Annotated in this window: 42 protein-coding genes, 1 other RNA gene and 1 pseudogene; 22 read left to right on the top strand and 22 right to left on the bottom strand. The window is 52.1% G+C overall.

Annotation, left to right across the window (positions count from 1 at the left end; genetic code table 11):
- The coding region (locus H6F91_RS06700) for a transposase (protein WP_190771277.1) at positions 1-101 on the top strand (101 nt) is incomplete at its 5' end.
- Between the two features lie 9 nt (positions 102-110).
- Here the strand turns inward: H6F91_RS06700 and H6F91_RS06695 are convergent.
- On the bottom strand, positions 111-281 hold the full coding sequence (locus H6F91_RS06695) for a hypothetical protein (protein WP_190773271.1): 171 nt from the start codon (positions 279-281) through the stop codon (positions 111-113).
- On the opposite strand from H6F91_RS06695, the gene H6F91_RS06690 reads away from it, so the two are divergent.
- Positions 280-1,260 carry an MDR family oxidoreductase gene (locus tag H6F91_RS06690; RefSeq protein ID WP_190773272.1) on the top strand — a complete coding sequence of 327 codons (981 nt, stop codon included), beginning with the start codon at positions 280-282 and terminating at the stop codon, positions 1,258-1,260. The genes H6F91_RS06695 and H6F91_RS06690 overlap by 2 nt on opposite strands.
- 47 nt (positions 1,261-1,307) lie before the next feature.
- Here the strand turns inward: H6F91_RS06690 and H6F91_RS06685 are convergent.
- Both H6F91_RS06685 and H6F91_RS06680 read right to left on the bottom strand, forming a co-directional pair.
- A pseudogene (locus tag H6F91_RS06685) lies at positions 1,308-1,628 on the bottom strand (HepT-like ribonuclease domain-containing protein).
- A complete protein-coding gene (locus tag H6F91_RS06680) occupies positions 1,600-1,932 on the bottom strand; it encodes a nucleotidyltransferase domain-containing protein (RefSeq protein WP_190773273.1) in 333 nt (110 codons plus the stop codon). The pseudogene H6F91_RS06685 and the gene H6F91_RS06680 overlap by 29 nt, the downstream one beginning before the upstream one ends.
- A gap of 392 nt (positions 1,933-2,324) precedes the next feature.
- Between H6F91_RS06680 and H6F91_RS06675 the strand changes: the two genes are divergently transcribed.
- Positions 2,325-2,831, top strand: coding sequence for a hypothetical protein (locus H6F91_RS06675; protein WP_190773274.1), 507 nt, complete (start codon positions 2,325-2,327; stop codon positions 2,829-2,831).
- Positions 2,832-3,005: 174 nt separating this feature from the next.
- Here H6F91_RS06675 and H6F91_RS06670 read toward each other — a convergent pair whose 3' ends face one another.
- Together H6F91_RS06670 and rimI are read right to left on the bottom strand one after the other, a co-directional pair.
- Positions 3,006-5,486, bottom strand: a complete 2,481-nt coding sequence (locus H6F91_RS06670; protein WP_190773275.1) for an ATP-dependent Clp protease ATP-binding subunit — start codon at positions 5,484-5,486, stop codon at positions 3,006-3,008.
- A 299-nt stretch (positions 5,487-5,785) separates the two neighbouring features.
- Positions 5,786-6,442 (bottom strand): ribosomal protein S18-alanine N-acetyltransferase, encoded by a 657-nt coding sequence (gene rimI, locus H6F91_RS06665; protein ID WP_190773276.1) that lies wholly within the window; start codon positions 6,440-6,442, stop codon positions 5,786-5,788.
- Between the two features lie 161 nt (positions 6,443-6,603).
- Between rimI and lysA the strand changes: the two genes are divergently transcribed.
- From lysA to uppS, 3 genes are all read left to right on the top strand, one after another.
- Positions 6,604-8,004, top strand: a complete 1,401-nt coding sequence (gene lysA / locus H6F91_RS06660; RefSeq protein ID WP_190773277.1) for a diaminopimelate decarboxylase — start codon at positions 6,604-6,606, stop codon at positions 8,002-8,004.
- Between the two features lie 222 nt (positions 8,005-8,226).
- Complete coding sequence (gene cdaA, locus H6F91_RS06655; RefSeq protein ID WP_190773300.1) at positions 8,227-9,168, top strand: diadenylate cyclase CdaA; 942 nt, start codon at positions 8,227-8,229, stop codon at positions 9,166-9,168.
- A complete protein-coding gene (uppS, locus tag H6F91_RS06650) occupies positions 9,143-9,910 on the top strand; it encodes a polyprenyl diphosphate synthase (protein ID WP_190773278.1) in 768 nt (255 codons plus the stop codon). The genes cdaA and uppS overlap by 26 nt, the downstream gene beginning before the upstream one ends.
- Positions 9,911-9,982: 72 nt before the next feature.
- Here the strand turns inward: uppS and H6F91_RS06645 are convergent, their stop codons facing one another.
- Entirely contained in the window at positions 9,983-11,071 is a 1,089-nt protein-coding gene (locus H6F91_RS06645; protein WP_190773279.1) for a Gfo/Idh/MocA family oxidoreductase, read from the bottom strand.
- A 394-nt stretch (positions 11,072-11,465) separates the two neighbouring features.
- On the opposite strand from H6F91_RS06645, the gene H6F91_RS06640 reads away from it, so the two are divergent.
- The gene (locus H6F91_RS06640) at positions 11,466-12,416 is read left to right on the top strand and encodes a YihY/virulence factor BrkB family protein (RefSeq protein ID WP_190773280.1); all 951 of its coding nucleotides are present in this window, start codon (positions 11,466-11,468) and stop codon (positions 12,414-12,416) included.
- A gap of 127 nt (positions 12,417-12,543) precedes the next feature.
- Here H6F91_RS06640 and H6F91_RS06635 read toward each other — a convergent pair whose 3' ends face one another.
- Positions 12,544-12,693: a hypothetical protein gene (locus H6F91_RS06635; protein ID WP_190773281.1), complete on the bottom strand. Its 150-nt coding sequence runs from the start codon at positions 12,691-12,693 to the stop codon at positions 12,544-12,546.
- A gap of 403 nt (positions 12,694-13,096) precedes the next feature.
- Between H6F91_RS06635 and H6F91_RS06630 the strand changes: the two genes are divergently transcribed.
- Positions 13,097-14,185, top strand: a complete 1,089-nt coding sequence (locus tag H6F91_RS06630) for a pentapeptide repeat-containing protein (protein WP_190773282.1) — start codon at positions 13,097-13,099, stop codon at positions 14,183-14,185.
- A gap of 34 nt (positions 14,186-14,219) precedes the next feature.
- On the opposite strand, the gene bchH is transcribed toward H6F91_RS06630, so the two are convergent.
- From bchH to H6F91_RS06600, 6 genes are all read right to left on the bottom strand, one after another.
- On the bottom strand, positions 14,220-17,957 hold the full coding sequence (gene bchH / locus H6F91_RS06625) for a magnesium chelatase subunit H (RefSeq protein WP_190773283.1): 3,738 nt from the start codon (positions 17,955-17,957) through the stop codon (positions 14,220-14,222).
- 131 nt (positions 17,958-18,088) lie between these two features.
- Positions 18,089-18,430 (bottom strand): HepT-like ribonuclease domain-containing protein, encoded by a 342-nt coding sequence (locus H6F91_RS06620; RefSeq protein ID WP_190773284.1) that lies wholly within the window; start codon positions 18,428-18,430, stop codon positions 18,089-18,091.
- Positions 18,417-18,758: a nucleotidyltransferase family protein gene (locus H6F91_RS06615; RefSeq protein ID WP_190773285.1), complete on the bottom strand. Its 342-nt coding sequence runs from the start codon at positions 18,756-18,758 to the stop codon at positions 18,417-18,419. The genes H6F91_RS06620 and H6F91_RS06615 overlap by 14 nt, the downstream gene beginning before the upstream one ends.
- 413 nt (positions 18,759-19,171) lie before the next feature.
- Positions 19,172-20,137 (bottom strand): malate dehydrogenase, encoded by a 966-nt coding sequence (gene mdh / locus H6F91_RS06610; RefSeq protein ID WP_190773286.1) that lies wholly within the window; start codon positions 20,135-20,137, stop codon positions 19,172-19,174.
- Positions 20,138-20,595: 458 nt separating this feature from the next.
- The gene (locus H6F91_RS06605; protein ID WP_190773287.1) at positions 20,596-20,811 is read right to left on the bottom strand and encodes an NAD(P)H-quinone oxidoreductase subunit O; all 216 of its coding nucleotides are present in this window, start codon (positions 20,809-20,811) and stop codon (positions 20,596-20,598) included.
- A 197-nt stretch (positions 20,812-21,008) separates the two neighbouring features.
- Positions 21,009-21,842 carry a DNA-formamidopyrimidine glycosylase gene (locus tag H6F91_RS06600; protein ID WP_190773288.1) on the bottom strand — a complete coding sequence of 278 codons (834 nt, stop codon included), beginning with the start codon at positions 21,840-21,842 and terminating at the stop codon, positions 21,009-21,011.
- 308 nt (positions 21,843-22,150) lie between these two features.
- Here H6F91_RS06600 and H6F91_RS06595 point away from each other — a divergent pair, with 308 nt between their 5' ends.
- From H6F91_RS06595 to H6F91_RS06560, 8 genes are all read left to right on the top strand, one after another.
- Positions 22,151-22,645, top strand: a complete 495-nt coding sequence (locus H6F91_RS06595; RefSeq protein ID WP_190773289.1) for a cupin domain-containing protein — start codon at positions 22,151-22,153, stop codon at positions 22,643-22,645.
- Between the two features lie 312 nt (positions 22,646-22,957).
- Positions 22,958-24,820: an NAD(P)H-quinone oxidoreductase subunit F gene (locus H6F91_RS06590; protein WP_190773290.1), complete on the top strand. Its 1,863-nt coding sequence runs from the start codon at positions 22,958-22,960 to the stop codon at positions 24,818-24,820.
- Positions 24,821-24,888: 68 nt separating this feature from the next.
- Positions 24,889-26,397: an NADH-quinone oxidoreductase subunit M gene (locus tag H6F91_RS06585; protein ID WP_190773291.1), complete on the top strand. Its 1,509-nt coding sequence runs from the start codon at positions 24,889-24,891 to the stop codon at positions 26,395-26,397.
- Positions 26,398-26,541: 144 nt separating this feature from the next.
- On the top strand, positions 26,542-27,156 hold the full coding sequence (locus H6F91_RS06580) for a CDP-alcohol phosphatidyltransferase family protein (protein ID WP_242035664.1): 615 nt from the start codon (positions 26,542-26,544) through the stop codon (positions 27,154-27,156).
- Positions 27,157-27,388: 232 nt separating this feature from the next.
- Complete coding sequence (locus tag H6F91_RS06575) at positions 27,389-28,675, top strand: CO2 hydration protein (RefSeq protein WP_190773302.1); 1,287 nt, start codon at positions 27,389-27,391, stop codon at positions 28,673-28,675.
- Between the two features lie 721 nt (positions 28,676-29,396).
- Positions 29,397-30,221: a hypothetical protein gene (locus H6F91_RS06570; protein WP_190773292.1), complete on the top strand. Its 825-nt coding sequence runs from the start codon at positions 29,397-29,399 to the stop codon at positions 30,219-30,221.
- 251 nt (positions 30,222-30,472) lie between these two features.
- Positions 30,473-31,144: a DnaJ domain-containing protein gene (locus tag H6F91_RS06565; protein ID WP_190773293.1), complete on the top strand. Its 672-nt coding sequence runs from the start codon at positions 30,473-30,475 to the stop codon at positions 31,142-31,144.
- 10 nt (positions 31,145-31,154) lie between these two features.
- On the top strand, positions 31,155-31,427 hold the full coding sequence (locus H6F91_RS06560) for a DUF3143 domain-containing protein (RefSeq protein ID WP_190773294.1): 273 nt from the start codon (positions 31,155-31,157) through the stop codon (positions 31,425-31,427).
- Positions 31,428-31,627: 200 nt separating this feature from the next.
- On the opposite strand, the gene H6F91_RS06555 is transcribed toward H6F91_RS06560, so the two are convergent.
- From H6F91_RS06555 to H6F91_RS06545, 3 genes are all read right to left on the bottom strand, one after another.
- Positions 31,628-32,539 (bottom strand): pentapeptide repeat-containing protein, encoded by a 912-nt coding sequence (locus H6F91_RS06555; RefSeq protein ID WP_190773295.1) that lies wholly within the window; start codon positions 32,537-32,539, stop codon positions 31,628-31,630.
- Positions 32,540-32,640: 101 nt separating this feature from the next.
- A complete protein-coding gene (locus tag H6F91_RS06550; protein WP_190773296.1) occupies positions 32,641-33,435 on the bottom strand; it encodes a pentapeptide repeat-containing protein in 795 nt (264 codons plus the stop codon).
- 13 nt (positions 33,436-33,448) lie between these two features.
- Positions 33,449-33,721 (bottom strand): hypothetical protein, encoded by a 273-nt coding sequence (locus H6F91_RS06545; RefSeq protein ID WP_190773297.1) that lies wholly within the window; start codon positions 33,719-33,721, stop codon positions 33,449-33,451.
- A 349-nt stretch (positions 33,722-34,070) separates the two neighbouring features.
- Here H6F91_RS06545 and H6F91_RS06540 point away from each other — a divergent pair, with 349 nt between their 5' ends.
- Both H6F91_RS06540 and H6F91_RS06535 read left to right on the top strand, forming a co-directional pair.
- Positions 34,071-34,658 (top strand): LemA family protein, encoded by a 588-nt coding sequence (locus tag H6F91_RS06540; RefSeq protein WP_190773298.1) that lies wholly within the window; start codon positions 34,071-34,073, stop codon positions 34,656-34,658.
- Positions 34,659-34,804: 146 nt separating this feature from the next.
- Complete coding sequence (locus H6F91_RS06535) at positions 34,805-36,748, top strand: M48 family metallopeptidase (RefSeq protein ID WP_190773299.1); 1,944 nt, start codon at positions 34,805-34,807, stop codon at positions 36,746-36,748.
- A 145-nt stretch (positions 36,749-36,893) separates the two neighbouring features.
- Here the strand turns inward: H6F91_RS06535 and H6F91_RS06530 are convergent, their stop codons facing one another.
- Positions 36,894-37,436: a DUF1643 domain-containing protein gene (locus H6F91_RS06530; protein ID WP_190772767.1), complete on the bottom strand. Its 543-nt coding sequence runs from the start codon at positions 37,434-37,436 to the stop codon at positions 36,894-36,896.
- A 41-nt stretch (positions 37,437-37,477) separates the two neighbouring features.
- Here H6F91_RS06530 and H6F91_RS06525 point away from each other — a divergent pair, with 41 nt between their 5' ends.
- Positions 37,478-38,416 (top strand): DUF4349 domain-containing protein, encoded by a 939-nt coding sequence (locus H6F91_RS06525; protein ID WP_190772766.1) that lies wholly within the window; start codon positions 37,478-37,480, stop codon positions 38,414-38,416.
- A gap of 206 nt (positions 38,417-38,622) precedes the next feature.
- On the opposite strand, the gene H6F91_RS06520 is transcribed toward H6F91_RS06525, so the two are convergent.
- Genes H6F91_RS06520 through ndhC form a run of 3 tightly spaced genes read right to left on the bottom strand, consistent with a single transcriptional unit; the run spans position 38,623 to position 40,239 of the window.
- Positions 38,623-39,156: an NAD(P)H-quinone oxidoreductase subunit J gene (locus H6F91_RS06520; RefSeq protein WP_190772765.1), complete on the bottom strand. Its 534-nt coding sequence runs from the start codon at positions 39,154-39,156 to the stop codon at positions 38,623-38,625.
- Positions 39,149-39,886, bottom strand: coding sequence for an NADH dehydrogenase subunit K (locus tag H6F91_RS06515; RefSeq protein WP_190772764.1), 738 nt, complete (start codon positions 39,884-39,886; stop codon positions 39,149-39,151). Before H6F91_RS06515 ends, H6F91_RS06520 begins: the two co-directional genes overlap by 8 nt.
- On the bottom strand, positions 39,877-40,239 hold the full coding sequence (gene ndhC / locus H6F91_RS06510; RefSeq protein ID WP_190772763.1) for a photosynthetic/respiratory NAD(P)H-quinone oxidoreductase subunit C: 363 nt from the start codon (positions 40,237-40,239) through the stop codon (positions 39,877-39,879). The genes H6F91_RS06515 and ndhC overlap by 10 nt, the downstream gene beginning before the upstream one ends.
- 483 nt (positions 40,240-40,722) lie before the next feature.
- Between ndhC and H6F91_RS06505 the strand changes: the two genes are divergently transcribed.
- Positions 40,723-41,373, top strand: a complete 651-nt coding sequence (locus H6F91_RS06505) for a hypothetical protein (RefSeq protein WP_190772762.1) — start codon at positions 40,723-40,725, stop codon at positions 41,371-41,373.
- A gap of 173 nt (positions 41,374-41,546) precedes the next feature.
- An RNA gene (rnpB, locus tag H6F91_RS06500) (RNase P RNA component class A) lies at positions 41,547-41,932 on the top strand.
- A gap of 99 nt (positions 41,933-42,031) precedes the next feature.
- Here rnpB and H6F91_RS06495 read toward each other — a convergent pair.
- A complete protein-coding gene (locus tag H6F91_RS06495; protein ID WP_190772761.1) occupies positions 42,032-42,892 on the bottom strand; it encodes a carbohydrate ABC transporter permease in 861 nt (286 codons plus the stop codon).
- 189 nt (positions 42,893-43,081) lie between these two features.
- Between H6F91_RS06495 and H6F91_RS06490 the strand changes: the two genes are divergently transcribed.
- A complete protein-coding gene (locus H6F91_RS06490) occupies positions 43,082-43,777 on the top strand; it encodes an aldehyde oxygenase (deformylating) (RefSeq protein ID WP_190772760.1) in 696 nt (231 codons plus the stop codon).
- A 124-nt stretch (positions 43,778-43,901) separates the two neighbouring features.
- On the opposite strand, the gene H6F91_RS06485 is transcribed toward H6F91_RS06490, so the two are convergent.
- The gene (locus tag H6F91_RS06485; protein ID WP_190772759.1) at positions 43,902-44,543 is read right to left on the bottom strand and encodes a DUF4142 domain-containing protein; all 642 of its coding nucleotides are present in this window, start codon (positions 44,541-44,543) and stop codon (positions 43,902-43,904) included.
- Positions 44,544-45,280: the final 737 nt, after the last annotated feature.

Genomic DNA, 45,280 nt, shown 5'->3' with positions numbered 1-45,280 from the left:
AACTGAAGCAATACCGGGGGATTGCAACCCGGTACGATAAGCTAGCGGAGAGCTTTTTAGGGGGTATCTACCTGGCAGCAACGCTCATCTGGCTTAATTGATGACACGCCCTAGGCCAAGGGGGTCTGGGGGACGGAGAGGCCCGTCCCCCAGTCGGGAGGTTTGGAGGGCGACGCGCCTCCAAGCCAACCTTTGCAATAATCAACCATCCAGAAGCAACCATTACAATCTGTCTCCTCATACACTAGCCAATACTGCTTGATGTAATTTGAGGCATCCATGTCCCCCTTCAAAGCCTTAGTCATCCGCGAAAAAGGTTCCCCAGCCACCCTCGAAACCCTGGAACCCGGTGACCTTCCCGACGGCGATGTCTTGGTTTCCGTCCAATACTCCAGCCTCAACTACAAAGACGGCCTAGCCATCACCCAAACTTCCCCCGTCATCCGCAAGTTTCCTATGGTTCCCGGCGTTGATCTAGTCGGAACCGTTGTGGAATCCACCTCCTCTACCTTTCAACCCGGCCAAACCGTCATTGCTACTGGCTGGGAAATGGGCGAACGTTACTGGGGTGGCTATAGCCAGATGGCAAAAGTTCAGGCGGATTGGTTGATACCCTTGCCTGATCGGTTAACAGGAGTGGAAGCTATGGCGATCGGCACCGCAGGCTTAACCGCTATGCTCTCCATCATGGCCCTCGAAGCCCACGGAATTAGCAGCGATCGCCCCATCCTCGTTACCGGAGCCGCTGGGGGCGTGGGAAGCATTGCGATCGCCCTTCTCTCCCGCCTCGGCTATCCTGTTACCGCCTCCAGCGGTCGGCACGAAATTATAGGCGATTATCTCCACGATCTCGGTGCCACTGACGTCATCGGTCGCCTGGAACCTCTGCAACCCGCCCTCGGCTCCCAACAATGGAGCGGGGCGATCGACACCGTCGGTGGTCAAACCCTCGCTACTCTGCTGAAAACTATCACCTATGGTGGCTGCGTCGCAAACTGTGGTCTGGCTGGCGGCAGCAATCTCCCCACTACCGTTTTCCCCTTCATCCTCCGCAACGTCAGCCTACTCGGCATCGATTCCGTCCTTTGTCCTCAAGAAAAACGCCTCCAAGCCTGGCAACGACTCACAGAGCTTCTAACCGATGATCTCTTTGAGCTGATTCTTAACGCCATCATTCCGCTGGATCATGTCCCTACTTTTAGCAAGCAGATTTTGGCAGGGCAAGTTCAGGGACGGGTTGTTGTGGATTGCAATGGGTAAAGTGGTTAGGGCGATCGCCACCATCAACCTCAGGATTCAGGTGGAATTCACGACTTTAGCTCCTCAATTAGAGGAGATATTTCAAATTCAACTACATCCCAAACGATGTTGAGATTAACATCATCGTATTCGTGCACTAGCCGATTTCGCATTCCACTAATCTCGTGCCATGAGATATTTGGCAATACCTACCGAGTTGTCTCTGAAACGCGTCTTGCCGCTTCAGCAATTACCAAGAGCCTCCGAATTACTGAATCTTGAAGCTGTATATTTTTAATGAATTCATCTTTAGAACATTGGGCAATGTAAGTCTTGATTAGTTCTGCGGATTGCAGCATATCAAGCAGGAATTGAAGATCCCGTTGCATAGATGACCTGAGCCGAGGAAAGAATCTCTTTTCGCCGTAAGTAATTGCGGCTGGCTTCAATACCTTGACGTGTAACTAAATCAACGTCTCGATGAAAAATAGTTTTTAACTCAGCTTCCATCTGATCCAGGCTCCCGAATGTAGGATGAGCGTCTGGGTGAAATTGAACCATGACATCAATGTCGCTATCAGGGCGGAAGTCTTCGCGCAAGACAGAACCAAATAGAGCAAACTCAATGACCTGCCATTTGTGACAGAACTCAGAAATTTTTTCTATGGGTAATGCGATCGCATCAATCGTCATATCGCTTCCTCCCCTTCATCCTCTTTATCGCTAATTTGCAGACGCTCATCTTGTGTAATGATGCTCCGGATATCATCCGCTGCGATATCAATTTGTTCAGATTTTATGTAAATCGTTAATAGAATAATTCCTGTGCTCGTCTTAACATATCAATCAAACGATAGTCAGCATTTTTGCCCTTCTGAGTATCACTATTACGGCCTCTCAATTTGAAAACTTCATAACCTATTCCGGATATTTGATCTCCTTATAACTCACCCCGTTCAAGCTGTTCGATGATGGGCTATACATCGCATCTAAGTTTATTGCTTGTAGACTAACCTCTATGAGGATGGTACTTGAGAGATCATTGTTAATTTTGAGACAAAGTTACTACTTTTATCAGAAGTCTTATGGGTACTGCCTTTGAAATCGGTCTAATTCTTAGCTTACAGCCCGAACTAACAGGTGAGGACAGAGAAACGTTAGCGTACATGACACGCTCAGAGGACTACGGCTTTCAGACACGACTAGATGATCCCTTTTTCACAGAATATGAGCAGGGTTTTGATAAGGAGTGGAGAATTATCATTGCAAACAATCACATACGTTCTGGGGAAGAATGTACCTCTCAAATTCGCCGAAGTATATTCTGTAGTTACCAGTTGTGCTTTCGCATTTTGATTGACGAGAACACGTACTATAATATTTGGCCTACATTTTCAGACTGGCTATTCTCAATCAGTAATGGTGAAGGATTAGCTGGTTATATTTTGAATGTGTCTTATATGGAAGCTGAGTTAATTTTCCTAGAAGAGAATGGCCTAACTCTCCAAGCTGTTGAAAATTGTAGAATTCCCAAGTCTCTATTACATTCAATTGATGAGTTGTTAGGAGGTACTAGATGTGTTGATTTATAGCTTAAAAGCCGCATTCCAATAAAGCTCTAATACATTGAAATACAGTCAGGTACTAATTGGTTGTGCAGATAGATTAATCTAGCACTTGGTAACCATTATTAGTTCACAAAACTAAACAGTAAAAAAGGGGGGCGCGATCGCGCCCCCCTTTTTTTTACAATTCAATCAACTTGCTTATTCTGCCGCTTGAGGTAACAGCTCGCGCCGTTCACCCGAGGCAACCTGTACCTGACCGTCATCACCCACATCTACGACGGCAACATCACCGTCTTTGATGCGACCGGAGAGGATTTCCTCAGCGAGGGAATCTTCCAGCAGGCGCATGATGGCTCGGCGGAGCGGTCGTGCCCCGTAGCTGGGGTTATAGCCCTCTTCCACCAGGCGATCCTTGAACTTCTCGGTCACTTCCAGAGTGATACCGCGCTCGGTGAGGCGAACAAACACCTCTTTGAGCATGATGTCGGCGATCTCCTTGACCTCGTCCTTCTTGAGCTGACGGAAGACAATGATCTCGTCAACCCGGTTGAGGAACTCAGGCCGGAAGTACTGCTTCAGTTCTTCGTTCACCAACGAGCGAATGCGGTTGTACTGAGACTCGGACGCATCGCCATTGTCGGAGAACTCGAAACCGAGGCCGCCGCCACCCTTCTCGATCACCTTGGAACCAATGTTGGAGGTCATGATCAGCAGGGTGTTCTTGAAGTCCACTGTGCGACCCTTGGCATCGGTCAGGCGACCATCTTCCAGGATTTGCAGCAGCATGTTGAACACGTCGGGGTGTGCTTTTTCGATTTCGTCAAACAGCACCACGGTGTAAGGACGACGACGAACGGCTTCAGTCAACTGACCGCCTTCGTTGTAGCCCACATAACCTGGAGGCGAACCGATCAGCTTGGATACGGTGTGGCGCTCCATGTATTCCGACATATCCAGACGGATCATGGCATCTTCGGAACCGAAGAAGTAGGAAGCCAGAGCCTTGGTCAGCTCGGTCTTACCCACCCCAGTCGGTCCAGAGAAGATGAAGCTGGCGATCGGACGGTTGGGGTTCTTCAAACCAACCCGTGCCCGACGGATGGCGCGAGATACCGCTTTCACCGCTTCGTCTTGGCCAATGATGCGACCGTGGAGCGTGTCTTCCATGTGCAGCAAGCGCTCGGACTCGGATTCCGTCAGCTTGTTCACCGGAACGCCCGTCCAGGAGGCAACGATTTGAGCGATGTCCTCTTCCGTTACCACGGGGCTGGTGGTGTCTTCGCCATCCGTAGACTCGGTCTTCTTCGCCTGAGCGATGGAGCGGATCTCTTGCTTGATCTCCATCTCCCGCTCACGCAGTTCACCTGCCCGCTCGAAGTTCTGGGAACGAACCGCATCATCTTTCTCTTTGAGAACCTGACGCAGTTCCTTATCCAGCTCTTTCGCTGCCGGGGGCAACTGGGAGTTGATCAGGCGCACCCGAGAACCGGCTTCGTCCACCAAGTCGATGGCCTTGTCGGGCAGGTAGCGGTCTGAAATGTACCGATCCGACAGCTTGGCAGCGGCGTCCAGAGCCTCGTCGGAGATTTTGAGTTTGTGGTGTTGCTCGTAGCGATCGCGCAACCCCCGCAGAATTTCGATGGTTTCATCGACCGTGGGTTCGCCCACCATGACGGGCTGGAAACGGCGTTCCAGTGCCGCATCTCGCTCAATGTGCTTGCGGTACTCATCCAGGGTTGTGGCACCGATACATTGAAGTTCACCGCGAGCCAGTGCGGGCTTCAGTATATTGGCCGCGTCGATCGCGCCTTCTGCCGCCCCTGCCCCGATGAGGGTGTGAACTTCGTCGATGACCAGGATGACGTTTCCGGCCTGCCGGATTTCATCCATGATTTTCTTGAGGCGTTCTTCAAACTCCCCTCGATACTTGGTGCCAGCCACCAACAAACCGATGTCCAAAGTGACGACCCGTTTATCTTCAAGGATGTCGGGAACGTCGCCATTGGCGATACGTTGGGCCAAACCTTCGGCGATCGCGGTCTTACCCACGCCGGGTTCCCCAATCAGCACCGGGTTGTTCTTAGTACGGCGACCGAGGATTTGAATGACCCGCTCGATTTCTTTCTGACGGCCTACTACTGGATCCAGCTTGCCTTCAGAGGCCATCTGGGTCAGGTTAGAACCGAATTCGTCCAGGGTTGGTGTCTTGGTGCGGCCCTGGCTACCGCCCGTCGATACTTCGGCAGTTTCGCCCAGCATCCGGATGACTTGGGTACGCACCTTGGAAAGGTCTACGCCCAGGTTTTCCAGCACGCGCGCGGCGACACCTTCACCTTCCCGAATCAACCCCAACAGGAGGTGCTCGGTACCGATGTAGTTGTGGCCTAGTTGACGAGCTTCTTCCAGAGATAGCTCTAAAACCCGTTTCGCCCGTGGGGTGAAGGGAATTTCAACCGCGACGAAGCCCGAACCCCGGCCAATAATTTTTTCGACCTCAATGCGAGCATCCTTCAGGTTGACACCCATGGATTTCAAGACTTTGGCGGCAACCCCGGTGCCTTCCCCGATCAGACCCAGGAGGATCTGTTCGGTTCCAACAAAGTTGTGACCCAGGCGGCGAGCCTCCTCCTGGGCGAGCATAATCACTTTAATGGCTTTCTCAGTGAAGCGTTCAAACATGGCAGTCTATATCACCTGCTGCGAGCCGGTACGCTGATTTTAGCATAGGGAAATAGCAACACCGGTACTGCTACAGCCGTATCAGCACTGGGTGATCCCCGCCCATACCAGGACGATCGCACGATATTTCGATTAATTCAGGCTTAACCTGCCATCGTTTAGAAAGATTTTGGTTCCGAGCAGTAATCCTGTCTGGAAGGGGGGACATCTGTCAAGAACAGCACACTAGAGCGAGGATCAGAGGCCCAATGAGCTTCTTACCCGCGCAGAAAATTCGTAATGGAGATCGGCTGTAAGCTTCAAACACCAGCTTCTTCGATCTTCCATCCACTCTGCTTTAAGCGATCGCCTAACTCCTCCTTCCAGAGACAGAGGTTATCCGCAAATTCTTGAGATTGCAACCCACTGCACCAAAGAATTAACGCGTCTTCGATGGGGGTATGGTAATACTGCTTGCGACGACCTGCTTCTTTGAAGCCGAAAGAGGTGTAGAGAGCGATCGCTGCTTCATTCGAGGGCCGAACTTCCAACGTTGCCCGCGCCATATCGTGATGGCGTGCGGCTTCGAGTAGGGCTATCAGGAGCGATCGTCCTAATCCATGCCCTCGGTATGCCTCGTCAACAACAAGCAGCGTAATATGAGCCTCATCAAGAATCATCCAAAGAGCACCAAACCCAATCAAAGACCCCAGACACTTGGGGTTTTGCAACTCACCCACCCACGAGCCTGTTACAGGGTTTAGATCCCCGGTTTCTCCTGAAAAACGAGAATCTGGGGTGCTGAGAGCAATCAAAAGCCCATTAGGGCTATCAATTTCTCTCTGGTATCCATCTGCTGACCATAGACCGCCCAGGAATTTTTGATCCAGTTCCACGGCGGCGGGAATCCATTCAGATGTCAACGGATGCAGATATAAGGTGTTCACAGCGGTATGACAAAATTCGCTAACAGCCATCGAATTGATCGCTTAACGAGTGACCGCGCCCGATTGTACACTGGGAAGATGGATCCTGGCAGCGATGCGTCAGCTTACCCCCGTTTGGGATAGTGACCGTCGAACCCTGCCTCCCTTCACCCTGAAGTTTTTTCTACATCCCTCGTTCAAGGATTGTCCTCATGGTCTCCACTCCCGTTGCGGCCTCCGCTGATTCCGGTCGCCAGTACATTCCTGAGTCCCGCCCGGAGCAAACCTCCCCCAACCAACTGCTGATGCCGCTGACCGCTCAGGTCAACGAGAAAGACCACCTGGAAGTGGGGGGCTGCGATGTAGTGACCCTGGTAAAGCAATTCGGCTCACCGCTTTACATTCTTGATGAAGAAGGCTTGCGTACTGCTTGCCGCCAGTATCGGGATGCCTTCAAGACTCATTACCCCGGCGATTCCCTGGTGATTTACGCCTCAAAAGCCTGGAATTGCCTGGCGGTGGACGCCATTGTCGGGGATGAAGGACTGGGCATCGATGTCGTTTCGGGTGGCGAGTTATACACAGCTCTACAAGCTGGCCTGGCTTCCGACACTATCTATATGCACGGCAACAATAAGTCCGTAGATGAGTTGGAGATGGCGATCGCCGCCAAAATCACCATTGTCGTTGACAACTGGTACGAGTTAAAGCAACTGGTAGAGTTGGCCGGACGCACTAACCAATCCAGCATTCGAATTATGCTGCGGCTCACCCCTGGCATCGAGTGTCACACCCACGAATACATTCGCACCGGCCACCTGGATAGCAAGTTCGGCTTTGACCCCGACCAACTGGAGTCGGTGTTTGAATTCATCCAGAAAAACCCTGTCTTAAACTGCATTGGTCTGCACGCGCACATCGGTTCCCAGATTTTCGAACTGCAACCCCACCAGGATTTAACTGGCGTGCTGGTGAACTGGATGCAGAAGGCGAAGGAGTACGGCCTGCCCATCACCGAGCTGGATGTGGGTGGCGGTCTGGGCATTCGCTACGTGGAGTCGGATGATCCTCCAAGTATTGATGCGTGGGTGAAGATTATTTGTGATGGTGTGGTGAAAGCGTGTGAAGAAAAAGGCTTCCCATTGCCACGGTTGGTTTCTGAGCCAGGGCGATCGCTCATCGGTTCCTCCTGCGTCACGGCCTACACCGTGGGTAGCCAGAAGACGGTTCCCGGCATTCGCACCTATGTCACGGTCGATGGTGGTATGTCTGACAACCCTCGCCCCATTACTTACCAGTCGGTGTATCGGGTAGCGGCAGCGAGTAAGATGTCGGCTCCTATGACAGAGTCGGTGGCGATCGCCGGGAAGCACTGCGAATCGGGCGACATTGTGATCAAAGATGCCAAGCTTCCTGAAACGGAGCCGGGAGACGTGGTCGTTGTGATGGCGACCGGAGCCTACAATTACAGCATGGCCTCAAACTACAACCGATTGACTCGCCCAGCAGCAGTGTTGGTTCGTGATGGCGAAGCAAATCTCATCCTTCAGCGAGAGACTTATGCCGACCTGGTGCGGCAGGATCGTCTTCCCGAACGTTTACAAAAAAGCTGATCGAGAGAATTCCCGTCGAATTGTACGATAGGAGCGATCGGAGTGTAGATTGAGGGAAAACAGGGGAGCGCGGTAACATACCCGCTTTCTTGGCCCATCTCAATGGGTATGCTAAGTTAGCTAATCCTGTTACCTGGAATCTGTCTTTCCGTTTACACCTGCTCCTCGCCGTCATACAGCCCTGTGCTGTCTCGGCCATCGACCAACTCCAGCTCTAGTCTGATGGGTTCTCTGCTGAAGCAATGGCTGACAAACCTCGGCTGGACTCAGTCTTTACTGCTTCCGGCAATTGACCTGATATCGGTCCTTTTACTGACCTATGTGGTTCTGGTGATCATTGGAGAACGCCGAACGCTGTGGATGGTACGAGGGCTGATTGTCCTAATGCTGGCCTCAGCCCTAAGCAACACACTGGGGCTGAGGCTACTCAGCTTTGTGCTGGAAAAGCTCGTCATTGGGGCCGCTGTGGCAATGGCCCTGATTCTACAAAACGAATTTCGCCGGTTCCTGGAGCAGCTTGGACGTGGCGAAATCTTACAATTGTTACAACCGAATACGGAAACCATCCCCAAGGCAGACAACGTTATTGATGAGATCGTCGATGCTGTCAAAGAGTTGTCTCAGAATCGAACGGGAGCATTGATGGTGCTGGAAACAGGCGCACCCATGGATGAGCGGGATTTTTCGGTGCCTGGAGTACGGCTTAATTCAGAACTTTCTAAAGAACTTTTACAAACAATTTTTCAAACTTCAACCCTGCTTCATGACGGAGCGGTACTGATTCGCGCTAATCGTATTGTGGCGGCTGGAGTCATCTTGCCGCTGTCTGAACGGGTTGCATCACGACAGCTAGGCACTCGCCACCGGGCCGCCATGGGAATTACCGAGCGAGTCGAAAATTGCCTTTGCATTGTTGTATCTGAAGAAACAGGGTCAATTTCTCTGGCGGAACGGGGAACACTAAATCGACCCCTAACGAGCAGTAAACTGAGGGAACTGTTAGTCGCCCGTTTCTCTCAGTCGGTCGAGCGAGAGCCCGTGGCTCCGCAGTTGCGTAGCCTGGGTCGTCAGCTCGGCGAGCGGTTACGATCCATCCTTAAGCCTATCCGTCCTTCATCGTCAGCTTCTCGGAGAAAAAATGACAGCAAAGCCAACCGTTCTTAGGGAGTTGCCTGCTGACCTACAACGCGATCGCCTGCCCCGGCACGTCGCGGTCATTATGGATGGCAACGGGCGCTGGGCACAGAGACGGGGGCTCCCCCGCATTATGGGGCATCGTCGGGGCGTAGATGCCCTCAAAGACCTCCTTCGCTGCTGCCGAGATTGGGGAGTTGAAGCACTGACTGCCTATGCCTTTTCGACGGAGAACTGGGGACGTCCACTGGAAGAAGTGGACTTTTTAATGACTCTGTTTGAGCGGGTGCTGCGGCAAGAGCTTAAAGAAATGATGTCGGAAGGAGTCCGAATCCGCTTCGCTGGAAATCTGTTAGCGCTGCCCCAATCCCTACAGGATGAGATTCAGCGGTCGATGGAGCAAACGGCCAACAATCAGGGCATCCGCTTCACCATTGCGACCAATTATGGTGGGCGGCAGGAGATTGTGCAGGCATGTCGGGCGATCGCTACCCAGATTCAACAGGGCACCCTCCAACCTGAAGACATTGACGAATCTCTCTTCGAGCGACACCTCTACACCAGCGGTATCTGTGACCCTGACCTGCTCATCCGTACCAGTGGTGAGATGCGGATTAGTAACTTCCTGCTGTGGCAAATGGCCTATGCAGAAATCTATGTAACCGATACCTTCTGGCCTGATTTTGACCGGGCTGAGTTCCACCGGGCTCTAGCAGATTACCAGAAGCGTGATCGCCGTTTTGGCAAGGTAAAGACCACCGGATCACATTAAGAACAAACCCATAGAGGGGTAGGGGCGTAGCATGCTACGCCCCTACCCCTCTATGGGTTTGTCGCCCCTTTATTAGGTGGGTACGTTGACCCAGGTGCCCGTTTCGTTGGATTGGTGGGTGAGATCCATCAGCAGTTGGGAGGCGATCCCTTCAGGGAGGGAGGGGGTGAGCGATCGCCCTTCATCAATGCCTTTAACCCACTGATCCACCACTCGGATAAATGGCGCGAGGCGACCATCCGGGTAGACCTGGGGGAATTGGAGACGGTCAGGGATTTCCACTTCGGTCAAGGGTTCGTCTGCTGGAGCGGCCCAGAGTTTGAAACCGTGGACGTAGTCGGTTTGGTGATCACTACCGAGGACTAGGGTGCCGCGATCGCCATACACCTCCACCCAATGGCCCCGTCCTTGATAAGTGGCCGCGCTCAGCGTAACTTGCACTGGAGTTCCATCAGCTAATTCCAGGGCAATCATTGCGGTATCGTCGGCAGTGACAGGTTGGGGAGTTCCCGTAACAGGGTCAGGCCGGGTTGGGATGCTAGTAGTGAGACGGGCGCTAAGCCGCTGAACGGGGCCAAAAAGCCAGGCGATGTAATCAAAGATATGGGAACCTACCGCACCCAATGCGCCACCTCCCTGATCTTTGCGGGCATACCAGTTCCAGGGACGGTTGGGGTCGGCTCGTCCTGATACGAGCCAGTCGATTTTGATCAGGCGCTTTTGACCAACGAAGCCTTCTGCCAGCAGTTCTGAAAGGCGCATCCAGGCAGGCACAAACCGGAATTCAAAATCTAACGCGGTGACAGCGCCTGTCTGGTGAGCGATGCTTTGCAACACCCGAGCTTCTTCTACCGTCAGCGTTGTTGGCTTCTCCAGCAGCAAGTGTTTCCCGGCTTGGAGAACAATTTTGGCCTGCTCATAATGTAGAAATGGTGGGGTAGAAATGCTGACTGCCTGAACGTCTGGCAGAGCAACAATTTCTTCAACAGTGGCGCAAGCATGGGGGATTTGGTGAGCGTCGGCTACTTGTTGGGCCTTCGCTATGTCTCGGTGCTGTACCGCCACAACCTTCGTCCGATGGTGAGCCTGCAACCCAGGAATGTGAATTTTCTGGCCAAAACCTGTGCCGATGACGGCTACGCCCAGGGTTGTGTCTGCCATCGATATCGCTCCATGTAAATTTGTCCCATGTTGGTATATACCGTATTTTGGGGCAGGGGAGCAGGAGAGCCAAGGAGTCGGTGAAAGGCGGGCAGATTGGGGAAGTGGCACCTGAGCCTATGCAACTGGCTAGAATAGCTATTAGGGTAGCGATCGCCACGACCTAGATGGGTGCTTTACCATACCTCCCCCCTGTAGTCATGGGTGTTAGAAAATAACGTGACACAGGTGTTTTGCTTTTTTGTATCAAAATCTCAAATTTAGATGCTGCCACCCTTTTGGGACAGCATAATCTCAAAATATAGGCAGGCTCAGCCAGATTGTGCGGTTACGGTGATATCCCGTACCAAACCTTCGGTAATATCGGTGAAACAACGTCATCAATGAGGATTCTGTGATTGAATTTGTCAAATTCCAGGTGCTGCCGTCACGGCCAGCCCAACTCATCATCCGCACAATTCATGAATGGCAACGAGATGAATGTTTAGAAATGGGAGCAGCTCTGGCCTATTACGCCCTGTTCTCCATGTTTCCCATCTTTCTGGTAGTGCTGAGCATTATGGGGTGGGTGCTGGGATCAGACGCGGCTTTAATTCAAGATATCCTGGCGTATGCCAATCAAATTCTGCCTGACGCCGCCTACAGTGTGTTTCGGGACGTCCTGTTTCATCTGGACAACAGTAGCGTTGGAGCTGGAATTACAGGTTTCTTCCTGCTTCTACTGGCTGCCAGCAATGTGTTTGGTGCTCTCAGCCGTTCCGTCGACAAAATTTGGAAAGTTCATTATCTCAAAACGCAACCCAAACCTATCCAGGACACACTCCTACTCTTCTTAAAAGAAAAGTTTTTTGCATTTTCTCTAGTCTTCAGCTCGTCAGCCATTATGGTCGTTTCTCTTGTGGCTGAGTTAGCTTTTGATATTCTACGGCGTTTGCTAAAAGAGTTTAATTCTTATATCAATTTTATTCAACTAGACGAAGTAACCGTTATTCGGAATGTTCAGATTTTTGTGACATTCCTCGTTCTCATTTTAATTGTCATGGTTTTATTCAAAATTCTTCCATCAACACGAGTACGATGGGGAGACATTTGGATTGGGGCACTGTTCACGACCGTCCTGTTTATGCTATTGCAGTATCTCGTAAGTAATAGCGTTATTCACATCGGTGCCCAATACCGTTCCTATGGCATCATCGGTGGTGTCATGGTTTTAATGCTGTGGATATATCTAACCTGTCAAATTTTCTTCTTGGGTAGCGAGTTCTGTTACGTCTACTCCCATCTCTACGGTAGCCGCCGACATCTACGAGATGATGCGACAGTATTGAGGGTCCGTAGAAGTTAATATTATCCAGTTGAATAAGCATAAGATGCTGATTCAACGGGGTTTGATATTAGGACATGTTTTAAAGCTAACTGAAAGGATTATTTTTTTCGTGAACTTCGCGCACGAAAAAAAGACAGAACAGGCTCTAGGACTCATTTGCTTCCCACAGTGCAAACATATCTCCAAGGGTATCTTGCAGAGGCAAGTTTGGGGGATTCGGAATCGTGAGCGCAATAGACCCGACTGTTAGAAAGGCTAACAGCAAGCGCAGAGGTTTGATATGAATGGGAGACATGATACTTACACAATTACGACACAGGTAGGAATTTCTCCTGATTTGCGAGTCATAGGGGCGATCGCTCACCGATAGAACACAGCCTGGAAGGAAGCTGATTTACCGATATGGAGAGCAAGAGCGGCGATCGCAGGGGCTGTCAGATATCCATTCCTTTGCCATGAGCCATGCTCCTGGTCAAAGGAGTGAAAATCCTGACTGCACTCTCAAACTCATAACTTAAGAATAGAAGTTACCGACTCATTCAACATGACCCACGGGTATGCTAAATGGTCACCTTTCTGGGGGATATTACATAACCGGGTAGCTCCGGCAATAGCAGGAATTTTTTAGAACAAAGGTTTGATATGTGGTTATCCATATCCCCTTCATTGGTGATGTTCTTATTGATAGGTTGTTTGCAATGAGTCGCAAGTTTGGGAAAAACCGATGGGTCGGGTTAGCGATCGCAACACTCCTGGTCATCTTTTCTCTGCACCTGATAACCAGTCGCTCAACCCATGTGCGTGGCGATCGTTGCGAGGTAGAGCTCCGAATGGCCGCCTTCAATGACAAAAGCCTCGAAGGAATCGATTGCCCGCATCAAATTCTGCGGGAAGCAAATCTGGTTGGTGCCAGATTGCGCCGCGCCAACCTTAGGGGCACCGACTTTAGCGGAACAGCCACCAGTTTGCAGGATGCGGATCTGCGGGAAGCCGACTTGATGCAAGCCAATCTGGTAGAAACGAAAGCTATCCGTACCGATTTTTCGGGTGCGAACTTGCAAAAAGCTGACTTCAGCAAGGCCAATCTGAATGGAGCACGATTTGTTGAGGCGGATCTCACCGATGCCCTGTTCATTGGTGCCAACCTGGTAGCGGCCGACTTCAGCCGTCTGAAAGGCATTCCCGCCTATATGGATAGAGCCAATTTGACAGATGCCAACCTTGATTTTCCATTCACCGGGCTGCGGCTCTGCAATACCACGATGCCAGACGGTAACGTCACGAACGGCGGTTGTCTCTCACCATCCTATGAGTTCCACCAATCCTTACAGGCTAAGCACTGGCGGAATATGGATCAAGCCATGAGCGTGATGGTTTGGGAAGCATCTACGCCTGCTGGAGAAAGCGTGAAACCTCATTTGCTGACTCCGGAGCAGATCCGTTCAATCCCCTGTTATAGGCTGCAGAATCTGGAGCAGTTATGGCGAGAGAGCAGTGGCGATCGCTTCAGCTTCGGCATTCAACGCCAGATTTGGGAGAGCCCAGCAGTCAACCGGGACTACAACAAATTTGGCGAAGCGGTGGGTTGGAAACAAAACGGAACCTGGCTCAAATTTTTTGATCTTCCTACTCAGGAAAATAGCATCACGCTTCCCCTGGGGATGTTTCCCTGGCATCAGTGGCAGGTACAGGAACCAACTCCAGAAGAACCGACACGCTTCCGCCGAGAGGGGTTTGGGGCATGGATGAATCATCTGGAAGCGTGTGGGTTGGGGGTTACTGAATGAAGACGGGGTCGTTTGCAGAAAACGCATGAGTCTTCTAAACTTCAACGCCTTCTAATACCTCATCCGTCAGTTCATAAAGCTGTTGCAGTTTTTCCAGCTTCTCGTCATCGGGGTGCCAGAACCCGCGTCCGTGGGCTTCTAACATGCGTCCCACAATATTGCGGAAGGCTTCAGGATTAGACTTACGCAACTTCTCAGCCATTTCCGGGTCCAGGGCATAGGTATCAGCTGCCTGGTCGTAAACCCAGTTCTCCCGGAAGTCGGCCGTACCCGCCCATCCCATCAGAGCCGTCATCCGTTGGGAGATTTCGTAGGCTCCACCTGAGCCTTGATCTGCCATTGCCTCAGCCCACTTGGGGTTGAGTAACTTAGTGCGATACTCCATTCGCAGCAGGTCTTCCAGGTTACGGGGCGTGGTGTCCTTCGAGAAGCTTTCGACGAAACTAGCCGTCACCTTTCGACCTTTTTTCATTTCAGCCGCTTTCTTTAGACCACCTGTATTGGCGTAGTACTCCTGAATATCTGTCAGACCATATTCGACGGAATCAATTTGTTGAACGATGCGATCGGTACTTCCCAGCAATGTGTTGAGGATTTCGGGACGAGCCTGGCCCTTGTCCTTTCGCCCATAGCTGAAAGTATTGCGACCTGTCCAGGTGTCTCCTAATTCAGAACCGGATTCCCAGTTAGAATCGGTGACGCGATCGTTTACCAGGGAGCCAAAGTCGCCCGCAGGGTTGGAGAACAAACGAGCTGAGGGGTTTTCGACGCCTTGGGATTGGAGGGCGATCGCATGCTTTCTGACAAAATTTTGCTCCTCCGGCTCATCCGCTTCAGCAGCCCGATGGAACAGGTCATCCAACAGCTCAATCACATTCACAAAGCTGTCCCGAAAAATCCCTGACAGATTACCCAAGATGTCGATACGGGGATGATCCATCTCGCTCAGGGGTTTTAACTCGTAACGCACAATCCGGCCTGTGCCCTCCTTCACAGGTTCAGCTCCTACCAATTCCAGCAGAATCCCAATGGATTCACCCTTGGTTTTGATTGTGTCTAAGCCCCACAACATCACCGCCACAGTTTCGGGGTAAGTGCCGTGTTCTTCAAGATGCTGAGCAATGAGCTTTCGGCCAATCTCCCGTCCTCGCTCATAGGCGGCAGGCGATGGCATCCGGTAAGGGTCGAGTGCATGAATATTGCGTCCTGTCGGCAGTACCCCAGGCCCATCCCGCAGTAAATCTCCTCCCGGTGCTGGAGGAATGTACTCACCATTCAGCCCCCGCAGCAGGTTCGTGAGTTCATCCGTTGTCTGGCTCAGCAGAGTACGAATGAGGGCGGCCTGTTGTACTTTGTCTGCAAGACCATTAGTAGACTCGGGAGTAGCGATCGCCCCCTCGACCTGTGGCCATTCCTCCCCAAAGTAAGCGGCCAGATAATCTCTCATTCGATCTTCATCGGGTGCGTCTCCCAACACATGCAATCCGGAAGAGAAGAGCCTGTTTTCCAGAACTTGTAGATATTCGTAGAGCTTCAGCAGATAACGATTGAACACCTCTGCACTAAACATTCGCAAGTTTTCTGGGGTGAATTCAATGCCCAGGTGACGGGATTCCTCAAAGGGGCAGTCTGCTTCTAAACCCGTGTCGAGGATCTTTTTGGCGATCGCCTCCTTCAATGCCGCATTTGTTTCCGGGTCTTCGCGATACTCCGCAATCAAATCCCGCAACGTCACCAGTTCCTTATAAAGCCCCGCCCGACCATACGGCGGCACATTATGGGAAATCAGCACCCCATAGCCCCGCCGCTTGGCCAAAATCGACTCCGAGGGATTATTCGCCGCATAGATGTAGAGGTTCGGCAAATTCCCTAGCAGAATGTCTGACCAGGAATAGCCGGTGTTCCCCAACGGTGAACCGGGTAGCCATTCCACGGTGCCGTGCATGCCAAAATGCACAACGGCATCCGCCTGAAAGTCATTTTGCAACCACTTGTAGAAGGCGGCGTATTGCGGATGGGGTGTTAAATCTCGCTCAAACATGAGACGCATGGGGTCGCCTTGCAACCCCAAAGGCGGCTGCACACTGATCCACACATTGCCAAGTTGCACGCCGCCCAGGAGATAGCGGGATTCTTCGGGGCGTTCAGCGATCGCCACCGTCCGTATACCTGTGTCCGACAACGACTTCCACTGCTTCTCAATCCGCCGCGTCAGCAAATAACCGAGCCAATGTTCCAGTTTGCGAGCGGTGACCGTGGCGATCGGTGCCTCCTCAAGGCTGACGTCGGTAGGAGTCACTCCGACAAACAATTCATCAGCCTGACGCACCTGCTCAATGAGTTCTTCGCCATCCTCGGGGATGTCGCCCACGTCATAGCCCTGGGCCTTCATCGTTTGAAGTAACTTGATCAGGGATTTGGGCACGTTCAGCAGGGCGGCTGTTCCAGTTGCCCCGTAGCCTGGCGGGAAACCGTAGAGGACGATCGCCACCTTCCGCCCAGCAGGTGGTTTCTGGCGTAGCGCAATCCAATTATTAATACGCTGAGTCAAGCGTTGAACCCGCTCGGGAATGAGGTAGATTTTGTCACCGACTAATCCCCCCAATGGCACGGGATCGATCGCCCCATCCAACTCGGGCAGTGCATACAACACGACACTTTGCAGCCCTCCAATCCCTTGCCGTGTCCAGGAATGAATATCCTGAATCAGCAACGGAGCCGCGACAAAGTAGGGCACATTTTTGGCACTCAGAATTTTCTTGGCGACTTCGACCTGGCGACCTGCTTCCATTGAACCCGCTGGGCCACCAACGAGAGGGAAGCCGATGGTGGAGGCGATCGCATCCACTTTCACGGCATCTTTTGTCAAAGACGGGAGTTCGATGTTGCCTTGCGATCGCTGCTCCTGCTCATAATCCGTGGTCATCCAGTCGCGCACCGCCACATGACCTTCCACGCCGTTGATGAAAATGGGCAGTGGCGTTAATCCCGCTTGCTCAAAGTAACGAATGAGCTGAGGAATATAAGGTTGCTTCGTAATGACATGCTTTCGATACAGCAACATCCCAACAACGGGATTCGTATTAGGGAAGCGTTGTTGATACCACTCTAAATACGCTTTGGGCGACTCAAAATACCCGTCATACTCAGGATGTAACAAGCCCATGTTAGGCGTTTCGATTACATCGGGGATGCTATCCACCGTCAGACCCAGATACTTCTCGCCCAAATACACAAACATGGATGCGACGTTTTCAGAACCGCCCGCATTCCAATAGCCGTAAATGATTAGCCAGTTGCGAAGATCCTGCACTTTCCCCACAGGGATGTACTTGAGCAGTTTGGGGCCAACCTTCAGAAAACTAATGTAGCCCGCCAGCTTGTCCTCTTCCCGCTGGGTACCACCAAACTTGCTAAGGATAAATTGCACGGGCTTGGGCATTCCCTTGGGCTTGTCGCCGATCGCAAACTTCCCCAACTGAGTCAAACTCATCAGCTCCAACGCCGACTCGAAGACCAATCGAATGGGGATGTGCTGTGCCCGTTCTCGCAGCCAAATCACCTGGTCGTAGTCAAACAGCAGGCTGGCAAAGAATACGTCAGCTTCGGACAGGGCATGGGCGATCGCCTCCGGTTTGGCAGCCAGATCGCGATCGCTAAACACCGCAATCTCCAACTCTGGACACCGCTCTTGCGCCACCTTCGCCGCCTGTCGATACAAATCCGCATTAAAGGATTCAAACCCGGCTATCAAAACGATTCGTTTGACCATGCGATGATTTAACCCCTGTGCTGTGCTGCGCGATCGCCCTTAACTAAGAGCGATTCATCTAGATTCTAAGCCTTTGGGATCTGAGGGGCAGTAGTGTGAGCGATCGTTCTAGCAAGAGGAAGGCTCATTCGCTAAAGATTTTCATCTGGTAGCAATGGCAAAATTAAGGCCAATAGTTCAGGAATGTTCTTTTGGACAACTTGCCAAACAATATTCAGATCAAGGCGATCGTATTGATGGGTGATAATATCCCTCATCCCAGCAATATCGTCCCAGGGCACTTCTGGATGTTTTGTGCGCAACTCTCGAGATAAACGCTTGGTCGCTTCTCCCATAATTGCAATTTGATAAAGAATTGCTGATTGTGTTCGCAAATCAGCGTTCAATTGTTCGCGACCAAGCCCTTGGGCAAACTGTAAGACCAACTGTCCAGCTCGAACAATATCCAATAGCGAAGCATCATCCCGCGACATAGATAACTTGAGCTGTTCCTAAAATTTCCTTACGGCGGATCCAGTTATGGCTTTGCTCAATTGACTTTTTAGTCAGTAAGTCAACATCACGCCCCAGCAAGGTGGAAAGTTCACGCTTCATTCGCACCAGCTCCAGGAGCCCCCAAGGTGCCCCTTCCTCAAAACTAACCAAGGCATCAATATCGCTATCGGGACGAAAATCTTGCCTCAGAACGGAACCAAAAAAGGAAAGCTCTTGAATCTTCCACTTCTGGCAAAAAGCAGTAAGAGACTCTTGCGGTATAGAGATGTTGGCCTGTAGCTGCAAACGGGTTGTGTTTTCAATCATCCGTTACTTCAGTACCTATGCCCAGTTCACATCAATTGTAAGCCCCATACCAACCGTGAAGAATCAGAGGCAGATATTAAGTTCTTCTCAAGATCGATGCTTCATGGAACTCTAATAGAAGCGAATTGCCCTCCAACTACGTAAAGCATTACCTTTGCACCCCAGATTCCCCGTTTCTTAAGGAAACCAGGGATTTAATTTTTTGGGGGTATTTCCATGCCACAGAACTCAAGAGAGGCCAAACCCTACTTCGGATCAAGACCCGGACCTGCATCATTCAGGCTGGTGAGGAGCTTCAGGGTATCCGACATAAAGACTTTGTTGAAATAGGATTACCCAAATTGTAGGAAACTATTTTTACAAAAACACCAGACACCGGGTGTTTTTAGAACCACCCGGTGTCTTAGCCTTCATCACAGCAACGCCAACGCAGTTTGGGTTCCCTGACGCACAGCTTCAGCGGACTCGTGCAAAGCTTCCAGTTCGCGATCGCTCAATTCCAACTCCAGAACTGTCTCTACCCCACGACACCCCAGCCGTGCTGGAACGCCGATGAACACATCCTCTAACTTGTACTGCCCTTCCAGGTAGGCCGCGACGGGCAGGAGGCGGGAGCGATCGCGCAAAATCGTATCTACCATCACACAGACCGAGGATGCAGGCGCATAGTACGCCCCTCCGGTTTGCATCAGTTCTACAATTTCTGCGCCACCATTACGGGTACGTTCCACTAAACGGTTAATGGTTGCAACGTCCAGTAATTCCGTGATAGGAATTCCGTTCACGGTAGAGTAGCGGGGCAACGGCACCATCAAGTCACCATGACTGCCCAGCACCATTGCATCCACATCGGCCGTCGAAACCCCCAGTTCCATCGCAATAAATGTCTCGAACCGGGATGAATCGAGAATACCAGCCATCCCCATGACCCGTTGGAAAGGAAGCCCGCTCACCTTCCAGGCCATGTAAGTCATGACATCCAGGGGATTCGTGACAATGATGAACAGGGCATCAGGGGAGTGGGCGATCGCCTGCTTCACCGCACCCACCACAATCTGTGTATTAGCCTTCAGCAAATCATCACGAGTCATCCCTGGCTTTCGAGGAAAGCCTGCGGTAATCACCACAATGTCAGAACCGACGGTATCGGCAAAATCAGTAGTGCCCAAAATGGTGCGATCATGACCTTCAATGCCGCTAGCTTCCATCAAATCCAGGGCAACCCCTTTCGGGCGGCCTGGCGCGATATCCAGCAACACAACATTGGCTAAATCTTTTTCAACAATTCGCTGCGCCAGGGTGCTACCCACATTTCCAGCACCGATGACGGCAACCTGCGCAGCTTTACAAGTAGGGAGATGAGAGGACGATAGTTTCATGGCTCTGAAGAGAAAAACGGCCAGCCCGTCACGCTTGCTTCCACCATAGCTAGCGATCGCCCTGATCCGTGAGATCTCATCAAATTAATTAATGAGGTAGTTTTCTAGGCCTGTTGGATAACCTGAGTTCGGGTTAAGGGCGTTTTCGAGTGCCGCGCGTTGCGCGGCACTCGAAAACGCTCATTTTGGCGTGCGCAAAGCGCACGCCAAAATGAGCACTTCAGCTTATCCCGAACTGAGGTTTGGATAGGGTGTGGAGGAGGGAGCACAAAGTGCTTCTTCCCCCACACCCCATCCACAGGTTTGAAGCATGACCAGAAATGATATAAAAAACGTTTGAGGAATTGGCTTTTTCCGGTGCAGCACACTGAAAAGCCAATTCCTCAAACTAAAAATAGTAGAGGTGCAAAACACCTCCACTAATCTAAATATTTGCAACAGTTGAAAACCGCTACTAATTACTCAAACTTTTCCAATTGGTCAGCGCGGATCCAGAAGGAAGGGGTTGGTACTCGACCAAACTTGACAAACATATAGTCTCCCCGGATGTCTAAAACCTCACCTTTGGTTTCAAAAATGTAGGGTGAGAACCGCTGATCACTGGCGGATCCTTCCAAACTTCCCTCAAGCTTCTCGCGGACGACCCGCACAGTATCCCCCTTCTTAATGGCCATAGTACCCTCCCTCATGCTTCACATTTCTTCCAGCATTGTAAGGCTCTCACTTCCCCTTAAGCAGTAGGAAGAGCTTTTGCTTTTTTGATAGCGACTATTGGGAAGGCAGAGGACGGAGGGAAGAAGGCAGAGGGCAGAAGGAAATATCTGTAAATTCGATCCTTCTACCTCTTACCTCCTGCCTCCTGCTTTCTGCCCTACTTCTGACAATCCTTACAAAAATGCGCCGATCGCCCTGCCAGCTTCAATCGCTGAATCAACCCACCACAGTTTCGGCAGGGTTCGCCTTCTCGGTCATACACCCAAGCCTTATGCCCATAGTTGCCGTTGATACCTTCCACATCGCGAAAGTCGCTGAAAGTGGTGCCTCGCGCTTCGATCGCATCTGCCAAGACCTGCTGAATCGCCGCGTGGATCTTCTTATAATGCTTCGGACGTAACTTCAGGCATAGCTGCTGAGGCCGAATACCACTTAGGAAAAGGGCTTCATCAGCATAAATATTGCCGATGCCTGCCACCACGGCCTGATCCAGCAACGCGTTCTTGATGGGTCGCGCCCGATTCTGTAGTTGTGCCATTAAATAGTCGACGGTGAAGTCTGTGGATAACGGTTCTGGTCCAAGGGATTGCAATCCGGTGATCACCCGTTCGGGTACAACTCCTGGCGGCACGTACCACATTTGTCCAAAGGTGCGCTGGTCCACATACCGCAATTCTCGCCCCTCACCCATAAACAGGCGCACTCGGCAGTGTTTCTGAAGCGGTTCGTCAGGAGCTGTCCATAAACATTGCCCCGTCATGCGAAGGTGAACGCCGAGCCAGCCAGCCCCGTCTTCCAGTTCACCGATGAGGTACTTGCCGCGACGGTGCCATTGGGCGATCGCCGTCCCCTTTAACCCCGCTAAGAAACCGATGGGATCTGGGTGGGCGATCGTGCGCTCTAGCAACACGTCCCCTCCGGTAATGGACTGGTGCAGTGTTGTCTGATTCAGCCCTCGACGCACCGTTTCAACTTCAGGCAGTTCTGGCACAGGTCATCATCGCAAGTAGAACGTTAGGACTACTCTATCGAATTTTGCCCGTTACTGAATGGAGCGTTCGCTCCATTCAGTAACCCAAATTTTGCAGGAACCAGACACCGGGTGTTTTTAGAAAGACCCGGTGTCTTAGCTTGGCTTATAGCGCTGTGCGGGTTGATTAAGTACGGTGGTGTGGAGCACTTCGTGCTCCACACCACCGTTGCTGTACTTAACGCACTTGCCCATTGCTATATGCACAATAGTTGTGATGATGAAGGTTAGGGTGGCGATCGCCCATAGTTTTCTCCATTCCCTGGTCTATGACTCCTCCCTACAACAAAGCTCATTTCGACTTCGCGAATCTGCCCTACCTCACTAGCCCACGCCGCCAACTCAACTTGCAAGGGGTTGCACTGGGGCTAATTTCCCTGCCACCCGATGAAGGATATACCTTCACCCATACTCACGCAGAGCAGGAAGAGGTTTATATTGTGATTGAGGGCAACGGTTTTCTGTTGCTCAATGGAGAATTGGTATCATTAGAGCCAGGAGACATTGTGCGCGTATCTCCTGCTACAAAACGCGCGTTAAAAGCAGCTTCCCTATCGAAACTATTGGTTATTTGTGTGGGAGCAGTGCCCGTTGGATACCCGAAGGATCCCAACTCTCGGTATATGATTGACGATGGTGTTCCTGATTATGATGATGTGCCGCCATGGTATGCAGGACGGGACGACATCGCAACTCGCAATGCCACTCTTAAGGAAAGAATGTTACGAGCAGAAGAAAAACGACGGCGAAAGCAGTCGGGGTAGCCGCATCAGCCACATCTAGCCATTGCTCCTCATTCTCAAATGAATCAGAAAAATTAATTGGATACGGGGTTGATCGGAGAACTTATTCGATTAATATTGTTTTAAGGATAGACGTTTTTCAATGATTCTTATGGTTCCCATAGAGTCGTTTCTATCCTTTTCATTTCGGGGTGAACAGTTCTCACACTGGTGAGATCACCCCGGTTGTCTAAGCACTAATTACCTAGAGTTCGCGTATCCGCTGCTCTCGATCAATTTCCGTTTTGGGAATTGGTCACAGGTTTGTTCAACTTCAATCTGGGGCTGAGGCTGATGACTTCCTTGTTCGCACAAACCGCCTGGTTGGTTCCAATCTATCCATTGGTGGGGATGCTGCTGTCGGTGATCTGGTTTCCTTCCGTCACGCGACGCACAGGTCCCCGTCCTGCTGGCTACGTCAACGCCTTCATGACGTTCTTTGCCTTCGTGCATGCGCTGCTGGCTTTTCCCGCTGTGTGGAATCAGCCTGCGATTTACGAATACTTTCCCTGGCTGCAAGTAGCTGGGCTCGATCTCACCCTTCCGGTGATGATTTCGAGCCTGACTGTCGGAGCCATGATCCTCATCACTGGGATAAACCTGATGGCTCAAATTTATGCCATTGGTTACCTGGAGATGGATTGGGGTTGGGCTCGATTCTACGCCCTGCTGGCCCTCTTTGAAGCGGGGATGTGTGGCCTGGTTTTGTGCGACTCGTTGTTCTTCGGCTATGTCATCCTCGAAATTTTGACCCTCGGTACTTATCTCTTAGTGGGTCTGTGGCTGAACCAATCCCTGGTCGTGACAGGGGCGCGGGATGCGTTCCTGACCAAGCGAGTCGGTGACTTGTTCCTGCTAATGGGCGTTTTGGCGCTATATCCTCTGTCTGGAACCTGGAATTTTACTGAGTTAGCTGAGTGGGCACAAACCGCGCAGGTTGATCCAAAACTGATGGCGCTGGTCGGTTTGGCTCTGCTGGCAGGCCCCATGGGTAAGTGCGCTCAGTTCCCGCTGCACCTGTGGTTGGATGAGGCAATGGAAGGTCCCTTCCCCAGCACGATTCTGCGGAACTCTGTAGTTGTGGCGACGGGTGCCTGGATTCTGGTGAAGATGGAACCGGTGTTGGCTCTGTCTCCTTTTGTGATGTCGGCGGCGATCGCCATTGGTGCCATCACCGCTCTCGGCGGCACCCTCATCTCCATCGCCCAAATTGATATTAAGCGTGCCATTTCCTATCTCGTCAGCGCTTACATGGGTCTAACCTTCATTGCAGTGGGTACTGGCCATGTTGATGCAGCTCTGCTAATCGTTCTGACCCATGCGATGGCCATGACCGCTCTGGTGATGAGCAGTGGTTCCATCGTTCTGAACAACATCACTCAAGACTTGACTCAACTGGGTGGCCTGTGGAAGAAGCGCCCTGTTACTGGCTTGTCCTTCGTTGCGGGTGCGTTGGGTCTGGTGGCTCTGCCTCCCCTGGGTGGTTTCTGGTCAATGCTGAATCTGGCGGATGGTATTTGGCAAACTAGCCCAGTGATTCTGGGTCTGCTGCTATTGATCAATGCGTTGTCGGCCTTCGCAGTAGTTCGGGTATTTGGTCTGATTTTCGCTGGTGATACTAAGCCGATGACCTTGCGATCGCCCGAAAACCTCTGGCCTGTCACCCTCCCCATGGTCTTCGGTGCTGCCTTCACACTGCACCTGCCCCTGGTTCTACAAAGTCTGCACCTACTGCCTGACTGGGCCGTGCTGAACAAAGATGTAGCGCTTATGCTCACTTGGTCGAGCATCTTCGGTCTGAGCCTCGGTGCTGTTGTCTACATCGGCAAGTTCATTCCCAAGCCCGTGCAACTTCCCTGGAAAGGTTTGCAAGACCTATTTGCCTACGACTTCTACACCCCCCGCATCTACAAGTCCAGTGTGGTTGGCAGTGTCGATATCATCTCCCGCATGACAGATTGGTTCGATCGCTACTTCGTTGATGGTCTGGTGAATGCGGTCGGTCTGGCCTCCATTCTGGGTGGCGAAACCCTGAAGTACAGCACCACCGGAAAGGGACAGTTCTATATGCTCACGATCGCTCTGGGTACGGTGCTGATTGGTGTTCTGATGAGCTGGTCGTTCCTGTCCCGCGTGTCCCTGGTATTTGGCAGCTAATCTGCCGCTGATTCCTCTGAGCACTTGCGTTTCGTTACGATTTGCCCTTTCAGGAAGAGACTTCGATCATGTTGAGTTTGTTGATTTGGATTCCCATCATCGGTGCCGGAGTGGTGGCCTTCGCCCCCGGCAACGTGTCGGGCCTGCAGGCTCGTTGGGGTGCAGCAGCGGTTACAGCCTTCACCCTGGTTCTTTCCCTGGTGGTTATGTTCCAGTTCAATCTGGGCGACACCGGAATGCAGTTTGTAGAAAACATTCCCTGGATTGAGCAACTGGGTTTGAACTACCAGTTGGGTGTAGATGGACTGTCTCTGCTGATGCTGGTGCTGAATAGCCTGCTGACGCTGATTGCCATTCTAAGCACCAAGACCGACATCGAGCGACCCCGCCTTTACTACTCCATGCTGCTGCTGATTGTGGGCGGCGTTGCGGGAGCCTTCGCAGCACAGAACTTACTGCTGTTCTTCCTGTTCTACGAACTGGAGTTGATTCCCTTCTACCTGCTGGTGTCCATCTGGGGCGGTAGCAAGCGGAGTTACGCAGCCACCAAGTTCTTGATTTACACAGCAATTTCCGGTGCGCTGATTCTGCTCGGTTTCCTTGGTCTGATCTGGTTTACGCACTCCACCTCCTTTGCCTTCGAATCCCTGCTGGGTCAAACCTTACCCCTGGGGATGCAGATCCTTCTACTGAGTGTGCTGCTCGTCGGCTTCGGTATCAAGATTCCCCTGGTTCCCTTCCACACCTGGCTACCGGATACCTATGTTGAGGCTTCGGCTCCCGTTGCCATTCTGCTGGGCGGGGTTCTGGCAAAACTGGGCGCTTATGGTATCTTCCGCTTCGGTCTGGGGCTGTTCCCTGAAGCCTGGAATACACTGTCTCCCTGGTTAGCAATCTGGGCTGCGGTCAGCATTATGTATGGTGCGTTGGCGGCGATCGCCCAAAAAGACATCAAGCGCATGGTGGCTTACAGCTCCATCGGTCACATGGGTTACATCCTCCTCGGTGGCGCAGCTCTAACCGCCCTCAGCGTGGTTGGTGCAGTGTCTCAGATGGTGGCCCACGGTTTGATTCTGGCAGTACTGTTCAATCTGGTCGGTGTGATTGAAGCCAAAGTTGGCACCCGTGAACTGGATGTATTGAATGGTCTGATGAACCCAATCCGCGGTCTCCCGGCTACGGCTTCTCTATTGGTGGTGGGCGCGATGGCCAGCGCTGGTATCCCCGGTCTGGTAGGCTTCATTTCAGAATTCCTGATTTTCCAGGGCAGTTATGCTCGGTTCCCCCTCCAAACCCTATTTGCGGTGGCTGGTACCGGTCTGACAGCGGTGTACTTTGTGATTCTGCTGAATCGCACCTGCTTCGGTAAGCTGGATAACAAAACGGCTTACTATCCCAAAGTGACGACTGCCGAGAAAGTGCCAGCTCTCGTACTGACCATTCTGATCCTCTTCCTGGGCATTCAACCCACCTGGTTAGTGCGCTGGCTGGAGCCTACGAGCACAGCGATGGTTGCGGCAGTACCCACTGTTGAACTGCAACAAATCGCTATCAATCCTGAGGTTGCCCCGAACTAAGTACCAATCGGATGTTGAAGTTTCCCAGGAACCTGGGCTTCTAAAATTCCAACAAGCAGCAAATTCTTCCTGAACCTTCTCAACTCAACCCCAGGCAATTGCAAAAGCGGCAATGGCAAGCGAAATCCTACACGGGTATCGGTTATGACAGAGCTAGTCTTTCTCGAATCGATTCCTATGGTCTCTTCCATTCCGATGTTGCTGGTTGCCCTGCGTATTGCGATCGCCCCCTTCCTCCTCTGGGATTCCCTGGACGGACAGGTGGGCACCGGGTTCCTGGTGGCCTACGTGGTAGCGGTTCTCTCCGATATTTTTGATGGCGTCATCGCCCGTCGGTTGGGAGTCAGCACTGCTGGATTAAGACAGGCCGATAGTTGGGCCGATCGCCTTCTATATGTCTGCATTGCGATCGCCGCCTGGCTTACCCACCGAGACATCATCCTGGCCTTTCAGGTTCCCTTGCTCACGGTGTTAGGACTGCAAGCGCTCTGGTGGGTGATTAATCTGGTCAAGTATGGCCAGCCCGCCTGTTACCACACTTACACGGCAAAAGCCTGGGGTTTGAGTTTACTGGTTGCGACGCTGATGTTATTTGGAGCGAGTTATGGCGGATGGGCGTTGGGGTTGGCGATCGCCCTTGGCATCATTCACACCCTGGAAGAAATCGCCATGACCCTCATCCTGCCTACCTGGCAACACGACATCCCCAGTTTGTTCCATGCCTGGAAACTTCGTCAGCAACCTTCCATCCAACCATAGTCAACCATAGGCAAAACCTTGGGGGAACCCAGACAAAATACAGGGGTAAAACCTGAACGCAATTGGATCTTGTGTCCCCCCACCCACCTACAGTGAAGAACAAAGCCAAGCTCTGACGGTTGAACATCTCCCAAATCTGTTCACATTACCGAGAAAGCCAATGACTGCCACCCTCCCACCCCGGACTTCCACCCCCGAAACTCCTCCCGTTGCTCCCTCCCGTCCCCCCTCCATGGCGGCAGAAAAAATTCCCCCTTCCACCCACGAGTTCGCCGACATTATCCATCGGATGGAAGCAGGCGGCTCCATGTTGCCTGACACCCAGGAAAACCTGATGCAGATCATTGGCATCTACAAGGCTTACGCCGTGCCAATGGACTTCTACTGGCGCGATCTGCTCTACATCGCCGAGCGTGTTTTCCTCAACCCCCTGCCCTTCTTCAAGTACTTCCTGCCCAAGGACTACCTGAAGCTGAACAACCACTACTCCGGGGACAATGCCGACCTGCGCATCTGGCGGGGCACGGGCGAAGCACACCCCGAATTGCTGGAGTTCATGGAGAAGGGTGAGGTGAAGAAAGGGGTGCCCCGTTTGCTGCACCACTGGTATCACGATCGCGTCAACATGGAGTTCGCGGAAGAGTGCATGCGCTCCATGCTGTGGCATGGTCGAGATATGGGCTATGGCCAGTTTGACGCGTACCTCGACAGCGACGAGTACAAGGCCAACGCCGATCGCGCCATCCGCGCCTTCTTCAAGAAGAACCCCATGATGATGAGTCTGTACAAGATGTTCCCTGATATGTTCATGGAACAAGTACGGCAGATGTCTTACTACGCCAACCTGGGTCTATTCTGGGAAGTGATGGCTCCGGTGTTCTTCGAGATGTCGGACATCTACGATGAGGGTGGCTTTAAGGGCGTGCCCGATGCGATGAACTTTTTGGTGAATGGGATTTTTGCGATCGCCGGTCGCCCCATCTATCACCACGTTTACATCGATGGCGAGTGTTTCGAAATCATTCCCAAGTCGAAGGGTTTCACCTGGCTTTACGAAGCAGCTCTGCCCTATGTGGAAGCCGTGTTCTACCGCACGTCTCCTTTCCGGGGCACCAAGTCCTACAACGCTCAGGCGAAGCAGGTTCCCGACGAGCAGAAAGACTTCCACTACGGCGTACTGTATGCCGACAAGTTCCCCGTTGGTACAGCTGGAATTCCCCCCACATTGCTGATGCAGGACATGCTCCACTTCCTTCCTCCTTATCTGGTGGAGTACTACAAGGAGCATTGCCGGGGTGAGGATGACCAGCTAGTACAGTTGGCTGTTACCTTCCAGCGATCGATGTACAACGTGACCTCTGCGGTTATCCAGGCGCTTCGCACAGCCCTGCTCTATCCGCTAGATGATCCCAATCCTGAGCACCTGATGGCGAACCGGAAGTTCTTCGAAGCGCAACTCAGCCGCTTCCTTCGCCCCGAGTCTCGAATTCGCGAAATTCAATCTGCCGACTATCGCTAAAGAGTGCAGATTTGAGAATTGTGGGCCGGGTGTCTTTACCAGGTCTGGCAAGATGCCCATCCACAATAAGGCAGTCTATTGAGTGCATAAGTTTTGCATTCTCTGGACTTGCCAAATCGGCAAGGGCAATTTTTGGGAGATGGTTGCTGATGCCGATAGGTAGCGAAGCCTTCTCTAACAAGAATCAATGCCTTTGGCCACACAGGGCGTGTGGAGTTGGTCAAAGTATTCTTCGGAAGAATTATCTTTCAGATCACCCTAAGCCTTGTTCAAGAGATTTTGAGTCGATGGGCTCAAAATCCAAACCTAGTTTCATCAGCCTGATTGAAGTCTCTCAGCAAGGTGTGAACTCTCACACCTTGTTTTTCGTCTTTCTTGGCAGAGAGGGCACAAAACTCTGACAGGTGCGTTTTGAGATACTGGATTGGTTGCAGAGATCTAGCTTGGAGGCGCGTCGCCCTCCAAACCTCCCGACTGAGAGACGGAGAGGCCCGTCCCCCCAGTTGGGGGGTTTGGGGGGGCGACGCGCCCCCAAGCAGGGTTAGACGCGTCCCCAAGCAAAGCCTAAACTTGCCCAAACCTTTTCAGACAACCCCGTCAGCAACTTCTGATAATTGCGATGAATAGAGGGGCTTTGCATTAGACTGCTTGCATAGGGATCTTGATCATTAAATTTCATCGATAGCAAAATTACAGTGACATAAAGTCGGAGGTATCCAGCGTGGACGAATTGAGGGCAGCCCTGGAATTGGCCAGTGACGAGGAATTAGAGCTATTAACGGACATCCTGTTCCGCCGCCAATTCAACCCGCTGGATTACGTGTGTACCCCCGATCCCATCGATGTACGTAGCCAAGACCGCGAAACCTGGCTTTATGTGTTAGAAGAACGCTTTCGTTTCCTGGCCGCAGACGGCGTAACAGTACTCCGAGGCAACACGAACAAACTCACCTACCACCAGGTTCTGACCCGAGTCTGCCGCTATTTAAAGATCCCCTATTCGCAGTCTTTCTCGACAGAAGACTTGGAGGCTGAGATCTTTCTACATCTTCTACACCGAGCCTGGGAGAAGATGCCCCCCAAAGAACGGCGAATCCTCAACGGGCAACTCCAGGAAGCCGTTTCAGGGTCTGAGCTGGCAAAGCAGCTCCCCACCTCAGTACAGCTTGATCCAGCCCGATTACTCCTGAAAGGGGGAAGCGTTGTAGCGATCAATTCCGTGGTGCGCCCCTGGTTGTTGCAACAGATGGCGCGGCAATTCATGCTGCACGTCGCCACCTATCAAGTGGCCCGACAGGCAGTAGAAGCAGGGGCGATCGCCACTCAAGTTGCCGCCCAGAGTGCTTACCGCACCATGAGCCTCAGTGCCGCCCGTTATGGAGCGGTCCGTTCGGTCTTCGCCTTCCTCGGCCCCGCACTATGGGTATGGCTGTTTGCAGATTTGGGATGGCGGGCGATCGCCACCAACTATGCCCGTGTCATCCCCGTCGTCTTCACCCTGGCGCAAATCCGCCTGACTCGGGGTGGAATGTATCAGCCCGCTTGAGATCTTCCTGACAAGCGGCTTTAGAATAAATGCAAGAGTGGGGTGGGATCTGGCCCAAACGGGCAGGCAAGATGCCCACCCCACAAAAGCTGTAGGTAATCTAGTGCCTGTTTCTCAGAAAATTGAGCAATAGATAACAAAAAGGGGTTCAATGGGTCCAGCGAAGGTATTTTGCAGGGAACGCCAGAATCCCAGTTAAAATAGCGAAATGCTCCGTTTAAGGACTTTGTTGACGCCCTGGAGGTTGGCGCGTGTCGGAGGTCAAGCCGAGTTCCACGTACTATGATTTGTTGGGGGTCACTCCGGGAGCGTCGGTGCAAGACATCCGGCGAGCTTACCGTGAGTTGAGCAAGCTCTATCATCCGGACACCACGCAGCTACCTGCTGCTGAGGCAACGGAAAAATTTCAAGAATTAAACGAAGCCTACGCCACCCTCTGCAACCCCGAACGTCGGGCGACTTATGATTTGCGGAATGGGTACTCACGGGTGCGGGTGATGCGCCCTGAGATTCCTCTGAATCAGCACCCCCCCGAGGGACGGCGTCCTCGGTCGTCGGCATATTTAGACCCAAGCGATCGCCCCCTCTCCGCTGGGGAAATCTTTGCCCTGTTCATGCTAGGTGTCACATTTTTGGGATGCCTTCTGCTGGTCGTTACCCTCGGGCTAACCCGAGGAGATAACGCCATTCAAACTTTGCAGCAGATTCCTGTGCCTGAACCTGTGCGCCAGGTAATTGAGAAGGTGACGCCTAATCCAGAACCACCGGCCATCGCTCCCCCTCTAGAAACCCCAGTAGACCCACCAGCGGAAATGCCGTCTGACCCTAATTATCCAGAAGAATTGCCCCCAGTAGGAAAGGCCCAGCCCTCTCCTCCGGTGCGGCCCTCAGTCCCCTTCCCTAACCCTTTGCACTTGACGTAACCATTTTCTGATGGCACTTCCTCCTCCTGAGACTCCGATCTATAACCATCCGCTGCCCGAAGTCGAACACTGGCTCTCCATTCAGGGTTGCCAGCGCGACAGTGAAGAACCCAACCGCTGGCATGTGCAAATGCCGACCTGGGAAGCCGAAATTGTTATGGATACAGACGCCTTCCTAGTGCGCTATATCAACGCTGGAGAAGACGGCCGAGATATTGTACGGACGTTCAAATACTCCCTCAGCCGTAAAGACTTAGATGACGTTATCTTCTCTGGACCCTAATTCGGCTTTCACACTTCAAAATTCACTTTGTTGGGCGCTTAAGCTCAGAAACCCGGTGGTTTTTAGAACCACCGGGTTTCTTTAGAGGTCAGCTAACACGTACTTAGAAAATCCACGACCAACCATCTATACTTCTCGCCCTCGCCATAGTTGAAGAGGAGGCAATGCGCCCCCTTCAACCATAGAACGAAACCCAGGACTCAACTGGATGGATAGGTATACTCCACCGTTGGCAGTTCCGTGTCATCCAACCACTCAGCCGTATCTTCAGTTGTAGGCCGAGGATACCAGTTGTACCCCTGGGGCAAAATCGCCGCAGCCAAATTAGCATCTTCCAATACGGCTTCCTCAAGCCGGGTATCGGTCAGGATAGCAGCCCAGAGATCAGCCTGTTTAAAGCAAGTCCCCTTCACTTGGGCTCGGGTCAAATTTGCCTGGGAGAGAAATGCAGTTTCCAGATTAGCTCCTGTTAGGTTCGCTCTCACTAAATTAGCGCGGTTAAGATTTGCACCACAGAGGTTTGCCCCCTGAAGGTTGGCTCCTTGAAAGTTTACGCCATCGAGATCTGACAGAGAAAGGTCAGCCCCCTCTAAAATAGCCCCTTCGAAATTAGCCTGTCGCAGGTCAGCACTCCGCAGATCAGCCTGAGTCAGATCAGCCTGGTTGAGCCGTGCCTGCACTAGGTCAGCTGCACGTAAATCGGCACGATGCAGGTTGCTGCGTAACAACTTGCACTGCTTGAGCCGGGCTTTTCCTAAGACAGCCCGAATCAGAATGGCATCAGTCAGATTAGCTTCGCTGAGGTCAGCATTGCGCAGGTCGGCCCGCTGTAAATCAGCCGCTTCCAAATGGCTCCAACGCAGGTCGCTGCGGCTCAATTGAGCTTCGATAAGCGTAGCCTGGCTTAGATCGCTCTTGGTGAGTAGCGATCGCCGCAAATTCACCCCCGTCATATTGGCTTTGATGAACACCGCCCCCGCCAGATCTTGACCTTCCAGGTTCGCCCCCGTGAAGTTGGGTTTGATACCCTGCTTCACCAGGTGCGTTTGTCGCCATTCATTCCAGGAATCCACTCCTTTACGCAGGAGCGCCAGCATTTCTTGATCAGCCATAGTTCAGGTAGGGAAACACGCTAAAGGAGAATAAAAAATTGAGGAAAAAGGGTGATTCCCGGAGGAATATCAGAGCCGAACCTCCATAGGTTAGGAAGCCCTTACCCCAAATCAAAATCGGATAGCTGAAGCTCCGGTACATCCAGATCGGGAGCAAGAATAGCCTCAGTGAGTTGAGCGTTGTCTAGAGTGACACCCAACAGAATGGCGTTACCGAGATCTGCCCCTTCCAGCGACGCACCGTTAAGGTTGGCCCCTGTAAGGTTGGCATGCTGCAGATTTGCTTCACTCAAGGTTGCGCCGCTCAGGTTGGCCCCTGCCAGATTGGCCCCTGCCAGATTGGCACGACTCAAATCCGCCAGACTCAGATTGGCTCCTTGTAGCAACGCACCGGACAGATTCGCTTTAATCAGCAGTGCTCCAATCAACGTAGCTTCGCTCAGGTCAGTCCCTCGCAGGACTGCCCCAATAAGATTTGCCTGGATGAAGTCGCTGCGGTGGGCAATCGCTCCTCGCAAATCCGCTCCTACTAACATCGTTTTGCGACAGCAGGCTTCCAGCAAGAGCGCTCCTACCAGATTGGCATGGGTTAAATCAGCATCTTCCAGTCGCGCTTCACTCAGGTAGGCGTTGCTGAGGTTAGCGCCCTGTAAGTGGGCTCGCTCCAACCTGGCATTCAGCAAAATGCTGTTGCACAAATCTGCTCTCTGCAAGTTGGCCTGGGTCAGTATGGCACCACTTAGGTTGACATCCCGCAGATTGGCTCTGGCGAGATCTGCCTGAACCAATATCACATCTTCCAAATCAGGCGGAGCGGAATGATTTTTCCGCCAGTCATTCCAGGCTTCTACCCCCTGGAAAATGCGCCCTAGGGGAGACGAATCTGTGATGCTCATAACGGCGGTGTTCCTATAGACTTAGGCCACAAAGATCCACAAAATCCAGCCATAGTTTTTTGAGCTCAGGGGAGTAGTTGGCACAATAAATATCTCGAAACCATCCCCTTAACTCTCGATCCGTTTTTTGCAGCGATCGATCCACACGGGCAATAATTTGAGCCACTAAAAACTGATTCTTTTGACGATCAAGCTGATCCGCCCAAAAACGAACTTTATCTGGATCACGCGTCTTAATAATATGGATGAGCTTGGCCGTGAGCGTATCAATCGCGGATGTATCCATTTGGGTAGAAAAGGGAAAGGGAAATAGTTGTCTAATCCTTTCTTCGGGTAGTTTCCCTTAACTCCCGGATCGCCTTTGTAAGGGGTGTTTAAAGTTCGTAATTTGGATAAAGTTTTGTTTGATAAGCGCGGAAATCACGCAGGGTTAAGGCTTTCCAATTTAGTGGCCCGGAATTCTTCTAGAAAATCATGAAGATTAACTAAAGTTGGTGATAGCAAAGCTTAACAATAAACCTTTCCAAAAAAGGCGCGGTTAGGATTGAGTTGCAAAAATGGCATCTATCCCCAGACATATCACCAAGCGACCTGGGCGATGAGCCGCTGAAGTATGTTCTTTAAGGTGAGACAACATGGGCTTATTCATTGCCCTGGTAGTAATTGTGCTGGTGGTTGGTTATATCATCATCGATTCCTATAACCGACTGGTCACTTACAAGAATCGGTATGGTAACGCCTACGCCCAAATCGATGTGCAATTGCGGCGGCGGCATGACCTGATTCCCAACCTGGTGGAAACGGTCAAAGGCTACATGAAACACGAGCGCGAGACGCTAGAAGCCGTTATCACGGCCCGAAATGCAGCCGTTACAGCCACACAACGGGCATCCCAGGCTCCCGGTGACCCCCGAGCGATGGAACAATTGGGCCAGGCTGAAGGTTTACTGACAGGAGCATTAGGCCGTCTGATGGTGTTGTCGGAAGCCTATCCCGACCTGAAGGCCAACCAAAATATGAGCGAGTTGATGGAAGAGCTGCGCTCTACCGAAAACAAAATTTCCTTTGCACGTCAAGCGTTTAACGACGCGGTTACCCTCTACAACACAAAGCGCGAAGTCTTCCCCAGCAATTTGATTGCAAATGCCTTTAATTTCCAGGCTGCTCAACTGCTTGAGGAATCTGCACCCGAAGTCAAAGAAGTCCCTCGAATTTCGTTCTAGACGTTTCATGTTCGTGCGCCTAGCGCACAAATATGAAACCTTTTTACCTCTTACGCTGGTGCAACAAGCCACCCTAAATTTCTTTAAAGGTTGAGTTTTTGCTGTGCTACACCACCAAAAACTCAACCTATATACCTCTTACGCTGATGCAACAATCCACCCTAAATTTCTTCGAGCATCAGGATCAGGCGCGGCAAAATACGCTGTACCTGCTGGTGCTATTTGCGATCGCCCTCCTCGGCATGATCGGGCTATTCTACCTGGCCTCTACAATCGCGTTATTCCGTCGGCTCACCTGGCAGCCTGGCATCCTCGTCCTGGTCAGCTTTGGCGTCATGCTCTTTGTGGGAGCGGGTAGCATATCCAAGCTCATCGCCCTGCGAGGAGGGGGACGGGTTGTTGCAGAAGGGTTAGGGGGACATCGCCTTGGTGCAACGGGTGTTCCGAATGAAGCCGAACAGCAGTTGTTGAATGTTGTGGAAGAGATGGCGATCGCCGCTGGAGTCTCCGTTCCAGCCGTCTATCTCCTCCCGCAGGAACGCAGTATCAATGCCTTCGCCGCTGGCTTTACAACCAACGATGCCGTCATTGGAATTACCCAGGGCTGCCTGGATCAACTCAGCCGGGATGAATTGCAAGGGGTCATTGCCCACGAATTCAGCCACATTCTGAATGGTGACATGCGCCTCAACCTGCGGCTCATGGGGGTGTTACAGGGAATTTTGTTGATCTACCTGGCGGGACGCCTGCTACTGGAAGGGTCGGGACACTCCCGATCCGATAAAGGGGGGAATCAGCTAGCAGTAGCCGGTTTTGCCATGATCGCGGTGGGCATGATTGGGCTGCTCTGCGGCCGTCTCATTAAGTCGGCCGTCTCGCGCCAACGAGAATTTTTGGCGGATGCCTCGGCAGTGCAGTTCACACGCAATCCTCACGGCATTGCTGGAGCGCTGCGTAAAATCGGCGGATTGGGGCATAGTGGCTCGTTGATTCAATCCCCTAAGGCAGAGCAGGCCAGCCACCTCTTTTTCGGCGAAGCTCTTAAGCTCAATTTCTTTGGCGAAGCCTTTGCCACGCATCCCGCCCTCAAAACCCGGATTCGGCGATTAGAGGGGTTAGCAGGCAAAGTATCGACGTTCTCCGAATCCACAACGGCTATGCCCAGAAGCGGCAGCCTGTCGGGGATGGCTGGAGGCGCAGCAATGGGTTTCCAGGGAGGAACACCTTCTGCAACAAAGGAAATTAAGGTGACCCCTGAGGAGGTCGTCGCCTCCATTGGTACGGCAACCGAGGGACATCTCATCTATGCCAAGGCATTGCTCGCGAAGTTGCCAGAATCAGTTCATACAGCAGCTCACCAGCGAGAGGGAGCTCTGGCGATCGTCTACGGTCTATTGTTAGATGGGCAGGATCAGGGGGTACGCGATCGCCAAATCGCCTTTCTCAAGCAAACGGAATTGCCCGATGTTGTGGAGCAAGCCCTACGCCTCCAACCTGACCTCCAAAAACTAGACCCTCGCTTCCGTCTGCCCCTGATCGAGCTCACCATTCCCGCTTTGCGGGAGACCTCCGCCGAGCAATGCAGCCGCTTCCTGAAACAGGTGCAAGCCCTGGTGCAAATGGATCAGCGGGTCACCCTGGCCGAGTACAGCCTACAAGTCGTACTCCACCGTCGCCTCAAATCCTTCTTCTCCCAAAATCAGGAACCCGGCCCCGAAATTACCACCATTGGCCCTCTCTGGAAGGACTGCCTGACCATCCTCTCAGCCCTGGCCCGGGTCGGACATACAACGTCGGATCAGATTGATTATGCCTTCCGCTCGGGCCTATATCGCTTACCCGGCGTCAGCAGCCAGGAAATGCCTAGTGGGCCTGTCAAAGCCGACCTCCAGGCTATTAGTCAAAGCCTGAAGAAGCTGGGCCAGGCCGCACCGAAGCTCAAGCAAGCCATCATCGATGCCTGCGCTCACACCGTTTTGGTCGATAACAAAGTCACCATCCAAGAAGGCGAGCTCCTTCGAGTTTTAGTGATCGCGATGGATTGTCCGATTCCACCATTTCTAGATTCGACACCCTGGCAGAAGGGATAAGGAGATTTCCAGTAATGAAATTACCCCCAGGATGTTGGTGCTTTGCCCGCTTCGCGGGCAAAGCACCAACATCCTGGGTAAATTCTTATGCAGAAACCTCCTAAATGTTTGAGGCATGAAACTGTAGGTTTCAAGTTCCAAGCATTTATTCTTTTCGGATAAACTGTTGCAACCTCGTATCGCGCTTAACGTAGAGTGGGTGACGAGGTTGCGCCGATTGATTGACCCCAAGACAGTGCAGAGGCGTTGAGGAAAGAAGATTAAGGAGGGTGCGATCGCGCCCCAACCAGCTCCTCCAATTTCCCCAGGCCACCACCACTTTTGCAGCAGACTCTACGGCCTCCAGGATGTATCGGTCGTTGTCATCTCCAATAGGCTGCAAACTGCATCGTAAATCTCGCGGTAATGTGGCTCGATACGCAAATAAATTGACAATTTCAACACTGCCATAGTCCCAAACCTTTGCGAACTGGCGACAACTACGAATGGTAGGGTCATCCTTCGCAGCGTCCGCTGTACTGGGGTTCAGCATAATGAACGCAATGCTTGGAGCTTCAGGGTTCCAGCACCGCCACAGGGTATAGCGATAGGTCTGGGTTGCATCAAAAACGGCACCTTGGGGCTCGTTCCACCGCAGAAGCGTTGCGGAATCTGCAACCGTATCATTTGTGCGATTGAGTCGTTCCATACTGACGATTAACGCACCTCGATCATACGGGAGTTCACCAAATGCGGCATCCCCTTCACCTCTCTTCTGCTACGGTTTGGCTGACGTTATTGTTGAGTACGGTGCTGGCCAGTTGCGCCTCAGCTCCAATGAACACTACCTCAGAAAGCCGTGCAGAGCCGGCCTCTGCACCCATGCCTGCGCCGGTCGCGGAGGGTGGCCTCGCGCAGATGGCAACGGATGCTAAAGCGGCTCCGCCACCTCCGAGCGGTGGGGCTACTGTTCCTCAAGCCGAGCTGAAGATGGTGCGCACAGCACAGATGCGCCTGGATGTGGAATCTGTGAGTGAGGCCCTGGAGAAGATGGAGGCGATCGCCCGTCAACATCAGGGCGACATCATCGGTTTGCAAGAACAGGTGCCTCAGGATAGGGGTGAACGCCACACGGCCACTCTCACCCTGCGTGTTCCTCAGGCTCAGTTAGATAAAGCGTTGGACGCATTAACTCCACTGGGCACAGTGCAAAATCAATCGATCACCGCTGAGGATGTCTCGACCCAGTTAGTAGACTACCAGGCCCGCCTGAAGAACCTCCGCCAAACCGAGGAGATGCTGACCAACATCATGAAGCGGGCTGGTGACATGGCTGACGTGCTCCGGGTTGCCCAGGAAATTAGCAATGTGCGCCAATCCATCGAGATGCTGGATGCACAACTGACGAATTTGCAAAACCAGGTAGCCTATTCGACGATCACGGTGACGGTGCAGGAAACAGTACCAACCTTAGGGACCCAACAGCCGGTGGGAGAGGCGATCGCCAACACCTGGCAACAGGCGACCCATAGCGTCGGTGCCTTCACGGTCTTCCTCCTGAAATTCTTGACCTGGCTCGCTGCCTACAGCCCTTACCTGTTCCTCATTCTGCTAGCCGCCTGGTTCTACCGCCATCAGCGCCAAGGCTCCACCACTCTACGCCCTCCTACCGATTCTCCCGAAGGCTAAAGCTTTTTAGTCTTCTGCGCCAATAAAAAAGGGGCGGTCACCGACCCCCCTTCCCTCGTTGTAGTTTGAGAATACCCTAGACGTCCTAAAAAGCTAACTCTATAACCTTTAAACGTTAGGGAATGGTGATTTTGTAAACAAAAGGCGGTGGAAGCAACCACCGCCTTTCATTTGTTTTGACGTACCGTACTGTAAACGGTTCCGCCTTAATACGCGTCTTGCAGCTCGAAGAAGTCAGGCGAGATGTAATCCTTCCGGAGAGGATAGCCGACCCAATCTTCAGGCATCAGAATGCGCTTTAAGTTGGGATGCCCTTCGTAGACGATGCCGTACATGTCATAGCTCTCGCGCTCATGCCAATCGGCTGTCTTCCAAATCCAGTAGACGGAAGGAACACGGGGATCTTCACGAGGAACGAAGACCTTAACACGAACTTCTTCCGGGCGATCGGCGTTATCCGACAGCTTGATCAGATGATAGGTACTCACCAAATCTCCACCAGGGCCGGTGTCGTAAGCACACTGACACTGGAGGTAGTTGAACCCATAAGCATACAGAGCAGTCGAGAACGGAATTAAGAATTCGCGATCGACGCGCAATACTTCAACACCAAGGTGATCGGGTTCTAGAACTTCGTGATCAAACTCGTTCTCGGTCAACCACCGGGAAACCTTTCCCGCTTCGATAATGGGGGCTGCTTCAGAAGCCTGCTCTGCGGGTTTTGGAGTTTCTTCAGCCACGATTCACAACCTCCTGGTCAGCTTGTTGAAGTGCAGGGGAAACAGGCATCCCCATAGCTTCCATAAGTTCTTTGGGAGGAGCTTTGCGGGTTGCTTGCTCCATATATTGGCCCGTCAGCAGAGGAGCGGTCTCCTTCAGCTTATGGTTGACGGTGTAGTAGCGATGGCTGGGCTCAATGATGTCGCGGTCTGCAAAGGTTTCCGCCGAAATCTTCTTCCGCAGCTTGATAATTGCATCCATGATCGCCTCAGGGCGGGGAGGGCAACCGGGGATGTAAACATCCACAGGAATGAGCTTGTCAACGCCGCGCACGGCAGTTGGGGAATCCGTGCTGAACATCCCGCCCGTGATGGTGCAAGCGCCCATAGCAATCACATACTTGGGATCGGGCATCTGCTCATACAGGCGCACCAGGGCCGGAGCCATCTTCATGGTGATGGTGCCTGCAGTGATGATCAAGTCTGCCTGACGAGGGGCTGAACGGGGCAGCAAACCAAAACGGTCAAAGTCAAAGCGAGAGCCGATCAGTGCGGCGAACTCGATGAAGCAGCAGGCAGTGCCGTAGAGCAAAGGCCAGAGGCTCGATAACCGCGCCCAGTTGTAGAGGTCATCCACTGTCGTCAGGATGACGTTTTCGGAAAGATCTTGAGTCACGGTAGGCTTGCCAGCCGGGCTCAAAATCTTTCCAGCGGGATCATAATTTGTCACGGTGTCAGGGTTTAAGACCATTCCAGTGCTCCTTTCCGCCAGGCGTAAACAAGACCGACAACTAGAATTGCAACGAAAACCAGTGCCTCCAAAAAGGCCAGCAGACCCAGTTGGTTGAAGGCAACGGCCCAGGGGTAGAGGAAAACCGTCTCTACGTCAAAGATGACAAACACCAGGGCGAACATGTAGTACCGGATGTTGAATTGAATCCAGGCACCACCAATGGGTTCCATCCCCGATTCGTAAGTCGTCCGTCGTTCAACCCCTGTACGCTTGGGGCGCAAAATCTGGGAGGTGACCAGGGCAATCACGGGCACCAGGGCGCACACTAGCAGAAAGCCCAAAAAGTATTCGTAGCCGCTCAGGACAAACACGCTGCAACCTGCCTGCAATAGTTGAAGTTACTAACACTGTATCGCTTTTTGTCGAGTTGTTGCGTTCCAGCAGCTCTGCTAGCCTTCAGCATTTCTTTGGGATTGGGTAGGAGATACCTATACCCAGAATTTAGTAATGCACAGGATGTATTTTTCTCTATTTCTACTCAGCACAACCTCAGCAATTCTCATTTTGAACTGAAGCCTGAAAATAGCCTGCCGAAGGCAGGCTATTTTCAGGCTTTGAAGCCAAGAGTTCGCGCCCGACGGGCGCGAACTCTTGGCTTCAAAGCTCATAATGAGAATTGCTGCATCTCTCTCAGAGGAATTGAAGCACAACTATATAGATAGACAGTATTTTTCAATCCAGGAGGTACGGGAAAAGGCACAGGTGCCTGCACAGAAAACTATTCAGAGCCCTACGACTTGGGACACAATTAAACTTTAAGCTTGTTCAAAGAATGGCCTGCTGCCTCCTACTCTATGCCTTCTCTTGACATTGTCATCCTGGTGATTTACCTGTTCACGTTGGTTTACGTGGGCTATCGCGCCATCAATAACCTGGAGGATCGGGCATCGGTAGTGATGGATCAGGGGGCTTTAAAGGCACAGTTGGAGGAGCAGGGGCTGGGGCAAGCGATCGCCGTCAAAGTTCCCCTCAAAGGCCAGTACGGGTTCGAGCCCATTTCTGACCTATCTGTCAGCATTACTAATATGTCAGAGGTGCCCTTTTATGTGGATTGGGACCGCTGTACACTGACAAACTTTACGGGGCGATCGCGCCGTGTTATCCGCATCACCCCCACCCTGAACCTCGACCTCTCCCAGGCTCAAATCTTCAGTGTTGCTGCCCCCGGCCAAACCCTCAGCGAACGGCTTGTAGCAGAAGACATGCTCAAGGCCAAACCTGAAGGTGGCGTACAAATTGCAGCCCCGCTCGTAGACTTGGGGCCCATTGCAGCTCTCCCCGAAGATAAACAACTAGAGTTTTCCCTGCGTTTAGTGCTACGTCGGGTCACGGAGGTCACCCCTCGCGTCGACGACAGCATCGTTACTCACTCGATTACCTGCCGCTTCGTTGTCCGTCGTGTCCCATGGGATCAGGATTTCCCATGGAAAAAGAAGGCTCCATGAAGTATTCCTTAACCGTGAGTCCGATGGTTTGCAGTGAATTGCTGCGAACCATCGGACTCACCGCTATATAGCGACGTGCAAGCTCGTTAACTACAGTACGGTGTTGTGGGGCGCTGAGCATCCCACAACACCGTACTGAATAAACCCGCGAGCGCTATACACTGGAATTGGGAAGAGGAGGCGAGGCGGCTGCGGATTCCGTTGGAATCTGAGGAAAGTCCGGGCTCCCGAAAGACCAGACTTGCTGGGTAACGCCCAGTGCGGGTGACCGTGAGGATAGTGCCACAGAAACATACCGCCGATGGGGCTTCGGCCTACAGGTAAGGGTGCAAGGGTGCGGTAAGAGCGCACCAGCAACATCGAGAGGTGTTGGCTCGGTAAACCCCGGTTGGGAGCAAGGTCGAAGGGGCAACGGTTGGTCTTTTACCGGCTCCGAGGAACGGGGCAACTCGTTCCTGCCAATCCGCTTGAGGTGTTCGGTAACGGGCATCCCAGATAGATAGCTGCCCATGGGGGCTTGCCCCCGGGAACAGAACCCGGCTTATGTCCGCCTCTTCCCTACCCATTTTGAGAAAGTTTTGCTGCCGCTAGGCGGCAGCAAAACTTTCTCAAAATGTTTTTTTGGCTGTAGCCACCCAAATGCACTGGTTACAACCCACTAATTCTTAATTCCTGTTGCAGCAATTCCTTGAATAAATTGCCGTTGCCCCAATAGAAAGAGAATGATGACGGGGATAGTGGCTATCATCACCGCTGCCATCAACAGCGACCAGTCGTTGGTAAACTGCTCCTGAAATTCGGCCAGGGCGAGTTGTACAGTGCGAAGTTCCGGGCGGGTTGTGAAGACGAGGGGTTTAAATAGATCGTTCCACTCACCAATGAAGGTGAAGAGAAAGAGGGTTACCAGAGCGGGACGAGCCAAGGGAAGCATCACACGCCAGAGAATTTGCCAGCGGGTTGCACCATCCAAAGCAGCGGCCTCTTCCAACTCAACGGGAATGGTTTGAAAAAATTGACGCATTAAAAAGATGCCGAAGCCACTGGCTGCTGTAGGCAGAATCAGTGCGCCATAAGTATTGATCAGGTGGCCCCACTTCAACACGAGGAAAATGGGAATTACGAGCAGTTGAAATGGGATGACTAGAGTAGCCAGGATAATCAATAAGATGGCTTCCCGGCCCCGAAAGCGAAGCCGCGCCAGGGCATAACCAGCCAAGGCCGACGTGATGATCTGGAGAGCCGTTACCGCCAGAGCCACAAAGGTAGAATTGGCAAAAGCTAACCAAAAATTTCCCCGAGCCCAAGCCTGCTGGTAGTTTGCGAGGGTTAGCCCCTTTTTTGCCGCTTCTCCCAGAAGAGCAGGCGGCGTGAGCGAGGTGAGCAGCACAACTCCAAGGGGGTACAGCACTAGACCCGCGCCGATGAGGAGCAGAAGGGGATTGAGCCAGGTAGCGATCGCCCCATAGGACAGTTGAGGGAGCGGCGATCGCCCGTCCCCAGTCCGGCTAGAAAAACCCATAATATATAGATCCGGATTTATGAAAAAACCAGCGATTTTATCATGAATCCTCCCGACAAGATTTGACAAGGGCTGCCCTGAACCCATTAGAGTAGAGACTGATAGAAACCCTAAAAGGTGTTGAGATCGCTCTTGGTACAGTCAAAAACGGGTATCAAGGCCGTACATTCCGCAGGAGATTGCAATATTATGCCGCAGCTTGAGCTTGGTTCCGAACTGGACTTCCATAGCGAAGTTTACAAAGATGCCTATAGCCGCATCAATGCGATCGTGATTGAAGGCGAAGAAGAGGCATTTGCAAACTATCAACAACTGGCAGAGCTGATGCCCGAGCACAAGGACGAGCTAATTAGCCTCTCCAAAATGGAAAACCGCCACAAGAAAGGCTTCATGGCATGTGGCAAGAATCTGGAAGTCACCCCCGATATGGAGTTCGCGAAGGAATTCTTCGCAGACCTGCATCGCAACTTTCAGGAGGCTGCGGCTCAAGGCAAGATTGTCACCTGCCTGCTGATCCAGTCGCTCGTTATTGAGTGCTTTGCGATTTCGGCTTACAACATTTATATTCCAGTGGCCGATGATTTCGCTCGTAAAGTAACCGAAGGCGTGGTGAAAGACGAGTACATGCACCTCAACTTTGGCGAAGAGTGGTTGAAGAAAAACTTTGAAACAGCAAGAGCAGAATTAGAAGACGCTAACCGTCAAAATCTACCGTTGGTATGGCGCATGCTGAATCAGGTAGAGGATGATGCTCGCGTGCTGGCTATGGAAAAAGAAGCCCTGGTAGAGGACTTCATGATTAGCTATGGGGAAGCCCTGAGTAATATTGGCTTCACCACCCGCGACATTATGCGGATGTCAGCCTATGGCCTCACCGCTGCATAGTGTTTAAGGCATTCTAAAAAAATAGGGCGCGTCACTTGGTGACGCGCCCTATTTTCTGTCTAGATTCGGTTGGGGTCGGAATTTCTGAGGAGTCAAAGACTCCTCAGAAATTCTTAGTCCAGCTTTAGCGAACTGGCTGCATTTCCTGGCCGGGTTGCGTGTTACCGCCCGTCCGAATGCCATTCATTTGCTGTGCCATCTCATAATGCTCACCAATGTTGGGCAACAGTTGAGCTGCATAGCTTCTCAAACCTTGATCTTGCCCATAGCCAGACTGGGTTTGGAACAGAGCAAAGGCACGCAGGTGCGCGTCTCTCTGAACATCCATGTAAGCCTGATCGAATTGACGGCCTGAAAGTTGGGCTAGCTGTTGAGCGATCGCCTGATTCAACGGATCAACGGGCTCATCAGGCAGCTCGATACTGCGCTGTTCAGCATAGTTAGTCAAAATTTCGTTCGCACGCGTATGCTCGTTGATCATGCGCTGGGCGTACTGGCGAACCATATTATCTTCAGAGCGTTGCAATGCTAATTGAGAGGTTGCAATCTCAGCATTATTGCTCTGAAAAGCATGGGTCACAAACTCGCGGTCAAGCGAGGAAATCTGATTGCGAGCGGAAGGGTTCACATTTTGAGTGCTGGGGGAATTATTCATCCCAGGACGCGACATTTGGGCAAAAGCCGGAAGGGATACACAGGAGGCGATCGCCGCAATACCAACAACGCTCGTGAGGCGCTGGGTCAATTTTTGATTCCACTGAGTCATGATGCAAAATCTCCGAGTTCAGGATGTTGGGCTATAGCCTTCTTTCTCATCAAGGTAGAAGTTCATCACAAGACAACCCTCCATCACAAGGTGAATCAGGTCTATGCCTCCGGAGTTGATCCTAAATTACAGCAGGGTCATCAATTTTCTCAGTTCATAACTGATAGAAATTTCGCTTCAAAAAACAAAGACAAATGAAGAAGCACTGGTTCTAGAGTCCTCCAGGGGTAAATATTCTGGCATGTGTTTTTAATAGCAGGGCCAGAACTTACGAATGTTGCTTAGCTACCTAAGCAGCTCAACTCAATTAAACTCCTAGCCATTTTTATTACAGCGCTTTTCAAGCACCTAAAATCTGGTTGTTTTTTGAGAGCCGCGCGAAGCACGGCTCTCAAAAAAAACTGTGGCTGATTCAAGTGCAAAGCGCTATACGACAAAAGAAGTGAGGCAGCGCAACACCCCGCCTCACTCCTTTTGTCGTAACTAACCTCAGTTCGGGATAAGCTGAGGTGTTCATTTTGGCGTGCGCTTCGCGCACGCCAAAATGAGCGTTTTCAAGTGCCGCGCGTTGCGCGGCACTTGAAAACGCCCTTAACCCGAACTCAGGTTAACTAACTTGGCCAGGCATAAGGAGATTTCCAGTAATGAAATTACCCCCAGAATGTTGGTGCTTTGCCCGCTTCGCGGGCAAAGCACCAACATTCTGGGTAAATTCTTATGCAGAAACCTCCTAAGTG

Source organism: Leptolyngbya sp. FACHB-8 (genome assembly GCF_014695575.1).
Taxonomy (GTDB): Bacteria; Cyanobacteriota; Cyanobacteriia; order Elainellales; family Elainellaceae; genus Vacuolonema.
This window is presented reverse-complemented; position numbering and strand designations above follow the sequence as displayed.

Excerpts from the sequence above, each read along its gene's own strand:
- H6F91_RS06690 (WP_190773272.1), top strand. The coding sequence starts at position 280 with ATGTCCCCCTTCAAAGCCTTAGTCATCCGCGAAAAAGGTTCCCCAGCC.
- H6F91_RS06695 (WP_190773271.1), bottom strand. The coding sequence starts at position 281 with ATGGATGCCTCAAATTACATCAAGCAGTATTGGCTAGTGTATGAGGAG.
- H6F91_RS06680 (WP_190773273.1), bottom strand. The coding sequence starts at position 1,932 with ATGACGATTGATGCGATCGCATTACCCATAGAAAAAATTTCTGAGTTC.
- H6F91_RS06675 (WP_190773274.1), top strand. The coding sequence starts at position 2,325 with ATGGGTACTGCCTTTGAAATCGGTCTAATTCTTAGCTTACAGCCCGAA.
- H6F91_RS06670 (WP_190773275.1), bottom strand. The coding sequence starts at position 5,486 with ATGTTTGAACGCTTCACTGAGAAAGCCATTAAAGTGATTATGCTCGCC.
- rimI (WP_190773276.1), bottom strand. The coding sequence starts at position 6,442 with ATGGCTGTTAGCGAATTTTGTCATACCGCTGTGAACACCTTATATCTG.
- lysA (WP_190773277.1), top strand. The coding sequence starts at position 6,604 with ATGGTCTCCACTCCCGTTGCGGCCTCCGCTGATTCCGGTCGCCAGTAC.
- cdaA (WP_190773300.1), top strand. The coding sequence starts at position 8,227 with ATGGGTTCTCTGCTGAAGCAATGGCTGACAAACCTCGGCTGGACTCAG.
- uppS (WP_190773278.1), top strand. The coding sequence starts at position 9,143 with ATGACAGCAAAGCCAACCGTTCTTAGGGAGTTGCCTGCTGACCTACAA.
- H6F91_RS06645 (WP_190773279.1), bottom strand. The coding sequence starts at position 11,071 with ATGGCAGACACAACCCTGGGCGTAGCCGTCATCGGCACAGGTTTTGGC.
- H6F91_RS06635 (WP_190773281.1), bottom strand. The coding sequence starts at position 12,693 with ATGTCTCCCATTCATATCAAACCTCTGCGCTTGCTGTTAGCCTTTCTA.
- H6F91_RS06630 (WP_190773282.1), top strand. The coding sequence starts at position 13,097 with ATGAGTCGCAAGTTTGGGAAAAACCGATGGGTCGGGTTAGCGATCGCA.
- bchH (WP_190773283.1), bottom strand. The coding sequence starts at position 17,957 with ATGGTCAAACGAATCGTTTTGATAGCCGGGTTTGAATCCTTTAATGCG.
- H6F91_RS06620 (WP_190773284.1), bottom strand. The coding sequence starts at position 18,430 with ATGTCGCGGGATGATGCTTCGCTATTGGATATTGTTCGAGCTGGACAG.
- H6F91_RS06615 (WP_190773285.1), bottom strand. The coding sequence starts at position 18,758 with ATGATTGAAAACACAACCCGTTTGCAGCTACAGGCCAACATCTCTATA.
- mdh (WP_190773286.1), bottom strand. The coding sequence starts at position 20,137 with ATGAAACTATCGTCCTCTCATCTCCCTACTTGTAAAGCTGCGCAGGTT.
- H6F91_RS06605 (WP_190773287.1), bottom strand. The coding sequence starts at position 20,811 with ATGGCCATTAAGAAGGGGGATACTGTGCGGGTCGTCCGCGAGAAGCTT.
- H6F91_RS06595 (WP_190773289.1), top strand. The coding sequence starts at position 22,151 with ATGACTCCTCCCTACAACAAAGCTCATTTCGACTTCGCGAATCTGCCC.
- H6F91_RS06590 (WP_190773290.1), top strand. The coding sequence starts at position 22,958 with ATGACTTCCTTGTTCGCACAAACCGCCTGGTTGGTTCCAATCTATCCA.
- H6F91_RS06585 (WP_190773291.1), top strand. The coding sequence starts at position 24,889 with ATGTTGAGTTTGTTGATTTGGATTCCCATCATCGGTGCCGGAGTGGTG.
- H6F91_RS06580 (WP_242035664.1), top strand. The coding sequence starts at position 26,542 with ATGACAGAGCTAGTCTTTCTCGAATCGATTCCTATGGTCTCTTCCATT.
- H6F91_RS06575 (WP_190773302.1), top strand. The coding sequence starts at position 27,389 with ATGGCGGCAGAAAAAATTCCCCCTTCCACCCACGAGTTCGCCGACATT.
- H6F91_RS06560 (WP_190773294.1), top strand. The coding sequence starts at position 31,155 with ATGGCACTTCCTCCTCCTGAGACTCCGATCTATAACCATCCGCTGCCC.
- H6F91_RS06555 (WP_190773295.1), bottom strand. The coding sequence starts at position 32,539 with ATGGCTGATCAAGAAATGCTGGCGCTCCTGCGTAAAGGAGTGGATTCC.
- H6F91_RS06550 (WP_190773296.1), bottom strand. The coding sequence starts at position 33,435 with ATGAGCATCACAGATTCGTCTCCCCTAGGGCGCATTTTCCAGGGGGTA.
- H6F91_RS06545 (WP_190773297.1), bottom strand. The coding sequence starts at position 33,721 with ATGGATACATCCGCGATTGATACGCTCACGGCCAAGCTCATCCATATT.
- H6F91_RS06540 (WP_190773298.1), top strand. The coding sequence starts at position 34,071 with ATGGGCTTATTCATTGCCCTGGTAGTAATTGTGCTGGTGGTTGGTTAT.
- H6F91_RS06535 (WP_190773299.1), top strand. The coding sequence starts at position 34,805 with ATGCAACAATCCACCCTAAATTTCTTCGAGCATCAGGATCAGGCGCGG.
- H6F91_RS06530 (WP_190772767.1), bottom strand. The coding sequence starts at position 37,436 with ATGGAACGACTCAATCGCACAAATGATACGGTTGCAGATTCCGCAACG.
- H6F91_RS06525 (WP_190772766.1), top strand. The coding sequence starts at position 37,478 with ATGCGGCATCCCCTTCACCTCTCTTCTGCTACGGTTTGGCTGACGTTA.
- H6F91_RS06515 (WP_190772764.1), bottom strand. The coding sequence starts at position 39,886 with ATGGTCTTAAACCCTGACACCGTGACAAATTATGATCCCGCTGGAAAG.
- H6F91_RS06505 (WP_190772762.1), top strand. The coding sequence starts at position 40,723 with ATGCCTTCTCTTGACATTGTCATCCTGGTGATTTACCTGTTCACGTTG.
- H6F91_RS06495 (WP_190772761.1), bottom strand. The coding sequence starts at position 42,892 with ATGGGTTTTTCTAGCCGGACTGGGGACGGGCGATCGCCGCTCCCTCAA.
- H6F91_RS06490 (WP_190772760.1), top strand. The coding sequence starts at position 43,082 with ATGCCGCAGCTTGAGCTTGGTTCCGAACTGGACTTCCATAGCGAAGTT.
- H6F91_RS06485 (WP_190772759.1), bottom strand. The coding sequence starts at position 44,543 with ATGACTCAGTGGAATCAAAAATTGACCCAGCGCCTCACGAGCGTTGTT.